This window comes from Paraburkholderia sp. MPAMCS5 (assembly GCF_036016995.1).
Lineage (GTDB): Bacteria > Pseudomonadota > Gammaproteobacteria > Burkholderiales > Burkholderiaceae > Paraburkholderia.
In genome coordinates, this window is sequence record NZ_JAYXBK010000023.1 from 1 (window position 1) to 57,315 (window position 57,315).

The window sequence follows — 57,315 nt, forward strand, 5'->3', positions numbered from 1 at the left end:
GAGGAACGTGTTGCCGAACACGCGCAGATACGTGGTCGAGCCGAGCAGTTGTGCATAGTTCTGCAGGCCCGGCGCCGGCTCCATCACGCTGCGTAGAAGCAGCGACAGCACCGGCAAGATGAAAAACACGACGAGAAGCACGATTCCCGGCACCAGAAGGCGCATGTGGCGCCAGTCGCGGCGCGCACGCGCGGGCGTCGCCGGTGGATGGGCGACGGTACTCAGAACATGGGGCATGGTGTCTCCTGCCTATCTTCGATTGCTGCGACGCGCCGCGCGATTGAGGGGCGCGTCGGCGCACGCCTCGTTCGCGGACGTTACTTCGATTGCCACGCGTACCAGCGCTTCGCAATCGCGTCGCGATTGTCGGCCCAGTACTTCATGTCGAGATTGATCTGCGAGTTCTTATACTGGTCGGGCAGCGTCTTCGCGACCGCGGGCGGCATCACCGCAGCGGACTTCACGTTGATCGGCGCGTAGCCGGTGTCCTGCGCGAATTTGGCCTGCGCCTGCGGGCTCGTCGCGACGGCGAGAAACTTCATCGCCTCCGCTTTATGCTTCGCGCCCTTCGGGATCACGAGCATGTCGGCGGCTGTGAGGTTCTGATTCCACGACACGCCGACCGGCACGCCGGTCTGTTCGAGCGCATGCAGGCGGCCGTTCCAGAACATGCCGATCGGCGCCTCGCCCGACGCGAGCAACTGCTGCGACTGCGCGCCGCCGCTCCACCAGACGATGTCGCCCTTGATCGTGTCGAGCTTCTTGAGCGCGCGATCGATATCGAGCGGATAGAGCTTGTTCGGCGCGACGCCGTCGGCGAGCAGCGCGATTTCCAGCACGCCGGGCGCGGACCATTTGTAGAACGTGCGCTTGCCGGGAAATTTCTTCGTGTCGAACAGGTCGGCCCACGTCTGCGGCTGCGCGCCCTTGAAACTCGACTTGTTGTAGCCGAGCACGAACGAGTAATAGAAGCTGCCGACTGCATCGGTGGTGGAAAAGCGCGGATCGAGTTCATCCTTCTTCACGACCGAGTAGTCGATCGGCTCGATCAGCCCAGCCTTCTGCGCGGCGTACGCGAAATCGCCTTCCACGTCGACGACATCCCAGTTCACGTTGCCGCTGTCCACCATCGCCTTCAGCTTGCCGTAGTCGGTCGGACCGTCCATCAGCACATTGATGCCGTTGGCTTGCGTGTAGGGTTGGGCCCAGTCCTTTTGCTGCGACGACTGCGTCGTCCCGCCCCAACTCGTGAAAACGATGGGGTCCGCGGCGAGCGCCGGCGCGGCTGCAAGCGTGGCCGCGCACAGTGCGAGCAACGGCTTGACGATCGAAGTGCGTGTGGGGGTCATGTCAGTCTCCATGGAAATCGGTTTGGTATCGCTGCATTGAATGCGTGAGCACTCGGTCGTTCTCTCAGGCCAGCGGCGAAAACCGCGTCGGCTTCATGATCTTGTTTTCCATCTCGTCCATCAGCGCCTGGATTTTCGGCGCGAATGCCTGCCACGCCGGGTCTTCGGCGAGTGCGGCGCGGCGGCGCTCGCGTTCGTCGAGGCTCGGATACGCCCAGATATGCACGATCTGATTTTGCGGACCGATTTCCGAAAAGAAGTAGCCGACCAACTGGCCCAGATACCGCTTTTGCAGCTCGATTCCCTCTTCTTCGACGAGCTTCAGATAGGCGGGCACGCCGCCCGTCTTGATCCGATAAGTGCGCATTTCGTAGTACATGGTTGCGTTTCTCCTCGTTGAGATAGGGGCGGTCAATGCGCGGTAGCGAGTGCCTGGACTTGTCCGGCTTCCGAGTCGCCGACATAAATGCCGAATGCGTCTTCGCTGCGCTCGCGCACATAGCGCTGCAACATGGAACGCACGGCTTCGTCGCGCAGTTCGCTCCATGGAATTCGCGACAGCGGGACGACGTGGATCGCGCTGTCCATCATCGCCGCATGGCTGTTGCCCACGCGGCCGCGGTAGTAGACCCGCACGCTCGCAGACGGCCCACTTGCGCATTCGAAGACGGCAAAAATAAAGTCGAGATGCGCGGCGAGACCGAGCTTTTTCAGCACGCCGCGAAGGCTGCCCGCGTCGGTTTCGGGTTCGAGCCTGACGCCGGTCGGCAACTGCAAGCCGTCTTTCGTCTCCAGCAGCACGAGGCCGTCGCGGTGTTCGAGGATGGCGCCGACCTGGGCGCGCGCGCCGGTCGCCGCGAGCGCGTCCTGCGACAGACTGAAGTTCACATACGCGCCCCGGCAGTAGCCGAGCGGCGACGCGCTCGAATGAAGGAAATCCACGACACGCCCGATCAGAACGATGTGGTCTCCCGCATCCACGACCTGATGCGTGCGGCAATCGAAGCTGGCCGCCGCGCCGTCGATCACCGGCGCGCCGGTCGCGCAAGCGCGCCACGCAACCTGCGCGAACTTCTCGGGCGACTTCGACGCGAACACGCCGGAAACAGCCTTTTGATCCTCTGCGAGCACGCTGAGCGCGAAGTGATCGGCGGTGGAAAACACCGCATGGCTCGACGCGCTTTTTGCAATGCATACGAGGATCAACGGCGGGTCGAGCGAAACCGAACTGAAAGAATTGGCCGTGAAGCCGCGCGGGGAGCCGTCCGGCTGGATCGTCGTGACGACCGTCACACCCGTGACGAAGGCACCCAGCGCGCGACGGAATTCGAGGGTGTCGAAGGTCTGTTCAATGATCGGCTCAGACATGGCGTTCTCCAACTCGCGCTCCACAAGATTATGGTATGCCATACTACAGCCAAGAAAACAGGCCAAATATTATGGAATACCATGATTGGGCGGGACGGCGTCGGACGCGGCGTTGGACGCGAAATTGCGGTGCGCGTGGGCGGAAAGGACGCTGGACGCGGCGTCTAGCGTCTACGGCGGATTGGATCGGTGGATGGCACTCAGGACGAGCGCCCGGCGCGGCCGCGAGACGGCGGCCGGCGATGGGAAAGTAGCGGAGCCGCGCGCCGGATTACGCCGCTGACGCGCCCTCGCTGCGTTGAGCGAGCGCCGCGAGCGCGAGTTCCGCGGTGCGCTTGATGTGTGCGATCGAGGCGGCGAATGCCGCGTCGCCGTCGCGTCGCTCGATTGCGTCGAGCATCTTGTTCATCTCGCGATTCGACTCTTCGCTGCGCCCCGGCGTGGCGATGGTGAGCGCGCGCAGGCGATTGATTCGCGCGTTCAGCGTCTTGACCACGGCGAGCGAGACGGTTCGCTGCGCGCCATCGAACAATGCTTCATAAAAGCGTTCCGTGTCGGCGAGCACCGCCGCCAGATCCCCGGTCTTGAAGGCGGCTTCGATTTTCTGGCGGATTTCCCGCAACTGCGCCACGAGTTCGGGTGTGGAGCGCTCCGCGCACGCGCGCGCGGCGTTCGCTTCGAGCAGGCCGCGCAGTTCGTAAATCTCGCTGACCTGAGCGGGATTGAGTTGCGCGACCACGGGGCCCTGCCGCGCGACGACCTCCACGAGCCCTTCCGTTTCGAGGTGCCGCAACACCTCGCGCACAATCGTGCGGCTCACGCCCAGCTCGTCGCACAGCGTGCGTTCGACCAGCCGCGCACCCGGCTTGAAGTAGCCCTGCACGATCGCGTCGCGCAGCTTGTCCAGCGTCAGTTCACGAAGCGTTTTGGTTTCGCGGACAACTTTAAGATCTGACATAGGCGAGCACAGTGAGCAGAGAGAAAAGGCCGCACGATGGTTCGGTCGGCACCTGGAATCCCATATTATCTACCATTCGGCTACATTTCAGACACGCGGCGATATTTGCGCGACACTTGTGCGCTTCGGGATCTCTTTTGCCCGCAGCGCGCCGCAGCAGCGAATGCGCCGCTTGTACCGTTTGTGCCGTTTGTGCCGTTTGTGCCGTTTGTGCCGTTTGTGCCGTTTGTGCCGTTTGTGCCGTTTGTGCCGTTTGTGCCGTTTGCCCGCTGTCAGTGCAGACAGTCGTCTCCACGGAAGAGCTGGCGAGGCGCACCGCCGCCAACCCGGTGGAGCGTCCGAAGGCCGGGCGCGAATATCGCAAGCAATTTCCGCAAGCTGTGACCCAGGCCGATGAAGGTGGCGACTTAGACTTCCTGCGGGCCGAAAGCCTGCAGAACGACCCGGCGCCCGTACAGGACAAGAAATAGGCAATCGCGAGCCGAGCGCGAAACGACACGCTCGCGCGTCAGAAGAAACTCCGCATGCCGATCGCCACGCCGGTCTGATTGGCGCGCCCCGGCAACTCCACCGTTGCAGCGCCGCTCACCTGGTTGAAATCGACTGTGCCGTACACCTCGGAGCGCTTCGACAGCGCGTACTCCAGCAGCGCGACGATCGTATAGCGGTTTCCGCTGCCCAGCGTGTTGCCGCTGGTTGTGGCGTTACGCATGTGGTCGTAGTAGAACGCCCCCGTCAGCGAAAGCGGCGCGCTCACTTGCCAGGCGATGCCCGCGAAGGGTCCGTCGTCGATGCGATTCCTGTTCTTCAACTGGCTGATGTCGGCCATCGGCTGTTCGGCGAGCAACGCATCGACGAGGCCCGTGTTGTCCTGCGAATGCATATAGCCGGCATACAGCTTCGTAGGACCATACGCGTATGCCGCATCGACGTGATAAAGCGCCTGCCGGTTGTTGGAATTGTCGCGGACCTGCTGCGTGCCCGCGCCCAGACTGAGCGCGCCGTACGCGTACGAGGCGAGCAGGCCGTACAGATTGCCGGCCGTGAAGTGCCCCGGAATCTGGCCCGAAAAGCCGTTGGCGCCGCTCCACGCGTAGTTGCCGCCTGTCGAGTAGATCGCGCCCACGTACAAGCCGCCGAACTGGCCCACGTATTTGATCGAATTGTCCGCCGCGAGTCCCGCGCCGAGCGCATACGGCAGCCACGAATTCTCCGGGTAGTTCGCGTACGTCAACGGATCGTAGGTCGTGACGAGCTTGTCGAAGAGCGGCGTGTCCTGGCGGCCCAGCGTCAAGGTGCCGAACTTGCCGGACAGACCGACGTTCGCCGTACTCCCGAAGAAGCGGCCGCTGTCGCTCGCGGTTCCGTCTTGTGGATTGAAGTTGCTTTCGAGTTGAAAGACCGCGCTCAGGCCGTTGCCCAACTGTTCTGTACCGCGCAGTCCAATATGACTGTTGATGACCGCCCCATTGCCCATGAACAGTCTGCCGTCATTGCGCGCGTCGTCGTTGGTCAGATAGCGCAGCGTGATTTCCGTCATGCCGTACAACGTGATCGAACTCTGGGCGCGAACGGGCTGACTCACGAACTGACAAGCGCACGCCAGCGCAACGCCGCCCGCAGCGGCGATCCTTCTATTTCTCACTTCAAACCCTGAATTGTTTTGTCGATGTGCGACTCTCCCGCGCTTAAAACGCGCGGGCCGCACAAAAGCGCGAGATGGTAACCCGGCCCGCTCCGACAAGCGGACTTGCTGGAGAAACCATGTCGCTTCGACGCAACGTCAAGCTGAAAACAGGAGATTGTGATTCATCACAAGCGCCGGCAGAGGAAACCGGCGGACCGATGACAGCTCAGCTCTTCCCTGCCCGTCCGGTCATCCGTCCCAGCACATCCACACGCTGGATCAATTGATGGTAGATCACGGCCAGCACGTGTCCCGCGATCAGCGCGTACGTCAGAAACGCGAGCCAGTAGTGGATCGCCGCACCGAGATGCCCGAGCGCCTTGTTCTGCGGCACGACCGCGGGCACCTGAAACAGCCAGAACCAGTTCACCGGATGACCGCCGCCATACGAATTGAGGTAGCCGCTAATGGGCATCGCCACGAGGATCACGTACAACAATCCGTGGCCAATATGCGCGAGCGTCCGCTCGAACGCCGGAATGTTTTCCGGCAGCGGCGGCGTCGCGCCCGATAGCCGCGTGACCACGCGGATCAGCGTGAGCAGCAGGACAGTCAGGCCGATGGATTTGTGCAGATTCACCCAGGTGCCGCGCGACGGGTCATGACGGTCCATTGTCGTCATGTACCACGCAACGGGGATGACCACGAACATGCATAGCGCCGTCAGCCAGTGCAGCGCACGCAGCGCGAAGCTGTAGGCAAGTCGTGCGGACGGCAACGCGCGAAAGGAATGGGAGGTGCGGGACATAGTCAGTGCCTTTTCAATGTCGAATCAGGAAGCCTGCCACAAAAACCGCGCCTCGGAACATTCGCGCCGGAGCGCGATTATTAGCTTGCGTTACAACGTGGCCGGCGCTATTCGCATTCGCCCTTGCTCGCCGACGGCCTCGCCTCATTGCTCACCGCCGACTGAAAATCGTCCGTGTGCACCATCAATTCGCGAACCCGTCCGAGTGTCGAATACTGGTTGAGCAAAGCGCTCCACTTGGGCGATTCGAGCAACTGATGCCACACAGGCTCAAGCTTCCCAACATCCGCATGCTGCTTTTGCGCGAGCGCTCCGGCGAATTCCAGACTGGCCTCGGCGGACAAAAGCTGCATACGGCCAGCGGCGCTGAGCAGACGCGGCGTGACTTCGGCGGGCGCGTCGCAGCAATAGAGCACCGTACGCGCGAGAGCGGCCTCGTCGGTTCGCAGCGCGCCTAGCGAAGCGCCGCGTAGACGCAGGGTTCCTTGCTGGGTCTGAAACGAATAAACGACGTCTTTCCCGGCGTGCGCGAGCAGGTCCAGTCCGCGCAATAGGCGCGGAAAGTCGGTGGTCGCGGCGTCCACGGAGGCCTTAGCCTCGACGAGCAGACACACGTCCCACGCCGCCGGCTCGTCATGTGACTTCGGTTGCCTTAAAAGCACTGCGTCCCATTCGGTTTTCGCGCGCTCGTGACTGGCCGGAATCGAGGACGGCACGCGCATCGAGTTGACGACACAGTACGACGCAAACGCGCCGTCCGCTTCGTTCAGCCGCCGCGCGAGAACCTCGAGCGCCTGTGTCGCCAACGCTTCCACCGCGGCGCCACGCTGCTTCGACGCAACGCCATGCGCGACGGCCGCCGCGCTTCCTGGGCGAGGTCCATGCCGGTCCCGCAGCAACTCGTATCGACGCACGCGTTCGTCCGACGCCAAAGCGTCGAGACGCCGCAAACGTGCCAACGCAGGACTGTCCAACAGTTCTGCCACGTGCCGCACGAAGGCGAATTCGCTCGACAGTCCCGGCTCGTCAGAAACACGCCGAAGGCGTTCATCGAACTCCGACCACGCCTCCACGCTCGCCGCTGCATGCAGCCAGGCCAACGCGTCGCGTTGCCGCCCCGCTGGCATACGGTGCTGCCTCGCCGGATGAGCGAAGCTATTGACGGCGGCATGCACCGCACGACGATCCCGCTCGGCGTGCGCGGATAGCGACGCGTACTCGCGCACCGCCGACGTTTGATGACGCAGCACCATTGCCTGAAAAACAGGATCGCCGGACTCGGCGCGCATCGCTTCGCGAATCAGCCGGGCGAGTGCGTCGACGAAAAGCTGCTTCAGCGCCGCGTCTGGCGCTTCATGGCGAACCACAACCTCGCGAGCCTGTTCGATGACAATCGCGAGCGCCGTTGCGGGACTTGCTCCCGCAACCGGAGGAAATCTCACGGCATCCGCCGGCACGCGATAACGCCGGGCGACGGCGCTCAGCGTTTCATCGAGCAAGGCTGGCGATGACTGTGAAATGAATAGTGGCGGCACGGACATGACGATAGGTTCAGGCACTTCACGCAGGTGACAATACGCGCGTGGTATTGGGCCCACGCGATGCGCTCGCGAGATTTTGCCATCGGTTCGTCGTTGGCCAGCATGTCTTGTGAGTTCGTCGCGGTCATGATCCAGCGTCAAGCTCTCCACTGCGCAAGTCCCATTCCCGGCGCGATGGAAGCAGCGATCCGAAGGCGGCGATATGATGAGATTCGCTTCGTAAAGAAAAAGGACTCACGATGAGCGAGCACATCGCAGATCTTTTCCGGCATTTGACGGCTGGCGTGTATGTGGTCGGCGTGGCCGACGGCGATAAGCGGAATGCATTCACGGCCAGTTCGATCATGCAGATTTCGTTTTCGCCGCTGCTTCTGGCGATCAGCGTTGGTCCGGACCACGAGTCGTACGAACTTCTCAAGCGTGGCCGCGTATTCGGCGTCAGTGTGCTGCGCGCGAACCAGCAGCGGCTGGCGGACCACTTCGGCACGCAGTCGGGACGCACGGTCGACAAGCTCGCGTCGATACCGTGGCAAACAGCTATTACAGGCGCACCGCTGCTGCTCGACGCGCTGGCTCACTTCGACTGCGAGGTGGTCAACGACATCGAGGCGGGCGATCATCGTCTGGTGGTGGGCCGCGTGGTGGATGGCGCGACAGTCGGCCCGGACGGCGAGCCGCTGATCTACGCCGAGACCGGCAACCTGGACATGAGCGCGAGTCTCTATCCGGACAGTTTTCGCTAGCCACGCTCGCCGGCCTGATGCGGCGCCGCGCCGAGCCGCGCCGCGCCGGCAAAGCGAGGTCGGGATCACGGATTCGCGGGCTCGCGAAGTCCGCTTATCGCCATGAGTGGAGAAGGCATTGCGCGAGCAGAACCACGAGGACGATTTTCCGTTTCGGGAAACTCGCCCTCGCGCGCGTTGGAAGCATGAGCAGCGTCAGAACGAATGCCGCATGCCGATACGCACATCGGCCTGAGTGCTCGACGTGGACGGCGTGAAGCTGTAGCCGATCACCGCGTTCACACCGTCGGATGCGCGCAGATAGTCGCCGGAAATATAAACATCCGTGCGCTTGGACAACAGATAGTGAAGCCCGAGCGAGCCCTGATTCCAGTGGTTTCCTTCAAATCGCGTGTGCTGATAGCCGCCATAGAGCATCAACGCGGGCGTGAACGTGTAGGACGCTCCGCCCTCGTACACCTGCATATGCGAGGTCTGCCCGAGCCCCTTGATCGTCGTGTAAGTGAAGTTGCCGCTCACCATGACTTTGCCGATCGTGTAGGCGGCGCCGATTGCAAACGCGCCCTGCTTATCGACCGGGAACGATGATGAGCTATACAAATCCGTCACCGCGCCGGTTACAGGATTGACGGAAACCGTCGGCTTGCCGAGAAAAGTGCGCGTGCCTATCATCGCATACGGATCGAATGCGTAAATGCCGAACGGATTGTTCAATTGCGTATAGGCGGTGCCCATATTGAAGTTGCCGTTCTGGTATCGCGCGCCCACGCTCCACGCGCTCTTCTGATGGAAGTCGCCCGCGGTATTGCCGAACGAGTACATGCCGCCAAAAGAGAAGCCGGAGAAATCGGCGGAAAGGAACTTGATCGAATTCGGCAGCCGGTCGCCGTTCATCCGGTCGAAGTCGCCCTGGTGAATCGCATAGCCGCTCGCCCACGCGGAAATGTTGTACAGGTAGGCGAATTCTTCCGTCATGTCGAGTTGATTACCGAACGACAACGTGCCCCAGTTGTTCTTCAAACCGACGTAGGCCTGGCGCCCAAATTCCGCGCCGCCGAATCCGAGTTGTCCGTTGCCGACGTGAAAACCCGACTCCAGCACGAATACCGCTTGCAGGCCGCCACCCAGATCCTCGACGCCCTTGAAGCCGATACGGTTGCCGTATGAAATGCCGTCGTCGAATTTGTACTGGTGCGCGCCGCCCGCGTTGTTCACGTAGGTAATGCCTGCATCCAGAATGCCGTACAGCGTGACACTGCTTTGCGCATGAACAGCCGGCGACGCGCACACGGCGCCTGCTGCAATAGCGAGTCCCGAAAGACGGAGGGTATTGCTCTTCTTCATTTAATTCTCCCCTGCTCTATGCCTGCGCAATTCGTTGGATAAAGCGATTCCTGCTGCGCGCAATTCGTGGACGCGCAGCACTTCTCGCATGACGGGCAGTTCGAAACCGGCTGAGACCCAATCGATATGGCCTGATGCTATTGGTTGCGCATGCAAGTTCCATCAGGCCTGCATCGACGGGTCAAGAATAAGGGTCCAGATTTACAGCGAATCGATTGGATGCGACATGAATCTGTCGCCTCGCGACCTCGCGCTTGCCATTGCCTCTGTTATTTGACGCCGAGCGCCGTCTGCACGGCTTGCAGGCCATTCGCGCCGCTCGCGGTATTCACGCCGTCGAGCCATGATTTGAGCAACTCCGGGTGGCGCTTGAGCGCTTCGGTCGCGGCGATATCGACACCGGTTTTCTTTTCGAGAACTTCGGTAATCACGCCGTTTTCCAGATCGACGTTGAAGGTGAGCTGTTTAAACAGACGGGCCACGTTCGGGCATTGTTCCGCGTAGCCGGTGCGAGCAACCGTATTGACGGTGGCCCCGCCAAAGTTCGGGCCGAAGTACTTGTCGCCGCCGTCGAGATAGGTGAGCTTGAACTTGGTGTTCATCACGTGCGGCTCCCACGCGAGAAACACAATCCATTTCTTCTCGCGCACCGCCCGCTCGACCTGGGTAAGCATGCCCGTTTCGCTCGATTCCACGAGCTTCCAGTCGCCGAGCCCAAAAGCTTTTTCGTCCACCATCTTCTTGATGTTCTGGTTGGCCGGCGCGCCCGGTTCGATGCCGTAGATCTTGCTGTCGAACTTGTCCGCATTCTTTGCAAGGTCCGCGAAAGAATGCACGCCCGCCGCCGCCACATAGTCGGGCACAGCCAGGGTGAACTTCGCGTTGCTCAGATTCGGATGCACCACCTCGATGGATTTTTCTTCTTCGAACGGTTTGACGACAGGTGCCTGCGCAGGCATCCAGTTGCCGAGAAACACGTCGATTTGCCCTTTTTTCAGGCCCTGATAGGTGATCGGCACCGACAGGTTCGCCACTTTCTGTTTATAGCCGAGCGCCTTCAGCACGACGCCGGTCATTGCATTCGTAGCGTCGATGTCGGTCCAGCCCGGCCCCGCCATGTTGACCTGCGTGCACGATTGCGGCTCGGCGGCCATTGCAAAACTGACGGCCGCGCACAGCAGCGCAACGCCGGATATCGCCTGTTTGAGTAGCTTGTTCATCGTCGCGGCTTCCTGTCGGTGGGTGAAGGGTGAGCGTGTATGAAGCGTTAAGTGTTTGACATGAACCGTCAGTGTGCGACGGCTGGAAAACGCGCCATCGCCTCCAGCGTGTCGAGGTCGATGTGGTTGCGCATATAGCGTTGGCTTGCATCGACCAAAGGCTGCCAGTCCCACGAAGCCACCGTGCCTTGCGTGGTGGCCGCGAAATGAAAGCGCCGCCGCCGCTGGCTTTGCAGCACTTCGTTGTGCAATGCGGCGAGATCCCAGCGTTGCGCGATCTCCTCGCGAAACGCCGCTACCGCGCGCGCGTGTTCCGCTTGCGCAGCGAGATTCGCGCGCTCCAGCGGGTCCGCTTCGACATCGTAGAGCTGGTCGGGATCAGCCGGCGTGTGAATGAACTTGAAGCGCCCGCGCCGCAGCATCACGACCGGCGCGATAGCGCCTTCGGCAAGATATTCGCCGATCGCCTCGTCATGACCGCCTCGCTCGCCCAGAAGATGCGGCACGAGACTGTGCCCATCGAGTGAGTCCGGCCATGCCGGCGGCTCTTCGCCGCGCGCCAGTTCGACGAGCGTCGGCAGCAGGTCGAGATGCGACACCGACGCGCGCACGCGATGCCCGTCGAAATGCTGCGGTGCATGCACGATCAAGGGCACGCGGCAGCCGCCTTCGAAAAACGTCATCTTGTACCAGAGGCCGCGCTCGCCCAGCATTTCGCCATGATCGGAAGTCACGACGATGATCGTCTCTTTTGCGAGCCCCGCCTGTTCGAGTGCTTCGAGAATCGCGCCGAACTGGTCGTCGACATACGAAATCGCGCCGTAATAGGCACGACGCGCGTTGCGAATCTGCTGGTCGGTCGGCGGCGTCCGATCCGTTTCGTACACTTGACGCAGCCGCTTCGAATGCGGATCGGCTTCCTCGAACGAATCACGATGCGCGGGCATGTCGATATCTTCGTCGCGATACATGTCCCAGTACTTTTGCGGAATCGCATAGGGATCGTGTGGATGCGTCAACGACGCGACCATGCAGAATGGCCTTGCATCTTTTCCGGCGTGGCGTTCGCGCGCGATGTCAAAGAGCTTCTGGCGCGCGGTGAACGTGACTTCATCGTCGAAATCGAGTTGATTCGTGCGTACGCACGGGCCTGCGTCGATCACGGAACTCATGTTGTGATACCACGTGGGGCGCGCTTCGAAATCGTCCCAGTTCGGAGTCCAGCCGAAATCGGCGGGATAGATGTCGGTAGTGAGGCGCTCTTCGAAACCGTGCAATTGATCGGCGCCGCAGAAATGCATTTTGCCCGAGAGAATCGTGCGATATCCTTCCGCGCGAAGGTAGTGCGCGAATGTCAGTGTTTGCGACGGAAATTCCGCTGCATTGTCATAGGCGCCAATGGCGGAGGGAAGCTTGCCCGACAGAAAAGAAAAGCGCGACGGCGCGCACAGCGGGCTCGCGCAATAGGCGGAATCGAATACCACGCCCTGCTTCGCAAGACGGTCGAGATGCGGTGTTTTCGTGAGCGGGTGTCCGTACGCGGCGAGTGCGAACGGGGTCATCTGGTCGGCCATCAGAATGAGAATATTCTTTTTGCTGTCAAGCATTGGAGCGCGCCTCGAATAAAATCATGAATGTCAGTGCAAATACCGGTGCGCGCGCAATCGCCATTCAAGCCTATAGTTCGCGTCCGGCATGAACATCACTATTGCTGTTCAATTCGGCGCTGTGAAGACGGCAATTCGTTATGTGCCTATAAGGGGATGTTATGTCGAGGCAGGATCGCTTGCCGCCAATGCAGGCATTGACGATGTTCGAATCCGCCGCGCGTCTCGCGAGTTTCACCGCGGCCGCGCGCGAGTTGGGCTCCACGCAGCCGGCTGTGAGTCAGCGCATCGTGCAGCTAGAAGAGACGCTGGGCGCGCCGCTTTTCGAGCGGGGACATCGCGGTGTCACGTTGACGGAAGACGGCGAGCGGCTCTTCGAAGCCGTGCATCATGCGCTCGACACGATCCGTCTTGCCACCGCTGAGATTCGCGCGCGGCGCACGCCGCAAACGCTCACGCTATCCACCGATTTCGGATTCGCGACCTATTGGCTGATGCCGCGGCTTTCGCAATTCAAGGCGCTGATGCCCGACGTGGACGTCAAGATCATCACCTCGCAAAGCGTGTTCGATCCGTCGCACGATCAGGCGGATGTGGCCATTGCATTCGGCGACGAACATGCGGACTGGAATGCGCGCAGTGTCGTCAAGCTCTTTCCGGAGCGCGTCACGCCCGTGTGCAGCCCAGCGTTTCTCGCCGCGCATCCGCCGCTGCACTCGCCGTCCGGATTGCTCGCGCTGCCGCTGCTGCATCTCGAACCGACGCAGCCGGCGCGCTGGCTCTCGTGGGCCGACTGGTTCGCGGCGCACGGCCTCGTTGCACCTCCGGCGCATCGCGGCATCACTTTCAACAGCTTCACGCTCGTCACTCACGCCGCCATCATGGGGCAAGGCGTGGCGCTCGGCTGGGCGCCGCTCGTCGATGAACTGCTCGCGACCGGGCAGCTTGTCGAACTGTTCGATGCGCCCGTCGTGACGGAACGCGGCTACATGCTGGTCACGCAGCGCGCATCCGCGCCGGCCGTCGACGCTTTCCGCCAATGGCTTCTGGGAGAATGCGGACTCGACGCCGAATGAGCGTCTGACGCACCCGTTCCAGCGCCACGGCGATTCGCTTCTATCCCGGCCACCCTGTCATTTGCTCTACTGCGACGATGCATGCCGCGCCCCGCGGCATGGACCTATCGTCTATGTGGAGAGCGCATGTCCGCCGATTCCCGTTCCGATCAACTGGTTCTCACCGTGGCGTGTCCGAGCGCCGCAGGCCAGGTTGCCGCCGTTGTCGGCTTTCTTGACCGGCATCATTGCTATATCGACGAATTCACCGTTTTCGACGACGAACTCAGCGAGCAATTCTTCGTGCGCTGCGTTTTTCACGGCGTGGACAGCAACGAGACGCTGAATATCGTGGCGCTCAAACGCGAGTTCGAAGCCATTGCCGAGCGCTTTCGTATGACATGGGCGATGCACGACGTCGGCACGCGGCCCAAAGTCCTGATCATGGTGTCGAAACTGGAGCACTGCCTGGCGGACCTGTTATTCCGCTGGCGAATGGGCGAGCTGAAAATGGACATCGTCGGTATTGGCTCGAACCATCGCGATCTCGAACCGCTCGCGCAGCAACACGGCTTGCCGTTCCATCACCTGCCGATCACCGCCGATACGAAACCGCAGCAGGAAGCGCGTTTGCTCGATCTGTTCGACTCGTCCGGCGCCGAACTGATGATTCTCGCGCGCTACATGCAGATTCTTTCCGGCGACACGAGCCGCGCGCTCGCGGGGCGCGCGATCAACATCCATCACTCGTTTCTGCCCGGATTCAAGGGCGCCAAGCCGTATCACCAGGCGCATGCGCGCGGCGTCAAACTGATCGGCGCAACGGCGCACTTCGTGACCGACGATCTCGACGAAGGTCCGATCATCGAGCAGGTGGTCGAGCGCGTCGATCATTCATACAGCCCGGAGCGTCTGCTCGCTACCGGACGCGATGTGGAGTGCATTACGCTCGCCCGCGCGGTGAAGGCGTTTATCGAACGGCGCGTGTTTATCAACGGGGATAGAACCGTCGTGCTGTAATAAAAAAACGCCGCTTGAAAAAGCGGCGTTTCCTGCTTCGGGTAAATCCGGATTACTTCACCCAGCTATCCACCCGGTCGCCGTGCGCGCTGATCCATGCATCGGCGGCGGCGGTCGGCTTCTCGCCGTTTTGCGTCGCGAGCATCACGCTGTCGATCTCGCCCGGCTTCCACTGAAACTTCTTGAGGAACGCCACGACCGGCGGCGCCTTCTTTTCCAGTTCCGGATTCACCACGCTGTCCACGTGCTCGGCTTCACCGAACACTTTCTTCGGGTCGTCGAGGAATTTGAGCTTGTACTTCGCGAACATCCAGTGCGGTTTCCAGCCGGTCACGATGATCGGCTTGTTCGCCGCTTCCGAACGCGCCAGTTCGGCGGTCATCGCGCTGCCCGAACTCGGCATCAGCTTGTAGTCGAGTCCATAGGCCTTGATCGCCTCGCTGGTTTTCTGCATGACGCCCGCGCCCGCATCGATACCGACGATGCGCGCGCCGAACTCGTCCTTCTTCGCTTCGAGGTCGCCGACCGTCTTCACGTCGACGTTATCCGGCACGATGAGGCCGATTTTCGCGTCGTTGAAGTTCGCGCCAAGGTCGACCACCTTGTCCTTGAAGTTGTTCCAGTACGCTCCGTGCGTAACTGGCAACCAGGCGGACAGCGTCGCGTCGAGATCGCCGCGCGCCACGCCTTGCCACATCACGCCCGCCGCGACCGGCACCAGTTGCACCTGATAGCCGAGACGCTTTTCGATCACGCGCGCGGCCACGTTGGAGGTCGCCACGCTATCGTCCCAGCCTTCGACGTAGCCGATCTTGATGGTCGGCTTCGTATCCGCCGAGACGCTCACGCTGCTTGCCGCCAGCGCCGCGCTCAAGGTGCTCAACACCAGTATCTTTCTGATCAGTCTCACCGCCGTTCTCCCGTTTGCCTGACAAAAACAACCCAATGAGCATCTAGAATCGCCAGCCAGAATTGCCTGGTAGCACGGTTTTGCGACAAGTAATTGTCCGCATGCGACCTGGCGACGTGCTTTCCGTCTGAACTAATGCCGCTCCTCCGTACCGCTCCTTTCAAACTCCGCGCCGCTCACTTCTCGACCACCAGATCGGAGAGCGGCTTGCTGCAGCAAAGCAACACCATACCTTGGTCGATCTCGCGCTGCCGAATGCCGCCCGCGTGTTTCATCGCGACTTCGCCGGATACGAGTTTCACCTTGCACGTTCCGCACATACCTTGCGTGCATGACGAAGGCAGACGGACACCGGCTTTCTTCGCGGCATCCAGTACATGCTGGCCGCTGCCGCATTCGATCTCGCGATTGCTTTTCGTGAAGTTGACTTTATAGCGCGTCTCCGTTTCAGCGGGTGCGGGTGCGGGAGCGAGTTCTGAAGCAGGCTCCAACGCGGGTTCGAACCCCGGCGCCTTGTCACGCGCGTCCACGAAGCTGTCGGCCGTCACCGGTTCAGGCGCGGTTTGCAGCGCGTCCGCGACATGCGCAGTCGTCAATTGCGCCGCGACGTCGCTGACCGTTTCGAACGAAAAGCTTTCCTCGTGATAATGCTTGCGATCGAAACCGCCCTCGTCGAGCAGATTGCGCACCGCCTGCATATACGGCGCGGGCCCGCAGGTGAAGATCTCGCGCTCCAGAAAGTCCGGCGCGATCAGCTTGAGCAGCGGCAAGGTCAGAAAGCCGGTCACGCCTGGCCAGCTCGTGCGCGTGCCGACGCGTTCGCACACATACGCCGTGCGGAATCGCGTGTGATTCGAGGCGATCAGATCGAGTTCCCGCGCGAAGATAATGTCGTCCGGCGTGCGAGCGCTGTGCACGAACATAATGTCGCTGTCCTCGCCGAGTTCGTGGTGCGTGCGGCTCATCGACATCAACGGTGTAATGCCCGAACCGGCCGACAAGAACAAAAACTTGCGAGCCGGATGACGCGCGCACGTAAATTCGCCCGCGGGTCCGAGCACGCGAACCTCGACGCCTGGCTGAAGATTGTCGTGCAGCCAGTTTGAGACCTTGCCGCCCGGCACACGCTTCACCGTGATGGAAATGGTGTGCGGACGCGTGGGCGGCGACGAAATCGTATAGCAGCGATTGATCGATTCGCCCTCGATGTCGAGTTCCAGCGTAATGAACTGGCCCGGCTCGAACACGAAGGCCCGCTCGGAAGGCTGACGGAAGAAAAAGCTCTTCACGTCGTGCGTTTCCTGACGAACGTGGCAGCACACCAGCGTTTCGTCGGCATCGCAATTCCAGCGCGCGGGCAGCGCGTCCCAGAAGCGCGGCTGTGTAACGCGGCTTACTGCATGAACCGAGGCCGGCTCGGTGCCAGGCTGAAACGTGGCCTGATCGCGCATCATTGTTTTCTCCCGCTCCTGGTGGCGCTCGCGCGCTCAGCGCATGAAGGACACGATTTTTTCGCCATGCGCGTCCGGCGTGGCATCGTGCGTTTGCGGTGCATTGCTGTAATCCGCCATGCGGCCGATGTACCACTCGCAGAACTTTTCGACGAGGCCCTCGGTGAACGGCGAATACGGACCCGGCTCATACGCGCTGCTCGACGTGCCGCGTTGCGAGAACTCGACGAGCGCGCGATCCTGATCGTTGGTCGCGCGCCAGACGGCGGTGAGATTGTTCACGTCGTAGTCGATGCCTTCGCGCGCATCCTTGTGCACAAGCCATTTGGTGCGCACGAGCGTTTTGCCGGCCGAAAGCGGAATCACAGAGAAGCTCACGATGTGATCGCTCATGAAGTGATGCCACGAATTCGGCTGCGTCCAGAAAGAAAGGCCGCCGAGATCGGCTTGTTCGAAGCCGCCGAGCAATTTCTTCGACGCCACTTTCGCGTCGAGTGTCTGCGATTCGCCATCGCGATCGAGCGGCAGACGCTGCGTACGAAAACCGGTGACGAGATCCGCGAGCCGCTCGATTTCCGCCGAAGGCAAATTCATTGCCTCCCATTGCGCCGTGCGCCGCGCCACCGTTTCTTCGAAAGCGGCCATGCCTTCTTCGTTGGCCGGCGAGCGTTGATAGCCGAAGCCGAATTCGTAGAGCGAAATGGTCAGCTCGGGATGGTTCGCGACGCAGTGATAGCACTCGCGATTGTTCTCCATCGTCAGCTTCCAGTTGCCTTCCTCGACGATGTCGATCGACGCCGCGATCTTGCAGCCGGCCAGTTGGTGCGGCAGCAGATACGGCTCCATCTCCGCGCGCATCACGGAGAAGTCCGCGGGCGGATTGTCGGCGAGGCAAATGAAAATGAGGCCCGCGAGGTTCTCTACATGCACCTTCTTCAGGCTGTGCTTGCAGCGGTCGAACTGATCGCCCATATGCTCGGCGTACATCAGGTCGCCGTTCAGGTTATACGTCCAGCTGTGATACGGGCACACGATATTGCCGAGCGAACCCTTGTCCGTGTTGCACAGACGCGAGCCGCGATGGCGGCATACGTTATGAAACGCCCTCACCTGCATATCGTCGTCGCGGACGATCAGAATGGAGTCCTGGCCGATTTCAACTGTGATGTAGTCGCCCGGTTCGGGCACATCGGGTTCCACCGCGACCTGTATCCAGTGCTGCCGGAAGATCGCGTCCATGTCGAGCGCGAAAATGTCCTCGCTCGTGTAGAACGGCGCTTCCAGGGTGTAGCCCTTCTTGCGGCGTTCGATCATTGCGCGAACGTCTGCGGAAACTTTCATTGTGTGCTCCGTTGCGTGTCACGTCTGGCGCCGCGCCAGGCCCTCCTGGCGGCGTGTTCGCCCGAACCGGAAATCAATAATCCACGAGTTGATGCTCGCGCAAATACGCCAGAATCACTTGTACTTTTTCGACGGAACTCCCTTCAATTACGACGCTGCCGCCGCGGCTTTCCGTCGTCGTGGCCGAGAGCATGCGCGCGTGGCCCGAACGCTTCTCGGCGGCCGCGAGACGCACCGGCTTGGCGTTCGCGGGCCGGATGGTCCACGCGAGTTCGGGAGTGCCCGCGCTCGCGGATCGGGCGTCATGCGCGACGGGACGAATCGTGCCTTCGCGCAGGCGTGCATAGGCGTAGGTGGGCGTCGCGTTCGCCATCGGATGCACGGCGATGAGCGCGGGCAATTGAACTTCGACGCGCCGGCGCAGGCCCTTCGGCATGAACTGCCGCACTTGCGCGCAACCGTCCTTGAGCGTCACGTCGACCGCCGCGCCGACGAGCGGCAGATCGAGCGCATTGGCCACGCGATACGGCAGCATGCCGCTGTCGAATGCGCCCTCGGCGCGCGTGCCGGTCAACACGAGGTCGTAGCCGCGCAAACGCGCGGCGAGCAGCGTGGCCGCATCGGCTTGCGATCCGCTTGCAGCGGAAATCGCGGGAACAGCGGAAATCGCGAGCACTTCGACGGAGCGCGCACCGAGCGCTAGATATTCCTGCAACGCGGGGTTCGAAGGATCGCCTGCATGCAGCACGTCGAGCGCCGCGTCGTGTTGCCTCGCGAGCGAAAGCGCCAGCGTCAGCGCGGCGGCGTCGTTGCGGCTATAGCGCGCCACGCCGCTCACAGGATGTCGGCCCACGGAAACCAGCACGGCGATTTTCATGCGAGCGCTCCTTCAGCGGCCTTCGAATTGAGTAACGCAGCGCCTGTGCCGCGCGCTGTTCTCGCCGCCGCAGCCGCTTCGTTGAGCGCCGCGATGGTTTCCTGGGCATCCGCGATCACGGTCAGGTTCGCGCGCTTTGCGATCGGCGCGCTCGCGTCGAGGTTCACCGCGATCACATGACGGCAATCCTTGATGCCCTGCAAATGCTGCACCGCGCCCGAAATGCCGAACGCGATATACACGCTCGCCTCGACCGTCTTGCCGGTCGCGCCGATCTGCTTGTCGCGCGTGAACTTGCCGTCGTCGACGGCCACACGGCTTGCGCCGATCGCCGCGCCGAGCGTGAGCGCGAGACGCTCGAACGCGGGCACGTCGCTCACGCCGTTGCCTGCGGAAACGATAAAGTCCGCCTCTTCGAGCGCGAGTTGGGCGGCGTCCATGTCCTCGATGCCGAGATCGCGCACGCTGCCTTTCGTCACCGCCGCTGCGGTTTCAAAGCGCCACTCCATTCGCTCGCCCGCGCCGACGAACGGCAACTTCGGATCGACCGCATTGGGCGCGAGCAGGACGACTTCGGGCAGCGCGCAGGCCGCAAACGCGGTGTTCGCGTGCACATAAGCGGCCACGTGCGAGGCGTCGATTTCGACCACATGCGTCGCGACGCTCGCATTCGCGGCGGCCGCGTAACGGCGGCCTAGATCGCCGTCGCCCGTGGCGTTGTCGGGCAGAAACACGTGCACCGGCGCGTAGGCCGCGACGCATGCGGCGAGCGCGTTCAACTCGTCGGCGGGGGCGAACTTGCGGCGGTCGAAACCAGGCAGCTCGATCAGTTTGTCGGCGCCGAGCGCGGCGGCGTCGCCGGTAAATTCGCCGAATACGAGCAGCACGACTTCGGTGGATGCATCCGCGATCAAGGCGGCAGCCGCGAGCGTCTGACGCGCGTGATCGTCGAGCGCGCCACGGTCCGCGTGCGCCGCCACCAGCATCACGCGCTGCGGCGTGGCCGTCGTGCGGCGCTGCTTCGGCTGCTCGCGATGCGCCGCGCCTGCCGCGGCGAAATCCATGTCGGCCGCGACACCGGTCACGCCCAGCGTGATGCGCCTGAGTCCGTCCGCCGTGATCGTGAACGGCCGGCGCGGATCGATTCGTTTGATTGTGTTCATCGCGTTACTCCAGCGCCGCTGCAACCAGTTCGGCGACGTCCAGCACTTCAGGACGCGGCCCGACTACGCCTTCTAGCATCGCCGTGCAATTCGGGCAGCCCACGGCGACGATCTCGGCGCCGATGCCGCGCGCGTCGTCGATACGAATGTCCGGAATGCGGCGCTTGCCCGGAATGTCGGTCAAGGGCGCGCCGCCGCCACCGCCGCAGCATCGCCCACGCATGCCGTTGCGCTCCATTTCCACGACCTTGATGCCGATGCTCTTCAACACGCGGCGCGGCGCCTCGGTCTCACCGTTATAACGGCCCAGATAGCAGGGGTCGTGATACGTGATCTTGCGCTCCGCATGCGCGGCGGCTGCGCGCGGCGACAGCTTGCCGCTCGCGACGAGTTCGTCGATCAACGCCGTGTGATGCTGCACCTCGTAAAAACCGCCCAACGCGCGGTACTCGTTGCGCAAGCTGTGCAGCACATGCGGGTCCGCCGTGACGATCTTGCCGAACGAATACTGCGAGAGCGTGCCGATCAGCTTCTGCGCGAGCTGCTGGAATGTGGCTTCGTCGCCGAGACGCCGCGCCGTGTCGCCCGTATCGGTTTCCACGCCGCCGAGCACCGCATAGTCGATGCCCGCGCGATTGAGCACCTTGACGAGCGCGCGCAGCGTTCGCTGATAGCGCATGTCGAACGCGCCTTCACCGGCGACCAGCAACACCTCCACGCGACGCCCCGGCTGCGCGACCTGCACCTGCAAATCGACGGCCCAGTCATAACGCGCGCCGATGTCGTAACCATTCGAGCTGCCGGTTTCGCGCAGATTCGCCAGCGTGATCGGCCCCTTGCCGGGCACGACGCCTTCCACGAGCGTCTGATTTCGGCGCATATCCACGATCGCGTCCACATGCTCGATCAGCATCGGGCACTCCTGCACGCAGGCGCGGCACGTGGTGCACGACCACAGCGTCTCGGCTTCGATCAGGCTGGAAATCAAGGGCTTTTGTGGCGCGCCGCCGTGCTTGCCGACCGGAATGCCGGGCGTGGGACTGCCTGCGTATTCGGCGTCGGTGCCGCCCACCATGCCCGTCACCAGATCCTGGATCAGCTTCTTCGGATTGAGCGGCTGACCCGCGGCGAACGCGGGACACGCCGCTTCGCATTTGCCGCACTGCACGCACGCATCGAAGCTCAGCAACTGGTTCCAGCGAAATTCGACAGGCTTGCCCACGCCATATTCCTTCGCGTCCAGAACCGGCGCCTTCAATGCGGTCGGCGGCACGAGATCATGATCGTTACGCTCGGCAAAGCGCTCCTGACGCGGATGAAACGCGAGATGCAACAGACCCGCCAGCGCATGCTTCATCGGGCCGCCGCGCGCGGCGCCGAACGTCATCGTGAACGCGCCCGCAGCGATCAACAACGCAACGATGATGGCGAGCGCGCCGGACATCGCCGAGGCAGGCAATGCGATGAACAGCAGCAGACCGAGCGCGAACGAACCGAGCAGCAGCGGCAGGTGATCCCAAGGCCCACGCGAGAGCCGCGCGGGCACCGCCTTCGCGCCATGACGGCGACGCCACACGAACACCGCGCCGACCAGCATCACGAGCGCCGCCAGAAAGATCAGCTTGTCGAGCCACGGCGAGTAGATCGCGAGACCGTAGTTGACGAACACGAGCGCCATCGCGAGGATCGCGCCGCCGGCGGTCGCCACGTGCGTTTTCGCAATGTACGGATCGCGCGCGACCACGTGATGCAGGTCGACGAAATAGCGCTTCGGAATGGACAGCAGATTGGCCCAGCCGTACGCGCCCGCCGCCGTCGCGCGGCCTTCGCGCCAGAACGCGGCGCGCCTGGCGAGCGCGAATGCCAAACCCGCCATCGACAACCACAACAGCACGGTGATGACAGATACGGGGCTCATCGTCAGAAATCCTTGCAAAGGCGCAGCGCGTCGTAAATCGCGCCGTGAATGTTGTGCATGGAGATGCAGTCGCCGACGCGAAACAGCAGGAAACGGCCATTGCCGAGCTGTTCGGACAGCGACGGCTGCGGCTCGGACGCGAAGAGCTTATGCACGTCGATCTGGCCGCGATTCACCGACTCCGGCTTGAGCTTCCAGTACAACTCGTCGTTCGGCGTGCTGCCATTTTCGATCACGACCTGATCGACCGAGCGCTCTTCCTGCTCTTCGGTGTACTCGTTGCGGATCACGGCGATCTTCTTGCCGTCTTCCTCGTACACCCTGTCGAGCCAGTAATTCGGCGTATGAATCACGCCTTGCGCATAGAGGCGCCGATAGAAAATCGGGAAGGTCGTGCCGCCCACGTCGTCGGCCACTTTCACGTCGGGCGTGACGATCTCGACATTCGAGCCGCGACTGGAGATGAAATCCGCGACGCCCGCGCCCGCGTGCGTGCTGACGCCGTCATACACGAGCACGTTCTTGCCGGGTTCGACCTTGCCCGAGAGCACGTCCCACGAACTCACCGCGAGGCCTTCCTCGACGCCCCACGCCGCGACTTGCGACGTGAACGACGAGCCGCCCGTCGCCAGTACGACGATGTCCGGCTTCTCGGCCATGATGGTTTTGTCGTCGGCGGCGACACCGAGACGCCGGTCCACGCCGAGGCGCTTTGTCTCCATGTCGAACCAGCGGACGATGCCCGCCATCTGCTCGCGCTGCGGCGCCTTGGCCGCGAGCATGATCTGGCCGCCGACATAGTCGTTCTTCTCGAACAGCACCACGTCGTGGCCGCGCGATTTCGCGACGCGCGCCGCTTCGAGTCCGGCGGGCCCCGCGCCGACCACCACCACCTTGCGCTTCGGCCCGTTCGTGCGCGCGATCACATGCGGCATGGTCGCCTCGCGCGAGGTGGCCGCGTTCTGCACGCACAGCACGTCGAGCCCGTTGTACTGACGGTCGATGCAATAGTTCGCGCCGACACATTGCTTGATTTCGTCCTCTCGGCCATCGCGAATCTTGATGACCATATGCGGATCGGCAATCTGCGCGCGCGTCATGCCGACCAGATCGACCATTCCGCTGGCGAGCAGACGCTCGGCCTGGCCCGCATCGCGAATACTTTGCGCATGCATGACCGGCAGCTTCACGACCGACTTGATGCCGGCCGCGAGATGCACGAACGGCTCGGGCGGCAGCGCCATCGGCGGCATGCAGTTGGCGAGCGTGTTGTGCGTATCGGCGCCGGAGCCGATCACGCCGAGGTAATCGATCAGGCCGCTTTCGCTCATGGCCTGGGCGATTTCCTTCAACTGCTCGTGATCGAGGCCGTCTTCATGGAACTCGTCGCCGCACATGCGCAAGCCCACGCAGAAGTCCGGGCCCACCGCTTCGCGCACGGCCTTCAGCACTTCGACGCCGAAACGCAGGCGGTTTTCGAGCGAACCGCCCCATTCGTCGGTACGGAAGTTGGTGCGCGGGCTCCAGAACTGATCGATCAGATGCTGGTGCGCCGCCGAGATTTCGACGCCGTCCATGCCCGCGTCCTTCACGCGTTTCGCGGCGGCGGCGAAGTCGCCGATGATGCGGCGAATCTCTTCCACTTCGATGATCTTCGCGTTGCCGCGATGCACCGGCTCGCGCACGCCGGACGGCGACATAAGATGAGGCCAGTGTTCGCCATGAAATGCCGAGCGGCGGCCCATGTGCGTGGCCTGAATCATGATCTTGGCGCCGTGCGCGTGCATCGCTTCGGCGAGTCGCGAGAGCGGATCGATGATCTTGTCGGTGGCCAGATTCACCGATTTCCACCAGCCTTGCGGGCTGTCGATCGACACCGGGCTCGACCCGCCGCACACGGCGAGGCCCACGCCGCCCTTGGCCTTTTCTTCGTAGTAGCGGATATAACGGTCGCCGGGCAGGCCGCCCGGTTCCGCATAGACCTCGGCATGCGCGGTGCTGACAATGCGATTGCGCAACGTCAGCTTGTTCAGCGTGAGAGGTTTGAAAAGGTTCGGGTAACGCATCGCATCGACCTCGGAATGATATGGCTTTGTTGCGCTATGCCGCGAGCGGCGACACTTCGAACACGCAATGGTCATGGCCTTCGGCCGCGCATCGCGCTTCTTTCGATTGCGAAGGCGGACCTTTGCGCGCGCCCTCCGGCGCGGTGTCGTTGACCCAGTCCATCGCGCCCGCGAACCAGCCGGCGAACATGTAGCACAGCTTGCCCTGCTTGCCCGGTTGCGCGAGCACGAACGACGAGTGATGCAATTCGATGCGTGCGTGCGACGTGGCCGGATCGGCTTCGGCAATCGTGAAGAGACCCCAGCCGCGCTGCGAAAGCCGCTTCAGGTAGTGCTCGAATACGGCCATGCCGGCAATGCCGTGCTGTTTCGCTTCCTTGTCGCACCAGAAATACGCGGACTTGAAGCCGGCCTTGTAGAGAATCGCGGCATACGTGTCGATGCCGAGCGCTTCTTCGACGGCGGTGTGGTTGTTCGTGAAGAAATGACGCGGCACGTAGAGCATCGGCAGCGCGTCGGTGGTCCAGACGCCGGTGTTCGGATCGACGTCGATAGGCAGTTGGGGTTGCATGGAAAGACTCCGCTTTTTTGTCGTTGAATGGGCTTACTGGATGCGTGACGATCAGACCTTCCACACTTCGCCGAAAATGCGAACCCAGTTTTCGCCCATGATCTTCTTGATGCGCGTCTCGCTCCAGCCCGCGCGCTCCATCGCGGCGGTCAGATTCGGAAACTCGCCGATGGTGCGGATTCCTTCCGGATTCACGACCTTGCCGAAGTTCGTCAATTGACGATAACGGCCCTTGTCGTGCGTGATCCAGTCGAAGAACTCCGTGCTATAGCCTTGCGTGAAATCTGTGCCGATGCCCACCTGATCTTCGCCGATCACATTCACCACGTATTCGATCGCCTCGATATAGTCTTCGACGGTCGCGTCCGGGCCGCGCTTGAGGAACGGCGCGAACATCGTCACGCCGACAAAACCGCCCGCGTCGGCGATCTCTTTCAGTTGTTCATCGCTCTTGTTGCGCGGATGTTCTTTCAGTCCCGACGGGCAGCAATGCGAGTAGCACACCGGCTTTTTCGATGCCGCGATTGCCTCGGACGAAGTGTTGCCGCCCACGTGCGAGAGATCGACCATGATGCCCACGCGATTCATCTCCTGAATCACTTCGCGGCCGTAGCCCGAGAGGCCGCCGTCGCGTTCGTAGCAACCGGTGCCCACCAGGTTTTGCGTGTTGTAGCAAAGCTGCACCACGTTCACGCCGAGATCCTTGAAGGCCTCGATATAGCCGAGGTTGTCCTCGAAAGCATGGGCATTCTGGAAGCCGAAAATAATGCCGGTCTTGTTCTCTTTCTTCGCGCGGAAGATGTCGTCGGTGGTGCGCACGAGCGTGAGGATCTCGCTGTATTCGCGGATCTGCTGCTTCATCTCGGCAATGTTATCGACCGTCTTCTGGAAGCTCTCCCAGACCGACACCGTGCAGTTCACCGCGGTCACGCCACCCTTGCGCATGTCCTCGAACACCGAGCGCTCGAACTTCGAAATGTTCAGACCGTCGATGATGATGCTGTTTTCGTGCAGGTTGCTCATCGTGTGCTCCGGGTGTGCTCAGTAGATGGGAAAGCGTTCGCACAGCGCGAAAATCTCGCGGCGCACGCGTTGTTCGGTGGCGGCATGGCCTTGCGGATGCTCGCGCAGCGCATCGAGCACTTCGACGATCAGCCGGCCCACGTCGCGGAATTCGCTCAAGCCGAAGCCGCGTGTAGTGGCCGCCGGCGTGCCGAGGCGCACGCCCGACGTCACGGTCGGCTTTTCGCTGTCGAACGGAATGCCGTTCTTGTTGCAGGTGATGCCCGCGCGTTCCAGCGCCTGCTCGACCTGATTGCCCTTCAAACCCTTCGGCCGCAAATCGACCAGCAGCAGATGGTTGTCCGTGCCGCCCGTCACGAGATCGACGCCGCCTGCCTTCAGCACATCGCCTAGCGCCTGCGCATTGGCGAGCACATGGTCGATGTAGGTCTTGAAGCCCGGTTGCAGCGCCTCGCCGAACGCGACCGCCTTGCCGGCGATCACGTGCATCAGCGGCCCGCCTTGCAAGCCCGGGAACACCGCCGAGTTGATCTTCTTCGCGATCTCTTCGTCGTTGGTCAGCACGAAGCCGCCACGCGGACCGCGCAACGTTTTATGCGTGGTGGACGTGACCACATGCGCATGCTCGACCGGATTCGCATGACGTCCCGCCGCGATCACACCGGCAATGTGCGCCATATCCACCATCAGCTTCGCGCCGACGCTATCGGCAATCGCACGCAGACGCCTGAAATCCAGCGCGCGCGGATACGCCGAGAAGCCGGCGATCAGCAGCGACGGCTTATGCTGCTGCGCGAGTTCCTCGATCTGCTCGTAGTCGATCAGCATCGTGTCGCGATTCACGCCGTACTGAACCGCGTTGAACCACTTGCCCGAGAGCGCCGGCTTCGCGCCGTGCGTGAGGTGGCCGCCCGCGTCGAGCGACATGCCGAGCACCGTGTCGCCTGGCTTCGCCAGCGCGAGCATCACCGCGCCGTTCGCCTGCGCGCCGGAATGCGGCTGCACGTTCGCGAACTTTGCGTTGAAGAGTTGCTTGATGCGATCGAGCGCGAGCGTCTCGATCTCATCGGCATATTCACAACCGCCGTAGTAGCGCTTGCCCGGATAACCTTCTGCATACTTGTTGGTCAGCACCGAACCTTGCGCTTCGAGCACCGCGCGCGACACGATATTTTCCGACGCGATCAGTTCGACTTGCGACTGCTGGCGCTCAAGCTCTTTCAAAATAGCGCCGCGCACCGACGCGTCGCGCGTGGCCAGCGATTCTTCGAAGAAGGGATTCGGGTTCGACATGAAAGGTCCGTGAGGTCGTTGACGTTAGGCGCCGGAAGCGTTGATGGGCCTTCGTTTCTGCCCTGTTGCCGCCGGATTGCGTATGTCTATTCTTGACGCTTGCATCGCGCTTCAATTTATGAATTCAGACGCGTTCTTTGCCTTTTCCGCCATGAGCGACCTTTTTTCACAAGTCGCTCGCGGCGTCCCGCTTGTGTCGTGAACGACGCGTCAGTAATGACCCTGAGTCATGTAACGGCAGAAGGCCCGAAGGCGCTATAGAACGATCGTTCGCGCGCATCAGATGCTGCGCTGCGGTTGCATCGCGGGCCGCACGCAGTGCCCGTTTGCGGTGCTCGGCGGACGGGCGGCGGCGCTCTTCTGGTGCCGCTTTTCACGCATTTGTCCGCTGTTTCGCGAGCCGGTCTCGAAGACCGAGGGTTTAGCCTGATGGCATGCTAGTTGCGCTAGTCCTCAAAATCACAGGAGTCACTGCTCCCCACAGCGACGCGACATTACAGATTCGAAGGAATCACTCCTCTCATGTCCACCGATCGTACGGCGTCACTGTCGCATTTCGCCTTCATGCCGCTTCCCGACTTCACGATGATCGCCTTCACCAATGCGATCGAAGTGCTGCGCATGGCGAACTATCTGACGGGACAGTCGCTTTATCGCTGGTCGATCGTGAGTCCGGAAGGCGGCCCGGTGGCGGCAAGCAATGGTCTCTCAGTCGATACGGGTCCGGTGGAATGCGTCGGCCAGCCGGACATCGTGTTCGTGATCGGCGGCATCGACGTACAGCGCGCGACGACGCCGGCGCATCTCTCCGCATTGCGCCGCTTTGCCCGCATGGGCTGCGTGCTGGGCAGCCTGTGCACCGGCACTTACGCATTGGCGCGCGCCGGGTTGCTCGCGGGTTACGCCTGCGCGATTCACTGGGAGAACATGTCGGCGCTGAAAGAAGAGTTCCCCGATACGCGCTTTCTGAAAGAACTGTTCGTGATCGATCGCGACCGCGTCACGTGCACGGGCGGCGTCGCGCCGCTCGACATGATGCTCAACCTGATCGCGCCGCGCGTGGGCACCGCGCGCGTCACGCAGATCGCCGAGCAGTTCATCGTCGAACACGTGCGCGACACGAACGCACAACAGAAAATGCCGCTGGTGGCGCGCCTCGGCTCGGCCAACAAGTCGCTCTTCGAAGTCATTTCGCTGATGGAGAACAACATCGAAGAGCCGCTGTCGCGCGAGGAACTCGCGCGCCTCGCGGGCATGTCGCAACGGCAATTGCAGCGCCTCTTCCGCGAACATCTCGGCATGACGCCCACGCACTACTATCTGACGCTGCGCTTGCGGCGCGCACGCGAATTGCTGCTGCAAACCGATATGTCGATCATGCACATCACGATGGCGTGCGGCTTCCAGTCGGCCTGCCATTTCTCCAAGAGCTATCGCGATGCATTCGGCACCGCGCCCACGCGCGAGCGGCGCAAGCAGGCGCCTTCGCTGGGTTCGCCGCCGGTGCTGGCGGCTTGAGCGGCACGGGCACGCGCGTGTTACTCAGGTAACTCTGAAGCTTGGTACGCAAACGAAAACGCGTTGAACGGAAATCCGTTCAACGCGTTTTTTATTGCAGTCCGCTATTTCATGCGGACATCGCCCGGACATCGCCCGGACACTAGCCGGACACTAGCCGGACACTAGCCGGACACTAAGCGGCCTTCAACAAGCCGTGCGGATCGAGCACAAACTTGCGCGGCGCGCCGCCATCGAACTGACGATAACCATCGGGCGCCTGATCGAGCGAAACCACCGTCACGTTCACGATGTCCGCAATCGGCAAGCGGTCCCACAAGATAGCCTGCATCAGATTCTGGTTGTACTTCATGACCGGCGTCTGGCCGGTATGGAACGAGTGCGACTTCGCCCAGCCGAGTCCGAAACGCAGGCTCAAGCTGCCTCTGCGCGCGGCGGCATCGGCTGCGCCCGGATCGTCGGTGACATAAAGGCCTGGAATGCCGATCGCGCCGGCTGCGCGCGTGATTTCCATCAGCGAGTTGAGCACGGTCGCGGGCGCTTCTTCGTGCGAGCCGCTGCTGCCGTGGCCATGCGCCTCGAAGCCGACGCAATCCACCGCGCAATCCACTTCGGGCTTGCCGAGAATCTGCTCGATCTGCTCGCCGAGCGTGGCGTCTTTCGACAGATCGACGGTCTCAAAGCCCATCTTGCGCGCGTGCGCGAGGCGCTCCTCGTTCATATCGCCGACAATCGTGCACGCCGCGCCCAACAGACGCGCCGACGCGGCCGCCGCCATGCCGACCGGCCCCGCGCCCGCGATATACACCGTCGCGCCCGGCTTCACGCCAGCCGTCACCGCGCCGTGATAGCCGGTCGGCAGGATGTCGGAGAGACACGTGAGGTCGCGGATCTTCGACATGGCCTGATCGCGGTCGGGGAACTTCAGCAGATTGAAATCCGCGTACGGCACCAGCACGTACTCGGCCTGACCGCCGATCCAGCCGCCCATGTCTACGTAGCCATACGCGCCGCCCGCACGCGACGGGTTCACGTTCAGGCACACGCCGGTGTTCTGCGACTTGCAGGTCGGGCAACGGCCGCAGGCGACGTTGAACGGCACCGACACGAGATCGCCAATCGACAGCGTCTCCACGTCGCGGCCCACTTCGATCACCTCGCCGGTAATTTCATGGCCGAGCACGAGGCCGACTTGCGCGGTCGTGCGGCCGCGCACCATGTGCTGGTCGGAGCCGCAAATATTCGTGCTGACGACTTTCAGAATCACGCCGTGACCGATTGGGCGGCCACGTGGGTCGACCATCTTCGGATAGTCGATCGATTGCACTTCCACCTTGCCCTGCCCGAGATACACGACACCGCGATTGCTGCTCATTGAATGTCTCCATGGCTTGTGAGGGGCGAGCCGCCTGTGCGCGGCACACCGTTCAACGAGCGTAGCGCCCGCTGCGCGCGACCACCTGCATTGAACGCGACATGGGTTTGGCTGGAACCGACATCGCCGGCGCGATCGAGTTTTTATTGATTGACCATTCAATATAAAAAACATACGATGCGCCGATCGGACATGCCGGCACAACCGCCGCCGCGCACGGTTCATTCTTCACACCATCACCATGCCCAAACTCGGAATGCGCGAAATCCGCCGCGCGCAATTGATCGACGCCACGCTGCTCACCATCGACCAGACCGGTCTGGCGGGCGCGACGCTCGCGTCGGTGGCGCAGCGCGCGAGCATTTCGACCGGCATCGTGAGCCACTATTTCGGCGACAAGGACGGCTTGCTGGAAGCCACCATGCGCCACGTGCTGCGCGATTTGTGGCAAGCCACTTCGCGCCGCCGCCGCGCGGCGAAGTCCGACCCGCGCTCGAAACTGCGCGCGGTGGTCGCCGCCAATTTCGACCCTGAGCAAACCAGCGCGCCCGTCATGAAAACCTGGCTCGCGTTCTGGTCCGAGAGCATGCACAAGCCGTCGTTGCGCCGGCTGCAATATGTGAATACGCGCCGTCTGAACTCGAATTTGTGCGCGGATTTTTCGAAAGCGATGCCGCGCGGCGCGGCGCGGCGCGCAGCGAGTGGCCTCGCCGCATTGATCGACGGATTATGGCTGCGCGGCGCGCTCTCGGGCGAGCCGTTCGATACGAAAGCGGCGCTGCGCGTGGCAAACGAATACATCGATCTGGTTCTGACGGCGCGCGAGTAGACGGGCGAGTAGACGGGCGCGCGAGCAGAAGACCCGGCGACATCTTTAAAGGAGCAAGTCATGGCGTTATTCGCAACGCAACGTCTCTACATTGGCGGCGCATATGTAGACGCGACCGGCGCGGAAACTTTCGACACCGTCGATCCCGCGACCGGCGAGACGCTCGCCACGGTGCAGCAGGCGAGTGCCGCCGACGTCGATCGCGCCGTGCAATCCGCGCGTGACGGGCAACGCGAGTGGGCCGCGCTCACCGCGATGCAGCGCTCGCGCATCTTGCGCCGCGCCGTCGAGATTCTGCGCGAGCGCAACGACGAACTCGCCGCGCTCGAAACACGCGACACCGGCAAGCCGATTGCAGAGACGCTGGCCGTGGACATCGTCACGGGCGCGGACGTGATCGAGTATTACGCGGGCCTCGCCACCGCAATCGAAGGGCAGCAGATTCCGCTGCGGCCTTCGTCGTTCGTGTACACGCGACGCGAACCGCTGGGCGTATGCGCGGGCATCGGCGCATGGAACTATCCGATCCAGATCGCGTGCTGGAAGTCCGCACCGGCGCTCGCCGCGGGCAATGCGATGATCTTCAAGCCAAGCGAAGTCACGCCGCTGTCGGCCTTGAAACTCGCCGAGATCTACACCGAAGCCGGCGTGCCGCCCGGCGTATTCAACGTGGTGCAAGGCGACGGCCGCGTGGGCGCGATGCTGGCCGCGCATCCCGACATCGAGAAGATTTCCTTCACGGGCGGCGTGGAAACCGGCAAGAAAGTGATGTCGCTCGCGAGCGCGTCGTCGTTAAAGGAAGTGACGATGGAACTCGGCGGCAAATCGCCGCTGCTCGTTTTCGACGACGCCCATCTGGAGCGCGCCGCCGATATCGCCATGAGCGCCAACTTCTTCAGCTCCGGCCAGGTCTGCACGAACGGCACGCGTGTGTTCGTACAGCGCGGCGTGCTCGCGCGTTTCGAGGCACTCGTGCTCGACCGTGTGAAGCGCATTCGCGTGGGCGCGCCAAACGAGTCGAACACGAACTTCGGCCCGCTCGTGAGCGCCGCGCAATTGCAGAAAGTGCTCGGCTATATAGAAAGCGGCGTGCAGGAAGGTGCGCGATTGATCGCGGGCGGCAAGCGTCTCACCGAAGGACATTTCGGCCACGGGCAATATGTCGAGCCGACCGTTTTCAGCGGCTGCCATGACGACATGCGCATCGTGCGTGAAGAGATCTTCGGGCCGGTCATGAGCATTCTCGTATTCGACGACGAAGAGGAAGCCATCGCGCGCGCCAATCGCACTGCATATGGGCTTGCCGCCGGCGTCGTCACCGAGAATCTCTCGCGCGCGCATCGCGTGATTCATCGGCTGGAAGCGGGCATTTGCTGGATCAACACATGGGGTGAGTCGCCGGCTGAAATGCCCGTGGGCGGTTACAAGCAATCGGGCGTGGGCCGCGAAAACGGCACTACCACGCTCGAACACTACACGCGCATCAAGTCCGTGCAGGTCGAACTCGGTCCGTATCAACCGGTGTTCTGAGGAGCGCAGCCATGACCGCGAATGAATATGACTACATCGTCGTGGGTGCGGGTTCGGCGGGCAACGTGCTCGCGTCACGCCTGACGGAGGACGCCGACGTGACCGTGCTGCTGCTCGAAGCAGGCGGCCCCGATTACCGCTTCGATTTCCGCACGCAGATGCCGGCCGCGCTCGCGTATCCGTTGCAAGGGCGCCGCTACAACTGGGCCTATGAAACCGATCCCGAGCCGCATATGAACAATCGCCGCATGGAATGCGGGCGCGGCAAGGGACTCGGCGGGTCGTCGTTGATCAACGGCATGTGCTATATCCGCGGCAATGCGCTCGATTACGACGGCTGGGCCGCGCGCGCGGGTCTGGAGAACTGGACCTATCTGGATTGCCTGCCGTATTTCCGCAAAGCCGAAACGCGCGACGCCGGTCCCAACGCCTATCACGGCGGCGACGGTCCGGTGCATGTGACCACGAGCAAACCCGGCAATAACCCGCTTTTCGCCGCGATGGTCGAAGCCGGCGTGCAGGCCGGTTTTCCTCGCACCGACGATCTGAACGGCTATCAGCAAGAAGGTTTCGGTCCCATGGATCGCACGGTCACGCCGAATGGCCGGCGCGCGAGCACCGCGCGCGGCTACCTGGATCGCGCGAAGGCGCGCTCCAATCTGAGCATCGTCACGCATGCGCTCAGCGACCGCGTGCTGTTCTCGGGCAAGCGCGCGATCGGCGTCGCGTATCTGCACAATGGCGCGACGATCAATGCGTATGCGCGGCGCGAAGTGCTGGTGTGCAGCGGCGCGATCGCATCGCCGCAACTGCTGCAACGCTCGGGCGTGGGCCGCTCGATGTGGCTGCGCGACCTCGACATTCCACTGGTGCACGATCTGCCGGGCGTCGGCGAAAATCTTCAGGACCATCTGGAGATGTACATCCAGTACGAGTGCAAGGAGCCGGTCTCGCTCTATCCTGCATTGCAGTGGTGGAATCAGCCAGCCATCGGGCTCGAATGGATGTTGAACGGCACCGGAATCGGCGCGAGCAATCAGTTCGAAGCAGGCGGCTTCATTCGCACTCGCGACGACGATGCGTGGCCGAACATCCAGTATCACTTTCTGCCGGTCGCGATCAATTACAACGGCTCGAATGCGATCAACATGCATGGCTTCCAGGCGCATGTGGGTTCCATGCGTTCGCCGAGCCGCGGCCGCGTGAAGCTCACGTCGCGCGATCCGAATGCACATCCGGGCATTCTCTTTAACTACATGGCCGATCCGCTCGACTGGCGCGAGTTCCGCGACGGCATCCGCATCACGCGCGAGATCATGCGGCAACCGGCGCTGGATCGTTATCGCGGACGCGAGCTGAATCCCGGCGCGGAACTGACCACCGACGAGCAACTCGACACCTTCGTGCGGGCTCGCGCGGAGACCGCGTTTCATCCGTCGTGTTCGTGCAAGATGGGCTATGACGACATGGCCGTGGTCGATAACGAAGGACGCGTGCACGGCATGCAGGGACTGCGCGTGGTCGATGCGTCGATCATGCCGCTCATCACCACGGGCAATCTGAATGCACCGACCATCATGCTCGCGGAAAAAATCGCGGACCGGATTCGTGGACGCGAAGCGTTGGCGCGTGTCGATACGCCCTACTTCGTCGCGAACGGCGCGCCTTCGAGAAAGCGCGACCGGGTGACGGCCTAGTTTTTCAGCCGTGGCTTTTCAGGTCATGCGGGCGGCGGGCTCTCGGCGCCCGCAAGTTTTTCTTGCCCCTCCCGCAAGTTATCCTCGATTGTCAGCGGAAAGCGAAAGGCGAATAGTGCCGCATCACACCTCCCGTCGATAACAATCCAAGGAAACGCTGCAAATGAAGCTAAAAACCGTGAGTCTCGTGGCCTCCGTGTTCTTCGCGCTGGGCACTGTCTCGTTGCAAACCCACGCGGCAACCGGCACAAAGCCCGCGGTTAAAAACGTAGTGGACTCGGCGATCGAGCCGCTCATGGCGAAATATCACGTGCCCGGCATGGCGGTCGGCATCATCGTCGACGGCAAAACGTATGTGTTCGACTATGGCGTGGCGTCGGCGGAAACGCGCAAGCCGGTCACGCCACGCACGCTGTTCGAGATCGGTTCGGTGAGCAAGACCTTCACGGCGACACTCGCCGCCTACGCGCAACTCGGCGGCCAACTCTCGTTGACGGACAGCACGGAAAAGTACTTGCCGTCATTGGCGGGCACTCCGTTTGGCCGCGTGAGTCTTCTCCAACTCGGCACGCATACGCCTGGCGGCCTGCCGCTGCAGGTGCCGGACGAAATCCATAACAACGGCCAGTTGTTGCAGTACTTCAAGGCGTGGCAGCCGACCTACGCGCCCGGCACGTACCGCACCTATGCGAACCCCGGCATCGGCACGCTCGGTCTGATCACGGCGAAAAGCATGAACCGGGACTTCGCAGCGCTGATCGAACAGCGCATGTTTCCCGCGCTCGGCATGACGAGCAGCTACGTCCATGTCCCCGCAACGCGAATGTCCGACTACGCGCAAGGCTATACGAAGAACGGCGCGCCGATTCGCATGCAAGGCGGCGTGCTCGCCGACGAAGCGTATGGCGTCAGAACCACTGCCGCCGACATGCTGCGCTTCGTGCAAGCGAACATGAACCTGCTCGCCGTGGACGACAGGCAGCTTCAGCGCGCGATCACGGCCACCCACACGAGCTACTTCAAGGCCGGCGCGCTGACGCAGGATCTGATCTGGGAGCAATATGACTATCCGGTCGCATCGAGTACCTTGCAGCAAGGCAATTCGACCGCGATGGCATTGAACGCGACGCCCGCCAGCGAAATCAGGCCGCCGCAGCCGCCGCGCGAGGACGTGTGGATCAACAAGACTGGCTCGACGAACGGATTCGGCGCCTATGTCGCGTTCATTCCGCAAAAACGCGTGGGCATCGTGATGCTCGCGAACAAGAATTTTTCTATCGAAGATCGAGTCAGCGCCGCGTATCGGATCGTCACGGCGCTTGTCGCGCGCGAGCCATAAAAGAAGCCTTTAAACACGCTACGAACGCAAACGCGCACGCGCGGCAGCCGCAATGCGCGCGAGCGTTTCCGCGCTCAGACGCGCGGCGATCTTCTCCACGTATTCATGATGCCGCGCCTGCAATGGCGCGCCGAGTTGCTGCGCGAGCAGATAACGGATCAACGCGATGCGCCGGTGCCGCAGCAACATGCTCTGATCGAGCAAGGCGAGCGCGGCCTCTGCATCGTGCTCCTGAAACGCGCGCTCGGTGAGGCGCGCGGTGGCGAGCCGGGTCGACGTCATGAGAGTCCAGCGCCGCAAAAGCCGCGCGCGGTGCGTGAGAACACCGCGCGCCGCGTCACGACATCAGCGGTTCGGCTGCGTCGAGCATGATCTTCACGAAGTAATCCGCGAAGCTGCGCCGCACGACGATGTCGAAACTGTCCGCGCCCGTGGGCAGCAGCGTGATCGATGCCTTGAAGTAGTGACTTTGCGCGCACTGCCCGTCGCCGAACAGGTTCGGATGCAGATCGAGCGGACAGCCGCGCGACAGCACTTCACGCGCGCGCGTGCCGTCGATTTCGAGCACCGTATAGCCGCTGCCGATATCCACCGCCGACGCGAACACCCCTGCAAACGCAGCGCCGAGCTTCGCCTGCAACGGCGCGGTGCGCGCCGCGTCGTGCGCCGTTGCCGAACGCACGAGCCATTCGTCGGGGCCGAGCCACAGCATGTCGTAGCCATTGCCGCGCACAACCGTGTTGGCCTTCGCGGGCGGTTTGCAGCCGAGCACGCTTTCCACCGCTTGCACGAACGCGGGATCGCGCGTGTCGCCGCGCACGTTCACGAGTTCGAGAAACGGCCGCTCGCTCAATCTGAACGCCGCGGACGCAGTGGACTGATGCTTCCTCACGAGCGCGTCGACGCCAACCAGCGGCGACTCCTGCCACACGCCCGTTTGCTTGCCGACCGCGCGATCCACGACAGTCGCCGCCGCTTTAGTTTCATTCCACATGTTGACGCGCTCCTTCACTGTCGTAGAACACCGAGCTGGTGATCTTCGCTGCAATCTGTTTGCCGCTCGAAAGCGGAATCGTGACCGTTTCGCCGATCCTGTCGAGGCCGCCCTTCACTACCGCCATCGCGATCGAGCGCTTCAGAATGGGGCTGAAATAGCTCGACGTGACATGGCCGAGCATCGGCGCCGTGTCGCCCTGGAACGGACCGGCGACGATCTGCGAGCCTTCCGGTATCACGAGGTTCGGGTCGTCCGCGAGCAATCCCACCAGTTGCTTGCGCCCTGACTTCGCGGTGTCCGAGCGGGTGAGCGAACGCTTGCCGAGAAAGTCCTTCGACTTCGCGACGAGTCCGCCCATGCCGAGATCGTAAGGCGTCATCGAACCATCGGTATCCTGGCCGACGATGATGTAGCCCTTCTCCGCGCGCAGCACGTGCATGGTTTCCGTGCCGTACGGCGTGATGTCGTATTCAGCGCCCGCCGCCATCAACGCTTCCCACACTGCGCGCCCGACATTCGCGGGCACGTTCACTTCATACGCGAGTTCGCCCGAGAAGCTGATGCGCATCACACGCGAAGCCGCGCCCGCCACCGTGCCTTCGCGATAGCTCATGAACGGGAACGCCGCATTCGAAAAGTCGATGTCCTGACAGACCTTCTGCAAGACCTTGCGGCTGTTCGGGCCGACCACGGCGAACGTCGCCCAGTGGTCCGTCACCGACGCGAGACGCACGCGCATGTCCGGCCATTCCGTTTGCAGCCAGCGTTCGAGCCACGTGAGCACGCGCGCCGCGCCGCCGGTGGTGGTCGTCATCATGTAGTGCTGTTCGCCGAGGCGCACGGTCACGCCGTCGTCGAAGATCATGCCGTTTTCGTCGAGCATCAGACCGTATCGGCACTTGCCGACTTCGAGTTTGCTCCACGGATTCGTGTACACCCAGTTCAGCAGCTTCGCGGAATCGGGGCCCTGAATGTCGATCTTGCCGAGCGTCGAGGCATCGAGAATGCCCACGCTCTGACGCACCGCGAGCGATTCGCGCGCAACGGCGGCATGCAGGTCTTCGCCCTTCTTCGGGAAGTACCACGGGCGCTTCCAGTTGCCGACGTCCTCGAATTCCGCACCGTTTTCCACGTGCCATTCATGCACCGCCGTCTTGCGCACCGGATCAAGAAACTCGCCCAGCTCGCGGCCCGCGAATGTGCCGAACGTAACGGGCGTGTAATTCGGGCGGAACGTCGTGGTGCCGGTCTCGGGAATCGTCTTGCCGAGCGCCTGCGCGAGAATCGCCATGCCGTTGATATTGCCGAGCTTGCCCTGGTCGGTGCCGAAGCCCATCGCCGTATAACGCTTGACGTGTTCGACCGATTCGAAGCCTTCGCGCGCAGCGAGGAAAATATCCGCGGCGGACACATCGTTCTGGAAGTCGATGAACTGCTTGGGCCCACGCGTCGCCAGTTCGCGGCCGCCCACGAGCCACAGCGGCTGCATCTTCGACTCGCTGATCTCGGCGACCTGCACCGGATTCGGCCGCTTGACGATGTGGCCCGCGGCGCGCGCCGCCTCGCAGCCCGCATCGACGGCGAAACGAATGCCCTGGCCCAGCGTGAAGTCGCCCGCACACGCGCCCACACTGGTTTCGGGCTGCATCGCCTTGCCCGGCACGAAGCAGGCCTTGCCGTCATGCCAGTGCGCCTTGCCGCCCGATTGCGCGAACAGATGCAGCACGGGGCTCCAGCCGCCCGACATCGCGAGCAGATCGCAGCTCAACTCGCCTTGCTTCGCGCCGACCTGGCCGTTCGCATACGCAGCGACATCGACGGATGCCACGCGCAGTTTGCCGTGCGCCGCCGTGATCACGGCGCCGCCGATCACCTTCACGCCATAACGGCGCGCGAGTGCGGGCAGCGTGCCCCGCGATTCGCCCGCGCGCGGATCGATCACGGTCACTTGCGCGCCGGCTGCTTTCAGATCGAGCGCGCACTGATAGCCGTCGTCGTTGTTCGTGAACACCACGGCATTACGGCCCGGCAGCACCGCATAGCGATGCAGATACGTCGAGACGGCCGAAGCGAGCATCACGCCCGGCAAATCGTTATTGCCGAACACAATGGGCCGCTCGTGCGCGCCGGTCGCGAGAATCACGCGTTTCGCGCGGATTTTCCACATCAGCTCGCGCGTGCCCTTGCGTTGCGACACGGGCAGATGCTCGGTCAGACGCTGCGTGATCGTCACGAGGTTGTGATCCTGATAGCCGAACGCGGTGCTGCGCGAAAGAATCTTCACGTCGGGCATTTGCCGCAGTTCGTCTTCGATCTTGTGCACCCACTGCAACGCAGGCTTGCCGTCGATCTCCGCGCGGCACGACAGGAGCGAACCGCCGAGTTCCGGCTGATCGTCGACGAGCGTCACGCGCGCGCCGGACAGCGCCGCTGCATGCGCGGCCGCGAGACCCGTCGGCCCGCCGCCGACCACCAGCACGTCGCAATGCGCGAAGCACTTGTCGTAGCGGTCGGCATCCAGATGCTCCGGCGCCTTGCCGAGACCGGCCGCGTCGCGGATCACTTCTTCGTACTTCGGCCAGAATTTGCGCGGCCACATGAAGGTCTTATAGTAGAAGCCCGCCGGAATGAAACGCGCGATCTTCTGATTGACCGCCATGCGATCTTTCTCGATGCTCGGCTTCGCATTCACGCTGTTCGCCACGAGCCCCTGATACAGCTCGACTTCGGTCGCGCGCGCATTCGGCACCGTGTACGCGCCGGTTTCGAGTTGCACGACGGCATTCGGCTCTTCCACGCCCGCGGTGACGATGCCGCGCGGCCGGTGATATTTCCAGCTGCGCGCGACGAAGTGCATGCCGTTCGCGAGCAGCGCGGAAGCCAGCGTGTCGCCCTGATAACCCTGATACTGGCGGCCGTTGAACGTGAACGTGAGCGGCATTGCGCGGTTGATGCGCCCGCCATTCGGGAGTCGGTCTGTCTGGCTCATTGCGTCTTGCCCTCTTGTGCCTTGGCCTCGTTGCTGTCCATCTTGAGCAGCGGACGCTCGAACGTCTCGTAGCCCTGGATCTCGTAGCTCACCGTGTCGCGCTGGGCCTTGAACCAGCGGCGGCAGCCTTGCGTATGCATCCATTGCTCGCGATGCACGCCGCGCGGGTTCTTGCGCATGAACAGGTAGTCGCCCCATTCCTTGTCGGTGAGTTTGTCGGTGTCGAGCGGACGCATGATGTCCGCTTCGCCGCCGCAGGAAAATTCGGTTTCGGCGCGTGGCCCGCACCACGGGCATTCGATCAGCAGCATCTGGTTTTCTCCGTGTGCGTGATGTTAGTGGGCGACCGCGGCGGCGCCGTGTTCGTCGATGAGATGGCCCGTGTAGAAACGGTCTAGCGAAAACGCCGCGTTCAGCGCATGCGGCTCGTCCTTCGCGATGGTGTGCGCGTAGGCCCAGCCCGACCCCGGCGTGGCCTTGAAGCCGCCCGTGCCCCAGCCGCAATTGAAATACAGCCCCTTCACGTCGGTCTTGCTGATGATCGGGCACGCGTCCGGCGAGACATCCACGATGCCGCCCCACTGCCGGTTCATCCGCACGCGCGAGAACACCGGGAACATTTCGACGATGGCTTCGAGCGTGCCTTCGATAATATGAAAACTGCCGCGCTGACCGAAACCCGCGTACTGATCGACGCCCGCGCCGATCACGAGGTCGCCCTTGTCGGACTGGCTGATATACGCATGCACCGCGTTCGACATCACAACGGTATTGACGACCGGCTTGATCGGCTCGGACACCAGTGCCTGCAACGGGTGGCTTTCGAGCGGCAGGCGCACGCCGGCCATATCGGCGAGCGTGGTGGTATTGCCCGCCGCCACGATCGCGACTTTCTTCGCCTTGATGAAACCCTTCGTGGTGTCGACGCCCGTCACCTGGCTGCCGTTGCGGCGAATGCCCGTGACCTGGCAGTTCTGGATGATGTCGACGCCCGCCTGGTCCGCGCCGCGCGCGAAGCCCCAGGCCACCGCGTCGTGACGCGCCACGCCGCCGCGCCGCTGGATCGATGCGCCCAGCACCGGGTAGCGGCTATTCAGGTTGATGGTCGGTTCGAGTTCCTTGATCTGCGCGGGCGTGAGGAATTCGGCGTCCACACCGTTCAGGCGGTTCGCATTCACGCGACGCTCGGTGTCGCGCACGTCCTGCAGCGTATGCGCGAGATTCATCACGCCGCGCTGGCTGAACATCACGTTGTAGTTCAGATCCTGCGAGAGACCTTCCCACAGTTTCATGGCCTTCTCATAGAGCGCGGCCGATTCGTCCCACAAGTAGTTCGAGCGCACGATGGTCGTATTGCGCGCCGTATTGCCGCCGCCGATCCACCCCTTTTCGAGGACGGCGACATTGCGCACGCCATGTTCTTTTGCCAGGTAGTAGGCCGTGGCAAGACCATGTCCGCCGCCGCCGACGATCACCACGTCGTACTCGCGTTTGGGCTCCGGGCTCTTCCATTGCCGTTCCCAGTTCTCGTGATACGACATCCCGTTGCGCAAGAGGCTGAATATCGAATAGCGGCTCATCATTGATCCTTGTGGGTACTGTCGGTGCCAGGTGCTCGGTGCTTCATGAAACAGGCAAATCGTGGTTCAACATTCGATGACGTTCACAGCGAGCCCGCCGCGCGACGTCTCCTTGTATTTCGTCTTCATGTCCGCGCCGGTTTCGCGCATCGTCTTGATTACGTTGTCGAGCGATACGTAGTGCTGGCCGTCGCCCTTCATGGCCATGCGCGCGGCGTTGAGCGCCTTGATCGCGCCCATTGCATTGCGTTCGATGCACGGAATCTGCACGAGCCCGCCGACCGGGTCACAGGTCATGCCGAGGTTGTGCTCCATGCCGATTTCCGCTGCGTTTTCAACTTGCGTCGGCGTGCCGCCCATCACGGCGGCGAGCGCCGCGGCGGCCATCGAGCAGGCCACGCCCACTTCGCCCTGGCAGCCCACCTCGGCGCCGGAGATCGACGCGGTTTCCTTGTAGATGATGCCGATCGCGGCAGCGGTCAGCAGGAAGTCGACGATGCCTTCGTCGTTCGACGCATGCATGAACTTCACGTAGTAGTGCAGCACGGCCGGAATCACGCCGGCCGCGCCGTTGGTCGGCGCCGTGACGACGCGCCCGCCCGCGGCGTTTTCTTCGTTGACGGCCATGGCATACAGGTTGACCCAGTCGAGCATCGACAGCGGATCGCGCAGCGACTCTTCCGAGCGCGAGCGCAATTGCGCGCACAAGTCGGCCGCCCGGCGCTTCACGTGCATCGGGCCGGGCAGCTCGCCGCGCACCTTGCAGCCGCGCTCGACGCATGCCGACATGGCGCGCCAGATCGCGAGCAGGCCGTCGCGCACTTCCTGTTCGGGCCGCGACGCGCATTCGTTCTTCAGCGTGAGCTGCGCGATCGAGAGGCCGGTTTCGCGGCACACGCGCATCAGGTCGTCGCCGGTACGAAACGGATGCGGCACGTCCGCGCCGCCGCGCACGCCGTTCACCCGATCGCCCTCGCGATTAACCACGAAGCCGCCGCCGATCGAGTAGTACTCTTTTTCGACCAGCAGTTGCCCGTTTTCGTCGAAAGCCTGAAAGCGCATGCCGTTCGGATGCACGATGCCCGAACCCGGCGCGCCCGGCATCAGCTTGCGGAAAAAGCCAAGATGCTCGCGCTCGTCGAATTTCACCGGATGCTTGCCGAGCAGCGCGAGTTGCTTCGTCTCGCGAATGACCTGCAAACGCGGCTCGATCACGTCCGGGTCGATCAGTTCAGGCAGATTGCCTTCGAGCCCGAGCAGCACCGCCTTGTCCGTGCCGTGGCCTTTGCCGGTCGCGCCGAGCGAGCCGAACAGCTCGACTTTGACGCGGCGCACGAAGGCGAGCAGATTGGCATCTTCGATATGCGACGCGAAACGGCAAGCAGCAATCATCGGCCCGACCGTGTGCGAGCTTGAGGGACCGATACCGATCTTGAACAGATCGAAGACGCTGACGTTCATGGCGTGCCTTGTGCGTTGCAATGTCGGGTGGGCGGGAGTTGCGTTTCAACAGGCCCTATTGCACCGCACGTCAAATTGAACCGATAGAATAAAAACGGCATGGCAGTGGGATAGCGGCGTCAAGGGCGCTGTGGCGCTTTCCCGGTGCTATGCTTGGCTCAACTTTTTCTGCTCCGGCTGCATGCATGAACTCCGCTGAATCGCTTCCTCCTCTATCCATCGACGGCACGCCGAAAGAGCGCATCCGCTTTGGCATCATCCTGCTGCCGAACTTCACGCTGACCGCGTTTTCGGGTTTCGTCGACCTGTTGCGCCTTTCCGCGGACGAAGGCGACTTCAGCAAACCGGTGCGCTGTTCATGGAGCGTGATAGGGGAAACCCTTGCTCCGGTGCGCGCGAGTTGCGGCATCCAGATCACGCCATGGCAAACCTTCGACAAAGCCGAGCCGTTCGATTACGTGGTCGTGGTGGGCGGACTGCTGCATTCCGGGCCGGCCGCGAGCGACGCCACGCTCGCTTTCATTCGCCGCGCGGCCGCGAACAATGCGACGCTCGTCGGCATGTGCACGGGCGTGTTTTCGCTGATGCGCGCGGGCGTGCTCGACGGTTATCGCATTTGTGTGAGCTGGTTCCACTACTGGGATTTCATCGAGCGATTTCCGTCGGTCAATGAAGAGGCGCTGGTGGCCGACCGGCTGTTCGTGATCGACCGGCGGCGCATTACGTGTTCGGGCGGCCGCGCGTCGATCGACGTGGCCGCGGCCATTCTGTTGCGTCACTTTGAAACGGCGACCGTGCAGAAGGCGCTGCGCATTCTGCTCGTCGACGATATGCAAAAAGGCAATGCGCCCCAGCCGCATCCGCCCGGACTCGCGCCCGCTACGCATCCGAAAGTGAAGCGCGCGATTCTGCTGATGGAACAACATGTAGGGCGCTCCCTCTCGCTCGACGAACTCGCGCGCAAGCTGGACCTGTCGCCGCGTCAATTGGAGCGGCTTTTCAAGGCGCAAACCGGCAAGGCGCCGCAGGCGTACGCGAAGCAGGTGCGTTTGCGCACCGCCGCATGGTTGTTGACGAGTTCCGATAAAAGCGTGGCCGACATTGCGTCGAGTTGCGGCTTCTCCGACGCGTCGCATCTGGGCCGCGAATTCCGCAAGCAATTCGGCCTACCGCCCATGATGTATCGCGAGCAAGGCGGCACGCCGGCCGAAACGGAACACGGCGCGGATTACGACGAGACGTTTCCGGGCCGGGCGCAGGCGATCTGAAAATCGCATTTCGAGCCTTGTTTCGAGGCCTGAAAATGATACGCGACGAGATTCGCGCGGCCCGCGCCGCGCGAAAATCCAACGTCACTTCCCTGCTACATACGCCTTGACCGCCGGCAAACCGTCCTTGCCGTCGAATGTCTTGACGCCCGCGAGCCACTGGTCGAGCACCGCCGGATTCGCCTTCAGCCATTCACGCGCGGCTTTGTTCGGGTCCGTCTTGTTCATGATCGGCAGCATCACGTGGTTCTCAATGTCGGTCGTGAAATGCAGATTCGACACGAGCTTCGCGACGTTCGGGCAACGCGTCGCGTAGTCGGTCGGCGTGACTGTCATCACTTTCGCTTCACCGTAGTTCGGGCCGAAGACGTCGTCGCCGCCGGACAGATAGTCCATTTTCATCTGCACGTTCATCGGATGCGGTTCCCAGCCGAGAAACACGATCGGCTTCTTCTCGCGGATCGCGCGGTTCACCTCGACCAGCATGCCCGCCTCGCTCGACTCGACCAGCTTGAACTTGCCGAGCCCGTACTGGTTGCTGTCGATCATCTTCTTGATCAGCGCGTTGCCGTCGTTGCCCGGCTCGATACCGTAGATCTTGCCGTCGAGCTTGTCGTAGTTCTTCGCGATGTCGCCGAACGATTTGATGCCGGCCTGATAAGCGTAGTCCGGCACGGCCAGCGTGTACTTCGCGCCCGTGAGGTTCGGCGTGGGCAGCACATTCACCTGGCCGGCCTTTTTGAACGGGTCGATCATCGGGTCCATGGTCGGCGACCAGTAGCCCAGGAATACGTCGATCTGCTTGCTCTTCACACCTGCAAAGGTGATCGGCACGGACGCGATGGTCTTGGTCGGCTTGTAGCCGAGCCCTTCGAGTACCGTCGATGCCAGTCCGGTCGTGGCCGCGATGTCGGTCCAGCCCACATCGGCGAAGCGCACGTCGCGGCATGTGGCGGGATCGGCCGCGAAAACAGGGGAGACAGACGTGACACACGAGAAAGACAGCGCGCACAACGACGCGGCCCACAGACGATTCATGGCGGTTCCTCAGGGTGATGGATGCTGGATTTGTTGTTGACTTGCTCTATTACGCCGACAGACGCCGCTCCACGCTCGGCGCATGTCCGAACTGCGCGCGATACGCCTTGCTGAAATGACACGGCGAATGAAACCCGCACACGGCCGTGACACGCGCGATCGACGCGTCGGTATTGCGCAGCAGTTCACGCGCCCGGCGCAAACGCAAGGTGAGGTAGTAATGCGTCGGCGACACGCTCAGGAACATCTTGAACATGCGCTGCAAGTGACGTTGCGACAGATTCACGAGCCGCGCGAGTTCGTCGAGCGACAAAGGCTCTTCGATGTTCGCCTCCATCAGCCGCACGACCTCGATCAGTTCGGCGCGCGAGAAACCCACGCGGGCATCGACGGGAATGTGCTGGTAATCCGTCGAGCCGCGAATTCTTTCCACGATGAACTGCTCGGACACCTGCGCCGCGACCGCGTGGCCGAGGCGCATGCCGACCAGGTTCAGCATCAGATCGAGCGGCGCGGTGCCGCCCGTGCAGGTCATGCGGTCGCGATCGATCACGAACAGTTCGTCGGCGAAACGAACATGCGGATAGCTCTTGTGCAGCGGCGACATGTCTTCCCAGTGCACGGTGCAGCGATAACCGTCGAGCAGTCCCGCCGCGAGCAGCGCGAACGGCCCCGTGCAGATGCCGCCAAGCGGTATGCCCTGGGCCGCCACGTCGCGCAGCAAAGCGATCACCGTGTCGTTAACATAGTCGCGCACATGCCAGCCCGCGCACACAATCAGCACGTCGGGCATGCCCGCTTGCGCGAGCGTCGTGGTCGGCTTCACTGTGATGCCGTTGCTGGCCCGCGCCGGCTCGCCGTCCGGCGTGATCACCGACCAGCGGTAGTGCTCCGCGCGGCCCACGTAGTTGGCCATGCGCAGCACCTCGACCGCGCTCGTGAACGCGATCATCGAGAAGTTCGGCAGCGTCAGAAAGCCGACGTGTGCGAGCTTCGCGAGCGGCGAATCGGACGGGGCCTCGACCGGCGTGATCGCGTCGCGCTTCATGGTCCGCTCAGCTATGTTGCGCCGCCGGCGTGCGGCGCACCTTCATCAGATTGCGCAAGCCTGAGAAGAGCGGCGCACGCGCCATGCCGGGCGAGCGGCCGAAGCTTTCCGTGATGCGGTCCAGAATGATCGCGAGCATCACGACCGAGAGTCCGCTTTCGAAGCCGAGGCCGATGTCGAGCCGCTGAATACTGGCCAGCACGTCGTTGCCGAGACCGCCCGCGCCGACCATCGACGCGATGATCACCATCGACAACGCCATCATGATGGTCTGGTTCACGCCCGTCATGATGGAAGGCAGCGCGTTCGGCACCTGCACCTTGTAGAGCAGTTGCCACGGCGTGCAACCGAACGCCTGCCCCGCTTCGACAATTTCGCGGTTCACGTGCTTGATGCCGAGCGACGTGAGACGCACCGCGGGCGGCATCGCGAAGATCACCGTGGAGAGAATGCCGGGAACGCGGCCGAGGCCGAACAGCATCGCCGCCGGAATCAGGTAGACGAACGCGGGCATGGTCTGCATCAGGTCGAGCACGGGGCGCACGATCATTTCGACTGTGCGGCTCTTCGCGGTCCAGATGCCGAGCGGGATGCCGAACACGAGACTGATCAAGGTGGACGACAGCGTGAGGCCCAGCGTGATTACCATCTGATCCCAGAAGCCGGTGCCGTAGATGAGCAGCATCGCGAGCAAGGTGAAGAGCGCGAAGCGCCAGCCCACTCGCCACAAACCGATGCCGACGAAGAACGTCATCAGCGCCCACATCGGCACGGCTTGCAAACCGTGTTCGATGATCGCCGCAAAGTTCTCGATGACCTTGCCGATCGAATCGAAAGTTTTCGCGTCGTGGTCGAGCAGATAGTGAACGCCGTGATCGACCCAGGCGCCAAGTGGAATGATTTCAGACATGGGAACCTCGATGGCGCGTGAGAACGTGCAGCACGTTCGTCTTGTTGACCGAACCACAGTAGGAGCCGTCTGCTTCGACGACCGGCAAAGGCGCGCGGCTCGCCACCACGCGCTGGACCACATCGTCGAGCGGCGTGGTGCGCCGGATGCATTCGACGACATTCAGTTTCGGCGACGCGCTGCCCATGTCATCGCGGCTCACGAAGCCGCGAATCTTGCGCTGGCCGTCGAGCACGAACGCGTATTCGGCACTGCCGTTGAGCGTGGCCGCCACGCTGGAGGCGTCGATTTGCGGCGAATGCGAGTGCATGAGCGGCACCGCGTCGGTCTGCATCAGATCGCCGGCGGTCAGATAGCGGCTCGTGTCGATGCCTTCGAAGAAGGCGCGCACGTAGTCGTCGGCCGGGTTCGTGATGATTTCCTGCGGCGTGCCGATCTGCACCACCTTGCCGCCTTCCATGATTGCGATGCGTGTGCCGATGCGCATCGCTTCCTCGAGATCGTGCGAGACGAAAAGAATGGTGCGTTGCTGCTCGCGTTGAAGATCGAGCAGGACGTTCTGCATTTCCTTGCGCTTGAGCGGATCGAGCGCGGAGAACGCTTCGTCCATGATCATCAGCGACGGGTTGACCGCCAGCGCCCGCGCGAGGCCCACGCGCTGCTGCATGCCGCCCGAGAGTTGCGCGGGCAGCTTCTGCGCGAACGGCGCGAGGCCGACCTGTTCGAGCACGGTCATCGCGCGCGCTTCGCGCTCCTTCTTGCCCATGCCCGCCACTTCGAGCCCGAACGACGCGTTGGACAGCACGGTGCGTTGCGGCATCAGCGCGAAGGACTGGAACACCATGCTCATGTCCTTGCGGCGCAGCGCCGTGAGTTCGGAGCGCGGCACGCTTGCCACGTCGCGCCCGTCGATCAGCACCTTGCCCGCGGACGGCTCGACGAGCCGATTGATCAGGCGAATCAGCGTCGACTTGCCGGAGCCGGACAGGCCCATCAGCACGAAGATCTCGCCTTCCTTTACTTCGAACGATACGTTGTGGACGCCGACAATCTGGCCCGTGCGTGCGAAGACTTCTTCTTTCGTCGCGCCGCCTGCCAGCATGCCGAGCGCCTGTTTCGGGTTAGTGCCGAACACCTTGCACAGCCCTTCGACCACGACCTTGGGGGAATTCATTGAATGCTCTCCTATGTCGGCCAGAGTCAGCGCAAGGCACTGACCCTGGTCCCATGCAAAGCTGCGTGGCGGACCTCCGTCCGCGCTGTGCATACATAGTTGCCAGAAAAAAGTGCGACTAGCCGACTATTTGCGACAACCACATGTGGAAATACGACACCCATGTCGCATGAACGCTATTGCCGTCGGCTGGGAGCCCTGCTGGACAAGGCTTTCGCCGACGCATGCAGCGCGCTCGCCGCATGTCGTTCCAAGCCAAATGAAGGCTTGGTTCAGCGAAAAAACATTCGCGAAGGGTGCAAAGAAGTATGAAACGCGGCGCCGCGGCAATGCAACAGTCGATTTTTTGAGCGGCTGGTGAAGTGGTGGCGGTGAAGCGGCTGGGGAAGCCACTCGCTTTGTTCAGTCAAAAAGCGCCTGCCATAGAGGAGCCGCAAGCGAGCGCCGCCGCAACGACGACACTCGCCGCGAGCTCATGTCCGATCATTACTGGCTCGCGCCCGTGCCCATACCAGCCTTTTTCTGGGCTTTTTGAAGGTTGTTCGGGTAGTTCGGATCGTTTTGAGTCGGCTGATAACCGGCGTCTTCCAGCTTCTTCAACTCTGCGTTCTTCTTTGCGCGAGCCTGCTTGCGCGCCGCTTTGCGCTCGGCTTTGGTGGGCTTCGCGCTGCTGCTTGCGGTGGGCTGCGTGGTTTGCGCGGCGGTGTCGCTGGCCGTTTGGGCGGCTGCGAGCGGAATGCCGCCGGCCACCATGGTGGTGACCGCAAGGCCGAGCATGATCTGTCTGATAGCAACGCGCTTCATGGCTGACTCCCTCAAGTTGGCAATGGCGTTCAAGGTTGTTTGCAACTCTGCTTTCCCTGTTGCGTGGTCCGCGCCGCATCCGGCGCGGCTCGCCGTTCAGAGCTTAATGCCAAACGGCGCATCGCATAACGGTGCCGTTGAATGCGGGCAATCCCGCAACGCGATGATCGTGACGAAACGCAATTAGCAGGCCTGATCGCATCGGCAGGCGCGAAACGCACATGTATTCCGTGCCATGAGTTTTTCCTGCATGAGCGCGCGCGCTGACCTATTGTTTAAGCGCGCCGGGAGCGCCACGGCAGCGCTTTTCTACAACACAGGATGCTCCCCGTTGAGCGAATTGCTGCTCACAGGCGCGTCTTTTTTTGCATGCAACGAAGCGACATCAACTTTTCGAGGATGGAGAAAACGTGAAAACAGTCAATCTTTTAAAGGCGCTCGGCATTGCATTGTGTGTGGCGACCGCGTCGAGTGCTTATGCACAATCGAGCGATGCGGCGTCGTCCGGCGAGATGAATTCGTCGACATCGCGCACGAAAACCGTGAAAAAAGCAGACCGCAAACTCGGTCTCGACGTGCGCAAGGCGCTCTCCAAAACGCAAGGCTTCGACGTGTCGAACGTGTTTGTTCGCGCGCGCGGCGGCGCGGTGACATTGAGCGGATCGGTGCCCGACGGCGCGCAGATTCCGCAAGCCGAGGATGTGGCGAAGAATGTCTCCGGCGTGAAGTCGGTCTCCAACAAGCTGACGGTGGCCAATCCGAAAGGCGGCGGTTAAGCGCGCCTCGACTTGAATGGCGTCCTGTCAATTGCATCGGACCACGAAGGGTTGCGCGTCGAATGTGTTTCGCACATGCGGCGCTTCCCTTTTCGCGATGTCAGGCGCGCCGCGAATTCGACGCCCTCGCGTAACGCGCAAGCATCCACACCGCCGCGGCTCCCGCCGCGAGCAATGCGGTGTGCTTCGGATGCATCGATGCCTGCGTATACAAGCTCGATTCGAACACCTTGCGCTTCTGTCCCGAACGCTCGCGCAATGCGCCTTCCGTGCCGCGATTTCCCTGCGACGTGCGCGGCGGCTCCTTCGTGCGTTGCGATGCAATGCCGAAGCGGCTCATCACACGGTCATACAGATTCGGTGCCCGGCGCGCGAACGTGACCATGGCCGCCGATGCGCCGCCCACATACAGATCGCGAACCGGCGTCGCCGCGGCATGCAGGATGGCTTTAGCGACGATATCCGGTGCATAGAGCGGCGCGGGCAGCTTGGGCTGCACATCGAGATGATTGCGCGCATGCTCGACGAACTGCGTATGAATGCCGGACGGCTTGATGAGCGTGACCGAGACCGGTGCGCGCTCTTCGATCAGTTCCATGCGCAAGGTGTCGGTGTAGCCCTTCACTGCATGCTTCGACGCGACATACGCGCCCTGCAACGGTATCGCGATGTCGGAGAGTTCGCTGCCCAGATTGATCAATGCGCCGCCGCGCTGCCTGAGGTGTTTGAGCGCGATCGTCGATCCCTGCACGACGCCCCAGAAGTTGGTCTCGAACAATTGTTTCTGCTCGTCGATGGGCACGTCCGCGCAACGCCCGAAGATCGACGCGCCCGCATTGTTCACCCATGTGTCGAAACCGCCGAAGCGCTCAATCGCCTTGTCGGCGGCGGCTTGCAACTGCTCGGCGTGGCTCACGTCGGCGACCGCGTAGTCGACGAGCGCGCCCTGATCGCCGAGTTGCGTGGCGAGCGCGCCGAGCGCTGCTTCGTCGCGCGCAATCAGCATTACGCGTGCTCCGCGGCTCGCGGCGAGGCGCGCGGTCGCAAGACCGATGCCGCTCGTCGCACCGGTAATCACGATGACCTGCTGGGCGATCGGTTTGAGCTTCACTATCATGGCGGAATCCTCGAAGGAGAGAAAGGATTGCGGCAGCGCATGTGCCTCGCCGCCTGAAGAAGCATTTCGCATGCCGCACCGGTTTCGCGAACGTCGCTTCGAACACGGGCAGGCGCCCGAGTACTTGCAGCACGCCGTCAGCGCAACGACAGCAGGCGTTATGCAAATGAATGGCAATCGAGAGCCGCCGTAATATGTGCGTCCTTAAATTTTAATCACCGAATGCTTCAATGCGCGACAGCTGGTCGGGAACGCGGCGTGCCGCGTCGGGAAGCGCAGCCGCACACCCCACAAACAATATCCCAGCGAGGTCCACGCGTGCACCTGTCATCATCGCCATGAACCAACCTTCAGACGCCGCCCTGCCGCCGACGCTTCCCACCGGCGATGAACCGGGCTGCGCTCGCACGCGCGGCCCTGCACTCAGGCTGCTTGCATGGAGCGCGGCAGGCATCGTTGTCGCGGCTGTGGCCTGTAGCGTGTATGCGCTTGTTTATCCCGAGCGTATGCCGGCTTCGGTCGGCGCGATCGTCGAGGAGATCACGGGCGCGAATCCTCACCCCGTGCAACTGATGCGGCCGCCGAGCGCGCCGCTGAGCGCCGTCGCATTGCTCGGCAAAGCGATTTTTTACGACCAGACGCTGTCGGCTTCGGGCACGCAGTCGTGCGCGTCGTGTCACTCGCCGAAGAATTCGTACGCGCCGGACAACGCGTTTCCCGTGCAGCTCGGCGGCGCGCATATGAGCGAAGCGGGCTATCGGCCGCCGCCTTCGCTCACGTATCTATATCGGCAGGCGCCGTTCAGCATCGGCCCCGATCAGGGCGACACCGACGCGCCGGTGGATCTGACGCAACTCGCCTCGCAGGCAGCCGGCGTGCAGCGCGCGCAGAAGACCGCCCTCGCCGCGCCCGCCGCTCCGGCGATGGTGCCGCAAGGCGGCCTCTTCTGGGACGGCCGCGCCGATACTTTGCAGAACCAGGCAATCGGTCCGCTGACGAACCCGGTCGAGATGGCCAACAGAACGCCGGAAGACGTCGCGCGCAAGCTGCTGCAAACCCGCTACCTCGACCGGTTCAAGCAGCTCTTCGGGCCGTCCATTGCCGCCAATCCGAGCCTGCTGATCTCCGAGGCGATGTTCGCGGTCGGGCGTTATCAGATCGAAGAATCGTCGTTCCATGCATTCACGAGCAAGTACGACTACTGGCTCGAAGGCAAGGCGCGGCTCACCCATGCCGAGCTGCACGGTCTGCAGTTGTTCAACGACAAGGACAAGGCCAACTGCGCCGGTTGCCATCTGAGTCAGCCGGGCAAGGACGGCTTGCCGCCGGTTTTCACCGACACGCAATACGAAGCGCTCGGCGTGCCGCGCAATCCAGCCATTCCCGCCAACAAGGACCCGCAGTTCTTCGATATGGGCGTATGCGGCCCGTTTCGCGAGGACCTCTCGAAACAGACCCAGTACTGCGGCATGTTCCTCACGCCGACCTTGCGCAATGCCGCGAACCGCAAGGTGTTCTTTCACAACGGCGTCTATCACGACCTGAAACAGGTGATGGATTTCTACAATCTGCGCAACACGTCGCCTGAAAAGATCTATCCGCGCGATGCATCAGGCAAGGTACGGAAGTACAACGATCTGCCGCCGCAGTATCACGCGAACGTGGATGTCGCCGACGCGCCCTTCGACCGCAAACCGGGCGATCAGCCCGCGATGACCGACGAGGACATTCAGGACATCATCGCGTTCATGAAGACGTTGAGCGACGGTTATCGGGTGAACGGTTCCTGAAGCTTCGCGCCGCGCGCGAGCTTGCGAGCGCGCAGCGCGAAGCAACGCGGCCCGGCCCGGTGCGGTATCCTTGCCGGTTCCGCAATCTCTTCCGATACCCTCCCCGATGGCCTATTTCCCTTTTCACGCGGTACTTTTCGACTGCGACGGCGTGCTCGTCGATTCCGAACCGATTACCGCCCGCGTGCTCGCGGAGATGCTCGGCGAGCTGGGCTGGCAGTTGAGCATCGAAGAGACGATGCGCATTTTCGTGGGCAAGATGGTGAAGGACGAAGCCGCGTTGATCGAAGCGCGCACGGGCGTTGCGATTACGACCGACTGGCTCGCGCAATTCCGCGCGCGCCGCAATACAGCGCTCGATCGGGATCTGACGGCGATTCCCGGCGCGGTCACGGCGGTGCGCTCGCTTCACGCCACGTTGAATGGACGCATTGCGGTGGCATCCGGCGCGGACCGCGTCAAGATCGAACTACAACTGAACAAGGCGGGTATTGCCGACTGCTTCGAAGGACACATCTTCAGCGGTCACGAAATGCCGCGCAGCAAGCCGTTTCCCGATGTCTATCTCGCGGCGGCGGCGGCGCTCGATGTGGACCCGGCACGCTGCGCCGTGGTCGAAGACTCGGTGACGGGCGCCACGGCGGGCGTGGCGGCGGGTGCAACGGTGTTTGGCTACTGCCCGAACGAACCCGGTCATAGCAGCGCCGCTGCGATGCGTGAAGTAGGTGTGGTTCAGGTGTTCCGCGACATGGCGGAGCTGCCGCGCCTGCTCGCCGAGTGGCGCGGCGCCGCGTAAATGTCGGCGCTGACGAAGGTCGGCACATGCAGCGAGTGTCGGGAAGTCGACGACACTGTCGCGTGGCGAGTTGGCCGGCAGCGGTCACTTCGTGATTGCTTGATGGTCACTGCGTGATTACTTCATCGGCACTTCATCGGCACTTCAGGCACGCGAGCCCGCATGAAGTGCAGCGCTCGCTGCTTGTCGCCGAATGGCATGGTGTGTGCAAGTGGAAAGCCTGAGCGCGGTTGCGTCCGCGCTCAGTGCCCATTCTTTCCCGGAGACTCATCATGACCACCTTGATCCTCAAAGACCTTGCACGCGTGCATGAGCTCGACGCAGCCCGCTCGCGTTCCGTGCGCGGCGGTATCGCCTGTCTGAAGCCGGTTGTGCCCGTGCCTTGCCATGGCGGCATTGTTCCGCCGATTATCGTTCGCGGCGGCTGGAACGAAGAACCACTGTTTCATCCCGGTTGCGGACCGACGCCGATGCCCTGGTTCGGCATGCCATCGCCGCCGGAACGAAAGATCATTCCGCTGTGAGGCGCGCGCGCCGGCTTGCGGTGTCGAGAAGCCGGCCGCGCTGTTGGCGTTTGATCAGGTGTTGCCGGAGGTGAGCTGCCAGGCGCGTGCCGATCATGTACCCATCATGTACCAAGCGCGTCACGAACACCGCAAGATCAGCCCGGCGTCCGCGTTGCCGCGACAACCGGCGCGGGCGCGGCCGCCTGCAAGTGCTCGCCCCCATCGACCGGATCGGTGCCCGAAGGACGCGTCGAGCGCTCCGATTGCGCGAGCAGCGTGCCGACCGAGGGATCGATGGCATCGGTGAAAGGCTTCGGATCGAGTCCGATTGCAAGCACCAGCAACGCCATCGCGCCGAGCAGGACGAACTCGCGGCTGCCGAGGTCTTTCAGCTTCGCAACGCGCGCATTGGCAATCGCGCCGAAAATGACGCGCTTGTACATCCACAACGTGTAGGCCGCGCTCAGGATCAAGGTGGACGCCGCCATCGCGCCGATCCAGAAGTTAAAGCGGATCGTGCCCATCAGCACCATGAATTCGCCGACAAAACCCGAGGTGCCGGGCAAGCCGATATTGGCCATCGAAAACAGCATCACGAACGCGGCGAAGCGCGGCATGGTGTTCGCCACACCGCCATACTCGGCGATAGCAGCGGTTTTCGTGCGGTCGTACAACATGCCCGTGCACAGCAGCATCGCGCCGGACACCACGCCATACGACAGCATCTGCACGATCGCGCCGGCCTGGCCGATGCGGTTGAACACGAACAGACCGAGCGTGACGAGGCCCATGTGCGCCACCGTCGAATACGCGAGCAGGCGGCGCATGTCGGTCTGCACGAGCGCAAGAAGGCTCGCGTAGATCACGGCGACGAGCGAGAGCGTGATCATCATCGGCGCGAAAAAGTGGCTTGCCTGCGGTGCGATCGGCAACGCGAAACGCAACAGACCATAGCCGCCGAGCTTGAGCATGCCGATCATCACGGCGGCGCCGGTGGGCCCGTCGAGGTGAACGTCGGGCAGCCACGTGTGCAGCGGCCACATCGGCACCTTCACGCCAAACGCAGCGAGGAAGCCGAGAAAGATGAGCACCTGCGGCATCATGCCAAGGCGTGTTTCGCGCCACAGCGCGAGGTCGAAACTGTGCGTCTGGCTGTACAGATACAGCATGGACATCAGCATCATCAGCGAGCCGAGGAACGACACGAAGAAGAACTTCACCGCCGCATACGAGCGATTCGCCTGGCCCCACGTGCCGATCAGCAGATACAGCGGGATCAGCGTCGCTTCAAACGACACGAAGAACATCATGCCGTCGAGCGACGTAAAGACGCCTTGCATGAAACCCGACAACATCAGGAATGCGCCGAAGTATTGCGCGGTCCGCTCGGTGATCGACTCCCACGACGCGACCACGATGACGATCGTGGTAAGCGCGGTCAGCGCGACGAGCCACAGCGAGATCCCGTCCACACCCACATGCCACGCGATATCGAAGGTCGGCGACCAGCGGACGTTCTCGACGAACTGCATCGTCGTCACGTCGTTGCGGAAGTTCGTCACGAGCGGAATCACCGGGACGAAACCCGCCACGGCGCCGATCAATGCGAGCCACCGCGTGCGGCCGCGCGCCGCGTCGGAGCCGGCGCGCAAAACGACCAGGCCCGCGACGATGGGAATCCAGATGAGTAGGCTAAGAAGAGGCAATGGCATGTGCGCTGTCGAAAACTAGAGATACAAAACGCCGCATCAATGCTTTCGCGGAAGAAAGAATTGAAATGGCGTTGTAGGCTTGCGTTTAGCGAAGTGACGTGGAAGTGGCGCTGCCAAACTTCACGTTTACCCGCAGTCGAGTGACGAGGGTGGGAGATTACCAAGTTAAGGATACTTTTGCAGCGCAACATTGCGCAAAAACACTGGACAATGCATTGTTGCGACGGCCACCTCTTGCGAAACGCCGAAAAATGTGCAGTTGCACAAGACATTTCTTCATAGCTTTCGGCTGGAGAAGTTGTCCGCAAAAGCGGCTTTTTAGGCGACGGTTCGCGGACGTTTCCTGCGGGCGCCGTGGGCGCTCACGACCGCGAAAGGGCCGTGCTCGCACGAGAGCTTTTTTCGGGCCGACTTTTTGCCTCACCGAAGGCAATACGCGCCGTATTCGAAGTAAATATTTTTTATTCATGCGATGCCTCGAATGAAGGAATCGCGTGAGGAAAGCGTCGTTCGAGACTGCGCGTGCATCGCGAGCCGCCGCTTCGACGCACCTTACAGAAGCCGAATATACTGCGGCGATAACCCGCCTTCGGCCATCCTCTCCGGACAACGCATGGTGCTTCGTGACGAAGTTGTCGTTCCCGCGCTCGAGTGCCACGGACTGAGCAAGACGTACGGCGCCGGGCGCATCGTGCTGGCGAAACTCGACTTCACGCTGGCGCGAGGCGAGTTCGTCGCGATCATGGGCGACTCGGGCGTCGGCAAATCGACGCTGCTCAATCTGATCGCCGGCCTCGACCGCGCGGACAGCGGCGACGTGATGATCGACGGCGCCGCCGTCTCGCGACTCGACGACAATGCCGCGACGCGTTTGCGTCGGCAGAAACTGGGTTTCGTGTTTCAGGCCTTTCACGTGCTGCCGCATCTCACGCTCGCGCAAAACGTGGCGCTGCCGCTGCTGCTCAACGAACTCGATACCGCCGTTGCGCTCGACATGCTCGCCGAGGTCGGCCTGGGCGGTCGTGGCGGCGATTTTCCGCGGCAACTCTCCGGCGGCGAATTGCAACGCGTCGCGATTGCGCGAGCGCTCGTGCATCGCCCTACTTTGATTCTCGCCGACGAACCGACCGGCAATCTCGATCCCGATACGGCGCACGAAGTGCTCGCGCTGTTTCGCGCGCAAAGCAAGGCGACCGGCGCGGCCACGATGATGGTCACGCACTCGGAAGCCGCAGCCGCCGTGGCCGACCGCATCATGATTCTGAGCGAAGGCGGCTTGCACGCCGCTTCGGAAGCGCCCTCGCTTTCGCGCGCCCAATACGGCCCGCGAAGCCCCGCTCGTTCAGCCGATGACGCCCGCTGATTCGCACCGCTTCTCACGCATGCGCGGGCAACGTGTGCTCGCGCGCTGGCTGCTCGGCGCGGAATGGCGCAGTCATCGCGGACGCGCCCTCGTTGCAATCGCAACGATCGCGCTCGGCGTGGCGCTCGGCTATGCGGTGCAACTGATCAACAGTGCCGCCTTCACCGAGTTCTCGGCTGCGGCGCGCAGCCTCTCCGGTGAAGCGGATCTGCAGGTGCGCGGCGCTCAACCTCTCATCGACGAGGCGATCTATCCGCGTCTCGCCACGCACGACGGCGTGGCGCTCGCGAGTCCCGTTCTCGCGCTGGACGTGACCGTGCCCGAACAGCACGCCGCTTTACCGGTACTCGGCATCGACGTGTTCAAGGCAAGCCGCATTGCGCCCGATCTGACCGGCGTGCCTTCGACCGAGCGTCCTTTCGACACGCTCGCCTCCGACGCCATC

At 62.6% G+C, this 57,315-nt stretch carries 53 protein-coding genes and 1 pseudogene (1 of these 54 only partly in view); 18 read left to right on the forward strand and 36 right to left on the reverse strand.

Features of this window, described 5'->3' with window-relative positions:
• The 5 genes and pseudogenes from VOM14_RS29520 to VOM14_RS29540 all read right to left on the reverse strand — a co-directional run.
• Positions 1-237: pseudogene (locus tag VOM14_RS29520) on the reverse strand (ABC transporter permease); the annotation flags it as partial.
• Positions 238-317: 80 nt separating this feature from the next.
• Entirely contained in the window at positions 318-1,349 is a 1,032-nt protein-coding gene (locus VOM14_RS29525; RefSeq protein ID WP_327632261.1) for an ABC transporter substrate-binding protein, read from the reverse strand.
• 64 nt (positions 1,350-1,413) lie between these two features.
• Positions 1,414-1,728 carry an NIPSNAP family protein gene (locus tag VOM14_RS29530; protein WP_327632262.1) on the reverse strand — a complete coding sequence of 105 codons (315 nt, stop codon included), beginning with the start codon at positions 1,726-1,728 and terminating at the stop codon, positions 1,414-1,416.
• Between the two features lie 32 nt (positions 1,729-1,760).
• Positions 1,761-2,717, reverse strand: a complete 957-nt coding sequence (locus tag VOM14_RS29535) for a flavin reductase family protein (protein WP_327632263.1) — start codon at positions 2,715-2,717, stop codon at positions 1,761-1,763.
• Between the two features lie 271 nt (positions 2,718-2,988).
• Complete coding sequence (locus VOM14_RS29540; protein WP_327632264.1) at positions 2,989-3,675, reverse strand: GntR family transcriptional regulator; 687 nt, start codon at positions 3,673-3,675, stop codon at positions 2,989-2,991.
• 275 nt (positions 3,676-3,950) lie between these two features.
• Between VOM14_RS29540 and VOM14_RS29545 the strand changes: the two genes are divergently transcribed.
• Positions 3,951-4,145, forward strand: a complete 195-nt coding sequence (locus tag VOM14_RS29545) for a hypothetical protein (RefSeq protein WP_327632315.1) — start codon at positions 3,951-3,953, stop codon at positions 4,143-4,145.
• A gap of 38 nt (positions 4,146-4,183) precedes the next feature.
• Here VOM14_RS29545 and VOM14_RS29550 read toward each other — a convergent pair whose 3' ends face one another.
• From VOM14_RS29550 to VOM14_RS29560, 3 genes are all read right to left on the reverse strand, one after another.
• Positions 4,184-5,320, reverse strand: a complete 1,137-nt coding sequence (locus tag VOM14_RS29550; RefSeq protein ID WP_442955603.1) for a porin — start codon at positions 5,318-5,320, stop codon at positions 4,184-4,186.
• Between the two features lie 208 nt (positions 5,321-5,528).
• On the reverse strand, positions 5,529-6,110 hold the full coding sequence (locus tag VOM14_RS29555) for a cytochrome b (RefSeq protein ID WP_327632265.1): 582 nt from the start codon (positions 6,108-6,110) through the stop codon (positions 5,529-5,531).
• A 107-nt stretch (positions 6,111-6,217) separates the two neighbouring features.
• Positions 6,218-7,651: a 3-deoxy-D-arabino-heptulosonate 7-phosphate synthase gene (locus tag VOM14_RS29560; protein WP_327632266.1), complete on the reverse strand. Its 1,434-nt coding sequence runs from the start codon at positions 7,649-7,651 to the stop codon at positions 6,218-6,220.
• A 239-nt stretch (positions 7,652-7,890) separates the two neighbouring features.
• Here VOM14_RS29560 and VOM14_RS29565 point away from each other — a divergent pair, with 239 nt between their 5' ends.
• The gene (locus VOM14_RS29565; protein ID WP_327632267.1) at positions 7,891-8,394 is read left to right on the forward strand and encodes a flavin reductase family protein; all 504 of its coding nucleotides are present in this window, start codon (positions 7,891-7,893) and stop codon (positions 8,392-8,394) included.
• A 195-nt stretch (positions 8,395-8,589) separates the two neighbouring features.
• Here the strand turns inward: VOM14_RS29565 and VOM14_RS29570 are convergent, their stop codons facing one another.
• From VOM14_RS29570 to betC, 3 genes are all read right to left on the reverse strand, one after another.
• Complete coding sequence (locus VOM14_RS29570) at positions 8,590-9,738, reverse strand: porin (RefSeq protein WP_327632268.1); 1,149 nt, start codon at positions 9,736-9,738, stop codon at positions 8,590-8,592.
• 269 nt (positions 9,739-10,007) lie between these two features.
• Positions 10,008-10,958 (reverse strand): choline ABC transporter substrate-binding protein, encoded by a 951-nt coding sequence (locus VOM14_RS29575; protein WP_327632269.1) that lies wholly within the window; start codon positions 10,956-10,958, stop codon positions 10,008-10,010.
• 68 nt (positions 10,959-11,026) lie between these two features.
• Positions 11,027-12,565 carry a choline-sulfatase gene (gene betC, locus VOM14_RS29580; RefSeq protein WP_327632270.1) on the reverse strand — a complete coding sequence of 513 codons (1,539 nt, stop codon included), beginning with the start codon at positions 12,563-12,565 and terminating at the stop codon, positions 11,027-11,029.
• Positions 12,566-12,726: 161 nt separating this feature from the next.
• On the opposite strand from betC, the gene VOM14_RS29585 reads away from it, so the two are divergent.
• Both VOM14_RS29585 and purU read left to right on the forward strand, forming a co-directional pair.
• On the forward strand, positions 12,727-13,641 hold the full coding sequence (locus tag VOM14_RS29585; RefSeq protein WP_327632271.1) for a choline sulfate utilization transcriptional regulator: 915 nt from the start codon (positions 12,727-12,729) through the stop codon (positions 13,639-13,641).
• 126 nt (positions 13,642-13,767) lie between these two features.
• A complete protein-coding gene (gene purU, locus VOM14_RS29590; protein WP_327632272.1) occupies positions 13,768-14,640 on the forward strand; it encodes a formyltetrahydrofolate deformylase in 873 nt (290 codons plus the stop codon).
• A 52-nt stretch (positions 14,641-14,692) separates the two neighbouring features.
• On the opposite strand, the gene VOM14_RS29595 is transcribed toward purU, so the two are convergent.
• The 10 genes from VOM14_RS29595 to VOM14_RS29640 form a co-directional block, all read right to left on the reverse strand.
• Complete coding sequence (locus VOM14_RS29595; RefSeq protein ID WP_327632273.1) at positions 14,693-15,550, reverse strand: glycine betaine ABC transporter substrate-binding protein; 858 nt, start codon at positions 15,548-15,550, stop codon at positions 14,693-14,695.
• Between the two features lie 176 nt (positions 15,551-15,726).
• Entirely contained in the window at positions 15,727-17,004 is a 1,278-nt protein-coding gene (locus VOM14_RS29600; protein WP_327632274.1) for a hybrid-cluster NAD(P)-dependent oxidoreductase, read from the reverse strand.
• A gap of 33 nt (positions 17,005-17,037) precedes the next feature.
• Positions 17,038-18,342, reverse strand: coding sequence for an aromatic ring-hydroxylating oxygenase subunit alpha (locus VOM14_RS29605; protein ID WP_327632275.1), 1,305 nt, complete (start codon positions 18,340-18,342; stop codon positions 17,038-17,040).
• Positions 18,343-18,415: 73 nt separating this feature from the next.
• Positions 18,416-19,219: an electron transfer flavoprotein subunit beta/FixA family protein gene (locus tag VOM14_RS29610; RefSeq protein ID WP_327632276.1), complete on the reverse strand. Its 804-nt coding sequence runs from the start codon at positions 19,217-19,219 to the stop codon at positions 18,416-18,418.
• Positions 19,216-20,382, reverse strand: coding sequence for an electron transfer flavoprotein subunit alpha/FixB family protein (locus tag VOM14_RS29615; RefSeq protein ID WP_327632277.1), 1,167 nt, complete (start codon positions 20,380-20,382; stop codon positions 19,216-19,218). Before VOM14_RS29615 ends, VOM14_RS29610 begins: the two co-directional genes overlap by 4 nt.
• Positions 20,383-20,386: 4 nt before the next feature.
• Entirely contained in the window at positions 20,387-22,300 is a 1,914-nt protein-coding gene (locus tag VOM14_RS29620) for a (Fe-S)-binding protein (protein ID WP_327632278.1), read from the reverse strand.
• A 2-nt stretch (positions 22,301-22,302) separates the two neighbouring features.
• A complete protein-coding gene (locus tag VOM14_RS29625) occupies positions 22,303-24,366 on the reverse strand; it encodes an NADH:flavin oxidoreductase (RefSeq protein ID WP_327632279.1) in 2,064 nt (687 codons plus the stop codon).
• A gap of 34 nt (positions 24,367-24,400) precedes the next feature.
• A complete protein-coding gene (locus tag VOM14_RS29630) occupies positions 24,401-24,937 on the reverse strand; it encodes a DUF5943 domain-containing protein (RefSeq protein WP_327632280.1) in 537 nt (178 codons plus the stop codon).
• 51 nt (positions 24,938-24,988) lie between these two features.
• Entirely contained in the window at positions 24,989-25,960 is a 972-nt protein-coding gene (locus VOM14_RS29635; RefSeq protein WP_327632281.1) for a dipeptidase, read from the reverse strand.
• An 18-nt stretch (positions 25,961-25,978) separates the two neighbouring features.
• Positions 25,979-27,253, reverse strand: coding sequence for a serine hydroxymethyltransferase (locus VOM14_RS29640; protein WP_327632282.1), 1,275 nt, complete (start codon positions 27,251-27,253; stop codon positions 25,979-25,981).
• 522 nt (positions 27,254-27,775) lie between these two features.
• On the opposite strand from VOM14_RS29640, the gene VOM14_RS29645 reads away from it, so the two are divergent.
• Positions 27,776-28,771 (forward strand): GlxA family transcriptional regulator, encoded by a 996-nt coding sequence (locus tag VOM14_RS29645; protein WP_327632283.1) that lies wholly within the window; start codon positions 27,776-27,778, stop codon positions 28,769-28,771.
• Between the two features lie 175 nt (positions 28,772-28,946).
• Here VOM14_RS29645 and fdhA read toward each other — a convergent pair whose 3' ends face one another.
• Positions 28,947-30,146 (reverse strand): formaldehyde dehydrogenase, glutathione-independent, encoded by a 1,200-nt coding sequence (gene fdhA / locus VOM14_RS29650; protein ID WP_327632284.1) that lies wholly within the window; start codon positions 30,144-30,146, stop codon positions 28,947-28,949.
• A gap of 52 nt (positions 30,147-30,198) precedes the next feature.
• Positions 30,199-30,378 (reverse strand): hypothetical protein, encoded by a 180-nt coding sequence (locus VOM14_RS29655; protein WP_327632285.1) that lies wholly within the window; start codon positions 30,376-30,378, stop codon positions 30,199-30,201.
• 9 nt (positions 30,379-30,387) lie between these two features.
• On the opposite strand from VOM14_RS29655, the gene betI reads away from it, so the two are divergent.
• The 4 genes from betI (at position 30,388) to ampC (ending at position 35,541) form a co-directional block, all read left to right on the forward strand.
• The gene (betI, locus tag VOM14_RS29660; protein WP_327632286.1) at positions 30,388-30,975 is read left to right on the forward strand and encodes a transcriptional regulator BetI; all 588 of its coding nucleotides are present in this window, start codon (positions 30,388-30,390) and stop codon (positions 30,973-30,975) included.
• A gap of 60 nt (positions 30,976-31,035) precedes the next feature.
• Positions 31,036-32,505 carry a betaine-aldehyde dehydrogenase gene (gene betB / locus VOM14_RS29665; protein WP_327632287.1) on the forward strand — a complete coding sequence of 490 codons (1,470 nt, stop codon included), beginning with the start codon at positions 31,036-31,038 and terminating at the stop codon, positions 32,503-32,505.
• 11 nt (positions 32,506-32,516) lie between these two features.
• Positions 32,517-34,202, forward strand: a complete 1,686-nt coding sequence (gene betA, locus VOM14_RS29670) for a choline dehydrogenase (RefSeq protein WP_327632288.1) — start codon at positions 32,517-32,519, stop codon at positions 34,200-34,202.
• Positions 34,203-34,365: 163 nt separating this feature from the next.
• The gene (ampC, locus tag VOM14_RS29675) at positions 34,366-35,541 is read left to right on the forward strand and encodes a class C beta-lactamase (protein ID WP_327632289.1); all 1,176 of its coding nucleotides are present in this window, start codon (positions 34,366-34,368) and stop codon (positions 35,539-35,541) included.
• An 18-nt stretch (positions 35,542-35,559) separates the two neighbouring features.
• Here ampC and VOM14_RS29680 read toward each other — a convergent pair whose 3' ends face one another.
• The 6 genes from VOM14_RS29680 to VOM14_RS29705 all read right to left on the reverse strand — a co-directional run bounded on the left by VOM14_RS29680 (position 35,560) and on the right by VOM14_RS29705 (position 42,568).
• A complete protein-coding gene (locus VOM14_RS29680) occupies positions 35,560-35,823 on the reverse strand; it encodes a hypothetical protein (RefSeq protein ID WP_327632290.1) in 264 nt (87 codons plus the stop codon).
• Between the two features lie 55 nt (positions 35,824-35,878).
• A complete protein-coding gene (locus VOM14_RS29685) occupies positions 35,879-36,535 on the reverse strand; it encodes a sarcosine oxidase subunit gamma (protein ID WP_327632291.1) in 657 nt (218 codons plus the stop codon).
• Entirely contained in the window at positions 36,525-39,527 is a 3,003-nt protein-coding gene (locus VOM14_RS29690) for a sarcosine oxidase subunit alpha family protein (protein ID WP_327632292.1), read from the reverse strand. The genes VOM14_RS29685 and VOM14_RS29690 overlap by 11 nt, the downstream gene beginning before the upstream one ends.
• A complete protein-coding gene (locus tag VOM14_RS29695) occupies positions 39,524-39,838 on the reverse strand; it encodes a sarcosine oxidase subunit delta (protein WP_327632293.1) in 315 nt (104 codons plus the stop codon). The genes VOM14_RS29690 and VOM14_RS29695 overlap by 4 nt, the downstream gene beginning before the upstream one ends.
• Positions 39,839-39,862: 24 nt before the next feature.
• Positions 39,863-41,107, reverse strand: a complete 1,245-nt coding sequence (locus VOM14_RS29700; RefSeq protein ID WP_327632294.1) for a sarcosine oxidase subunit beta family protein — start codon at positions 41,105-41,107, stop codon at positions 39,863-39,865.
• Positions 41,108-41,173: 66 nt separating this feature from the next.
• Positions 41,174-42,568: an L-serine ammonia-lyase gene (locus VOM14_RS29705; protein WP_327632295.1), complete on the reverse strand. Its 1,395-nt coding sequence runs from the start codon at positions 42,566-42,568 to the stop codon at positions 41,174-41,176.
• Positions 42,569-42,753: 185 nt separating this feature from the next.
• Here VOM14_RS29705 and VOM14_RS29710 point away from each other — a divergent pair, with 185 nt between their 5' ends.
• Entirely contained in the window at positions 42,754-43,836 is a 1,083-nt protein-coding gene (locus VOM14_RS29710) for a GlxA family transcriptional regulator (RefSeq protein ID WP_327632296.1), read from the forward strand.
• 84 nt (positions 43,837-43,920) lie between these two features.
• Here VOM14_RS29710 and VOM14_RS29715 read toward each other — a convergent pair whose 3' ends face one another.
• Genes VOM14_RS29715 through VOM14_RS29730 form a run of 4 tightly spaced genes read right to left on the reverse strand, consistent with a single transcriptional unit; the run spans position 43,921 to position 48,006 of the window.
• Entirely contained in the window at positions 43,921-44,874 is a 954-nt protein-coding gene (locus VOM14_RS29715) for a choline ABC transporter substrate-binding protein (protein WP_327632297.1), read from the reverse strand.
• 49 nt (positions 44,875-44,923) lie between these two features.
• Positions 44,924-45,922: a GlxA family transcriptional regulator gene (locus VOM14_RS29720; RefSeq protein WP_327632298.1), complete on the reverse strand. Its 999-nt coding sequence runs from the start codon at positions 45,920-45,922 to the stop codon at positions 44,924-44,926.
• A gap of 7 nt (positions 45,923-45,929) precedes the next feature.
• On the reverse strand, positions 45,930-46,832 hold the full coding sequence (choW, locus tag VOM14_RS29725; RefSeq protein WP_327632299.1) for a choline ABC transporter permease subunit: 903 nt from the start codon (positions 46,830-46,832) through the stop codon (positions 45,930-45,932).
• Positions 46,825-48,006: a quaternary amine ABC transporter ATP-binding protein gene (locus VOM14_RS29730; RefSeq protein ID WP_327632300.1), complete on the reverse strand. Its 1,182-nt coding sequence runs from the start codon at positions 48,004-48,006 to the stop codon at positions 46,825-46,827. The genes choW and VOM14_RS29730 overlap by 8 nt, the downstream gene beginning before the upstream one ends.
• Before the next feature lie 169 nt (positions 48,007-48,175).
• Between VOM14_RS29730 and VOM14_RS29735 the strand changes: the two genes are divergently transcribed.
• Positions 48,176-48,367 (forward strand): hypothetical protein, encoded by a 192-nt coding sequence (locus VOM14_RS29735; protein ID WP_327632301.1) that lies wholly within the window; start codon positions 48,176-48,178, stop codon positions 48,365-48,367.
• 125 nt (positions 48,368-48,492) lie between these two features.
• On the opposite strand, the gene VOM14_RS29740 is transcribed toward VOM14_RS29735, so the two are convergent.
• The gene (locus tag VOM14_RS29740) at positions 48,493-48,810 is read right to left on the reverse strand and encodes a hypothetical protein (protein WP_327632302.1); all 318 of its coding nucleotides are present in this window, start codon (positions 48,808-48,810) and stop codon (positions 48,493-48,495) included.
• On the opposite strand from VOM14_RS29740, the gene VOM14_RS29745 reads away from it, so the two are divergent.
• Positions 48,809-48,997 (forward strand): hypothetical protein, encoded by a 189-nt coding sequence (locus VOM14_RS29745; RefSeq protein ID WP_327632303.1) that lies wholly within the window; start codon positions 48,809-48,811, stop codon positions 48,995-48,997. The genes VOM14_RS29740 and VOM14_RS29745 overlap by 2 nt on opposite strands.
• A 223-nt stretch (positions 48,998-49,220) precedes the next feature.
• Positions 49,221-49,586 carry a BON domain-containing protein gene (locus VOM14_RS29750; protein WP_327632304.1) on the forward strand — a complete coding sequence of 122 codons (366 nt, stop codon included), beginning with the start codon at positions 49,221-49,223 and terminating at the stop codon, positions 49,584-49,586.
• A 100-nt stretch (positions 49,587-49,686) separates the two neighbouring features.
• Here VOM14_RS29750 and VOM14_RS29755 read toward each other — a convergent pair whose 3' ends face one another.
• Positions 49,687-50,703 (reverse strand): SDR family oxidoreductase, encoded by a 1,017-nt coding sequence (locus VOM14_RS29755; protein WP_327632305.1) that lies wholly within the window; start codon positions 50,701-50,703, stop codon positions 49,687-49,689.
• Between the two features lie 338 nt (positions 50,704-51,041).
• Here VOM14_RS29755 and VOM14_RS29760 point away from each other — a divergent pair, with 338 nt between their 5' ends.
• The 3 genes from VOM14_RS29760 (at position 51,042) to VOM14_RS29770 (ending at position 53,813) form a co-directional block, all read left to right on the forward strand.
• Positions 51,042-52,493 (forward strand): cytochrome-c peroxidase, encoded by a 1,452-nt coding sequence (locus VOM14_RS29760; RefSeq protein ID WP_327632306.1) that lies wholly within the window; start codon positions 51,042-51,044, stop codon positions 52,491-52,493.
• Positions 52,494-52,599: 106 nt separating this feature from the next.
• Positions 52,600-53,289, forward strand: a complete 690-nt coding sequence (locus VOM14_RS29765; protein WP_327632307.1) for an HAD family hydrolase — start codon at positions 52,600-52,602, stop codon at positions 53,287-53,289.
• Between the two features lie 272 nt (positions 53,290-53,561).
• Positions 53,562-53,813, forward strand: a complete 252-nt coding sequence (locus VOM14_RS29770) for a hypothetical protein (protein WP_327632308.1) — start codon at positions 53,562-53,564, stop codon at positions 53,811-53,813.
• Positions 53,814-53,950: 137 nt separating this feature from the next.
• On the opposite strand, the gene VOM14_RS29775 is transcribed toward VOM14_RS29770, so the two are convergent.
• A complete protein-coding gene (locus VOM14_RS29775; protein ID WP_327632309.1) occupies positions 53,951-55,507 on the reverse strand; it encodes an NADH-quinone oxidoreductase subunit M in 1,557 nt (518 codons plus the stop codon).
• A 613-nt stretch (positions 55,508-56,120) separates the two neighbouring features.
• On the opposite strand from VOM14_RS29775, the gene VOM14_RS29780 reads away from it, so the two are divergent.
• Both VOM14_RS29780 and VOM14_RS29785 read left to right on the forward strand, forming a co-directional pair.
• Positions 56,121-56,870 (forward strand): ABC transporter ATP-binding protein, encoded by a 750-nt coding sequence (locus tag VOM14_RS29780; RefSeq protein WP_327632310.1) that lies wholly within the window; start codon positions 56,121-56,123, stop codon positions 56,868-56,870.
• Positions 56,857-57,315, forward strand: the 5' end (the start) of a protein-coding gene (locus VOM14_RS29785) for an FtsX-like permease family protein (protein WP_327632311.1). It continues 2,115 nt past the right edge of the window; 459 of the gene's 2,574 nt are visible here — the first part of the coding sequence; its start codon is at positions 56,857-56,859; its stop codon lies beyond the right edge, outside the window. Before VOM14_RS29780 ends, VOM14_RS29785 begins: the two co-directional genes overlap by 14 nt.

Coding starts and splice junctions, on each gene's coding strand:
- VOM14_RS29525 (WP_327632261.1), bottom strand. CDS start 1,349: ATGACCCCCACACGCACTTCGATCGTCAAGCCGTTGCTCGCACTGTGC.
- VOM14_RS29530 (WP_327632262.1), bottom strand. CDS start 1,728: ATGTACTACGAAATGCGCACTTATCGGATCAAGACGGGCGGCGTGCCC.
- VOM14_RS29535 (WP_327632263.1), bottom strand. CDS start 2,717: ATGTCTGAGCCGATCATTGAACAGACCTTCGACACCCTCGAATTCCGT.
- VOM14_RS29540 (WP_327632264.1), bottom strand. CDS start 3,675: ATGTCAGATCTTAAAGTTGTCCGCGAAACCAAAACGCTTCGTGAACTG.
- VOM14_RS29555 (WP_327632265.1), bottom strand. CDS start 6,110: ATGTCCCGCACCTCCCATTCCTTTCGCGCGTTGCCGTCCGCACGACTT.
- VOM14_RS29560 (WP_327632266.1), bottom strand. CDS start 7,651: ATGTCCGTGCCGCCACTATTCATTTCACAGTCATCGCCAGCCTTGCTC.
- VOM14_RS29565 (WP_327632267.1), top strand. CDS start 7,891: ATGAGCGAGCACATCGCAGATCTTTTCCGGCATTTGACGGCTGGCGTG.
- VOM14_RS29570 (WP_327632268.1), bottom strand. CDS start 9,738: ATGAAGAAGAGCAATACCCTCCGTCTTTCGGGACTCGCTATTGCAGCA.
- VOM14_RS29575 (WP_327632269.1), bottom strand. CDS start 10,958: ATGAACAAGCTACTCAAACAGGCGATATCCGGCGTTGCGCTGCTGTGC.
- betC (WP_327632270.1), bottom strand. CDS start 12,565: ATGCTTGACAGCAAAAAGAATATTCTCATTCTGATGGCCGACCAGATG.
- VOM14_RS29585 (WP_327632271.1), top strand. CDS start 12,727: ATGTCGAGGCAGGATCGCTTGCCGCCAATGCAGGCATTGACGATGTTC.
- purU (WP_327632272.1), top strand. CDS start 13,768: ATGTCCGCCGATTCCCGTTCCGATCAACTGGTTCTCACCGTGGCGTGT.
- VOM14_RS29600 (WP_327632274.1), bottom strand. CDS start 17,004: ATGATGCGCGATCAGGCCACGTTTCAGCCTGGCACCGAGCCGGCCTCG.
- VOM14_RS29605 (WP_327632275.1), bottom strand. CDS start 18,342: ATGAAAGTTTCCGCAGACGTTCGCGCAATGATCGAACGCCGCAAGAAG.
- VOM14_RS29610 (WP_327632276.1), bottom strand. CDS start 19,219: ATGAAAATCGCCGTGCTGGTTTCCGTGGGCCGACATCCTGTGAGCGGC.
- VOM14_RS29615 (WP_327632277.1), bottom strand. CDS start 20,382: ATGAACACAATCAAACGAATCGATCCGCGCCGGCCGTTCACGATCACG.
- VOM14_RS29620 (WP_327632278.1), bottom strand. CDS start 22,300: ATGAGCCCCGTATCTGTCATCACCGTGCTGTTGTGGTTGTCGATGGCG.
- VOM14_RS29625 (WP_327632279.1), bottom strand. CDS start 24,366: ATGCGTTACCCGAACCTTTTCAAACCTCTCACGCTGAACAAGCTGACG.
- VOM14_RS29630 (WP_327632280.1), bottom strand. CDS start 24,937: ATGCAACCCCAACTGCCTATCGACGTCGATCCGAACACCGGCGTCTGG.
- VOM14_RS29635 (WP_327632281.1), bottom strand. CDS start 25,960: ATGAGCAACCTGCACGAAAACAGCATCATCATCGACGGTCTGAACATT.
- VOM14_RS29640 (WP_327632282.1), bottom strand. CDS start 27,253: ATGTCGAACCCGAATCCCTTCTTCGAAGAATCGCTGGCCACGCGCGAC.
- VOM14_RS29645 (WP_327632283.1), top strand. CDS start 27,776: ATGTCCACCGATCGTACGGCGTCACTGTCGCATTTCGCCTTCATGCCG.
- fdhA (WP_327632284.1), bottom strand. CDS start 30,146: ATGAGCAGCAATCGCGGTGTCGTGTATCTCGGGCAGGGCAAGGTGGAA.
- betI (WP_327632286.1), top strand. CDS start 30,388: ATGCCCAAACTCGGAATGCGCGAAATCCGCCGCGCGCAATTGATCGAC.
- betB (WP_327632287.1), top strand. CDS start 31,036: ATGGCGTTATTCGCAACGCAACGTCTCTACATTGGCGGCGCATATGTA.
- betA (WP_327632288.1), top strand. CDS start 32,517: ATGACCGCGAATGAATATGACTACATCGTCGTGGGTGCGGGTTCGGCG.
- ampC (WP_327632289.1), top strand. CDS start 34,366: ATGAAGCTAAAAACCGTGAGTCTCGTGGCCTCCGTGTTCTTCGCGCTG.
- VOM14_RS29680 (WP_327632290.1), bottom strand. CDS start 35,823: ATGACGTCGACCCGGCTCGCCACCGCGCGCCTCACCGAGCGCGCGTTT.
- VOM14_RS29685 (WP_327632291.1), bottom strand. CDS start 36,535: ATGTGGAATGAAACTAAAGCGGCGGCGACTGTCGTGGATCGCGCGGTC.
- VOM14_RS29690 (WP_327632292.1), bottom strand. CDS start 39,527: ATGAGCCAGACAGACCGACTCCCGAATGGCGGGCGCATCAACCGCGCA.
- VOM14_RS29695 (WP_327632293.1), bottom strand. CDS start 39,838: ATGCTGCTGATCGAATGCCCGTGGTGCGGGCCACGCGCCGAAACCGAA.
- VOM14_RS29700 (WP_327632294.1), bottom strand. CDS start 41,107: ATGAGCCGCTATTCGATATTCAGCCTCTTGCGCAACGGGATGTCGTAT.
- VOM14_RS29705 (WP_327632295.1), bottom strand. CDS start 42,568: ATGAACGTCAGCGTCTTCGATCTGTTCAAGATCGGTATCGGTCCCTCA.
- VOM14_RS29710 (WP_327632296.1), top strand. CDS start 42,754: ATGAACTCCGCTGAATCGCTTCCTCCTCTATCCATCGACGGCACGCCG.
- VOM14_RS29715 (WP_327632297.1), bottom strand. CDS start 44,874: ATGAATCGTCTGTGGGCCGCGTCGTTGTGCGCGCTGTCTTTCTCGTGT.
- VOM14_RS29720 (WP_327632298.1), bottom strand. CDS start 45,922: ATGAAGCGCGACGCGATCACGCCGGTCGAGGCCCCGTCCGATTCGCCG.
- choW (WP_327632299.1), bottom strand. CDS start 46,832: ATGTCTGAAATCATTCCACTTGGCGCCTGGGTCGATCACGGCGTTCAC.
- VOM14_RS29730 (WP_327632300.1), bottom strand. CDS start 48,006: ATGAATTCCCCCAAGGTCGTGGTCGAAGGGCTGTGCAAGGTGTTCGGC.
- VOM14_RS29735 (WP_327632301.1), top strand. CDS start 48,176: ATGAACGCTATTGCCGTCGGCTGGGAGCCCTGCTGGACAAGGCTTTCG.
- VOM14_RS29745 (WP_327632303.1), top strand. CDS start 48,809: ATGGCTGACTCCCTCAAGTTGGCAATGGCGTTCAAGGTTGTTTGCAAC.
- VOM14_RS29740 (WP_327632302.1), bottom strand. CDS start 48,810: ATGAAGCGCGTTGCTATCAGACAGATCATGCTCGGCCTTGCGGTCACC.
- VOM14_RS29755 (WP_327632305.1), bottom strand. CDS start 50,703: ATGATAGTGAAGCTCAAACCGATCGCCCAGCAGGTCATCGTGATTACC.
- VOM14_RS29760 (WP_327632306.1), top strand. CDS start 51,042: ATGAACCAACCTTCAGACGCCGCCCTGCCGCCGACGCTTCCCACCGGC.
- VOM14_RS29765 (WP_327632307.1), top strand. CDS start 52,600: ATGGCCTATTTCCCTTTTCACGCGGTACTTTTCGACTGCGACGGCGTG.
- VOM14_RS29770 (WP_327632308.1), top strand. CDS start 53,562: ATGACCACCTTGATCCTCAAAGACCTTGCACGCGTGCATGAGCTCGAC.
- VOM14_RS29775 (WP_327632309.1), bottom strand. CDS start 55,507: ATGCCATTGCCTCTTCTTAGCCTACTCATCTGGATTCCCATCGTCGCG.
- VOM14_RS29780 (WP_327632310.1), top strand. CDS start 56,121: ATGGTGCTTCGTGACGAAGTTGTCGTTCCCGCGCTCGAGTGCCACGGA.